The following is a 57,671-nucleotide window of genomic DNA, read 5'->3' on the forward strand; positions in this document are numbered from 1 at the left end:
TCTGGCCAGTGCCGAGCAATTGCATGATTACGCGGTGGACATTCCAGCCATTGCCGAACAGCTGGCACAAGACTTCTGGCCCGGCCCGCTCACCCTGATTCTGAAACGTCATCCGCAGATCAACCCACTGGTCACCGGCGGCCAGGATACCCTGGCCGTGCGAGTACCGGCACACCCGGTCGCTCAGGCCCTGTTGCAAAGCTTTGGACGCGGTGTGGCTGCGCCTTCTGCCAACCGTTTTGGCAGAATCAGTCCGACCACCGCCCAACATGCCCGGGATGAACTGTCGGGACAAATCAATTACCTGCTGGATGGTGGCCCCTGCGATCTGGGCATTGAGTCAACCATCATCAATCTGACCGGGCCAACACCCCAGGTATTACGCCCAGGCAGCATCACCGCCGCCATGCTGGAAACAATCACCGGACCACTGGCTGCACACCCATCAGCCAGCAGTCCTCGGGCACCCGGTAATCTGGACAGTCATTATGCCCCCCGCACAGCCACTTACCTGGTGACAAAACAGCAGCTGCAACAACCTGACTTCATCAACCGGGAGCCTGGCAGCACCGGAGTGCTGGCCATCAACCAACCGGCTCAACCCTTTTATCGCCAATGGTTAAGCCTGCCGGATGATGCTGCCGGTTATGCCAGAAATCTTTATGCGGCCCTGCGCACACTGGATCAGGCCGGACTGTCCTGCATCCTGATCCAGCAACCACCACAACAAGCCGAATGGCTGGGCGTGAATGACCGCTTGAGGCGTGCAGCCAGATGCCTGTAAGGACCCGCCCTGGTTATTCACGCCCTTCAGGCTGGAAGTGTTGTTTCAGTCGCTGGATATCCTGCTCAGTCCAGCCTTCCGGTTCGGTCAGGCCGAGCCAGGCATCAATGTAATGCGCCGGGGCATATTCATGACCAAAGCCTTTGGGTGCAATGCCAAACATGGTATCTGCACCCAGTTGCAACATGGTGACCAGCGGAAACCAGCGCAGGTCCGGTGATACGTCCGGGCCTCTGGGTGCTTTCATCCAGTCGGGTTCAGTCCAGGCAATGCCGGGGCTGAAAAAAGTTACCGGATCACTGGCATATTGCAGGTACACCAGGCGGAAACTGCCCCAGGCTTCCGTGGCCTGGTCCAGGCCCCGGGTCTGGTTCATGAAACGGATCACCGATCCACCCCGAAAGGTGGGCAGCCAGGCCGGTGAATCCTCATCCCGCTGGGCGGTGACCCGCCGCCAGGTGTTGCTGCGAAAGGGTGGCCCGGCCCACAGCGCACCATGAAACGGGTCATCAATGATGTCGAACAGGTCAAACGAACGGTCCGAGTTCAATGATCCCAGACTGATCCCGGACAGATAAAGGCGTGGACGGGTTTCCTTCGGCAGTTCACGCCAGTACCCATAAATGCGTGAAAACACTGATCTGGCCGTTTCTTCACCATAAGCCTGATTGGTCATCATGGTCAGCGGACTGTTCAGGTAGGAATACTGCACTGCCACGCTGGCCACATCCCCCCGATGCAGGTATTCCAGGGTGTCGATGGATGAGGCATCGATCCAGCCGGTTCCGGTCGGGGTGATCAGCAGCAACAGCGAACGTTCAAAACCACCGGTGCGTTTCAGTTCCTGCAAGGCCAGCTCGGCGCGCTGTTGCGGAGTATCCGCTGAAGCCAGCCCCACATACACCCGAACCGGTACGGCTGTTTCCTGACCAAAAAAATCCCGCAACCCTGCATCGCCCGGCCCACCAGCCACAAAACGCCGCCCCTGCCGACCCAGCTCTTCCCAGTTGATCAATGAGGCATGGCTGCCGGTCTGCCGTGCCGCCGTCGGGCGTGGCAAATGATCGTCAATCAGTGCATCCAGTTGTTTAAAAGAGTTGTTGGCGGTACGCATCAGGCTGTTGATCAATACCCCGTCGATCACAGACCAGAACAGCAGCACCACCACCAGAAAGCTGGTGAGATATGAGATGCGAAGCGGCACATAACGCTGCCAGCGAGCCGCCAGTGCATGCATGATCCAGTTGAACAACCGCGCCAGCGCCAGCACCAGCAGAAACACCAGCGTCACGATCAGGCCCAGGTAAAACGGCTGACTGGCGGTCAACAGCTCCAACCCCATCATGCTGCGCAGGGCGTTTTGCCACTCAGCGGCCTGCCAGGCAAAACGCAGCACAAACAACAGGCACAACACACTGGCCACGGCCTGAATGACCCGCGCCCAGCGCAGATGAAGGCTCGGCAGCTGCAAGTAGGACCAGAGCCACACCAGCAAGCTCCCCAGACCATAACCGGCTGAAAAGGAAAGTCCGGACAACACCCCCTGAATCAGGATGGGCCTGGGTAACAGTGAAGGCGTCAGGGAAAAGGCAAAAAAAACCGTGCCGATTAAAAGCCCTGTCAGGTTAGGTAACAGACCAACCCGCTGAGGCAAAGCGAAACAGCGGTTAAAAAACCATCTGACTCCCTGGAAAGTCATGCGAAAAATTCACCCCGGACCCGAAAAAGAAACAGAATGTATCAAGAATGTATCACTAGATGTCAAAATAATACTTGTCCTTTGGCGGGATCAACACCTGCACGGCATGGCTTGTGTTAGGGTTGCCAAGTGACTGAAAAATCAGGTTTGACACACAAGGACAAACCCGTTTTCGCAACAGGGATTATCGCCATATGCAGGCTTCGCCCGTCAAGAGCAAAACTGAAATCAGGACCTTGACCACTTTTTTGTACCGGTGGCTCCCCAAGGTACTGTTACCTGCGCTCGCCCTGGCCCTGACACTTGGTGCAGGCGGTATGCTCTGGTTCATTTCTCAGCAAATGCAAAAAAATCAGACACAGGATCTGATCGAAGACGCCCGCTTGTTTGCGGCTTCAGTAACTCAGTTCAGAAACTTCTACACCACCGAAATTGTGCCACGTGCCAGTGAAAGTGGCATGATCATCACCCATGCCTACCGGGATATCCCCGGAGCACTCCCCCTGCCAGCCACCTTCACCCTCAACTTCAGTGAATTTGTCGGCCAGCAGGAGGAAGGCTTCAACATTCGGCTATTCAGCGCTCATCCCTTCCCCTTCCGGGAAGCACTGGTTCTGGACGACTTCCAGCAGCAAGCCCTGAAAGCACTGGAGCAGGATCCGCAAACACCCTTTGTTCGCATCGAAACAATCAAAGGCCAGGCCTACCTGCGTTATGCCCAGTCCGATCGCATGCAGGAAAACTGTGTGGCTTGCCATAACGCCTACCCCGGCTCCCCAAAAACGGACTGGAAAGAAGGTGACGTAAGAGGTGTTCTTGAGGTACAGCGCTCACTGGAAAAAACCACTGCCGGTTTGAATGCAGGCCTGAGAAATGCAGCCTATGCTTCCGGTCTGCTGATTGTTTTACTACTGGTCATTGCCTGGCTGAGCATGCTGGGTGTACGCCGTGCCTTGATGCACTCAAAGCGCTCTTTCAATCAGATGCAGGAAGCACGCAAGGATCTTGAAAACCAGATTTTTGCCCTGGATCAGCATGCCATTGTCAGTATTGCCGATGCCAGGGGCGACATCCTCGAAGCCAATGAGCGCTTCTGCAACATCAGCGGTTACACTCGCAACGAACTGATCGGACAGAATCACCGGCTGCTTAATTCGGGACTTCACCCACGTGAATTTTTTCAGGACATGTGGCAAACCATTGCATCCGGCAAGGTCTGGTCCGGTGAAATCCGCAACCGCTGCAAAAATGGTGATTTCTACTGGGTGGCTGCCACCATCGTGCCCTTTCTCGACAGCAAAGGCCGCCCCGAGCGCTATATCGGCATTCGCACGGACATCACCGAGCGCAAGGCCATTGAAGAACAAGCCCTGCAAGCCAAGGCTGCGGCTGAAGCCGCCAATCAGGCCAAATCCGATTTTCTGGCCAACATGAGCCATGAAATCAGAACGCCCATGAACGGTATCATCGGCATGACAGGCCTGGCGATGGATACCGACAGCGAAGTTGAGCGGCAGGAGTACCTGCAAATTGTCCGCAACTCAGCAGAATCACTGCTGGGTATTCTCAATGACATCCTTGATTTCTCAAAAATCGAAGCTAACAAACTGCTGCTCGAAACGGTCAGCTTCAACCTGCCGCAAACCGTTGCAGAAACCCTGAAAACCCTGAGCAGCAAGGCACATGAAAAAGGTCTGGAGGTCATTTGCGACCTATCCCCAGAGGTTCCAGAGCAGGTGCTTGGAGACCCAACCCGACTGAGACAGGTGCTGATCAATCTGGTTGGCAATGCCATCAAGTTCACTGAAAAGGGAGACATCACCATCACCCTGGATGTGGAACAGAAACACCAGCAACATGCCACCCTGATGTTCTCAGTCAAGGATTCAGGCATTGGCATTCCGGCAGATAAGCTGGACCACATCTTTGAAGCCTTCTCCCAGGCAGACACTTCCACCACTCGGCAATACGGTGGCACCGGACTGGGACTATCCATTTCCAGTCAGCTGGTGGAGCTGATGGGGGGGCGCATGTCCGTAGTCAGTGAGCCAGGCAAGGGCAGCACCTTCCAGTTCACCCTGGTACTGGCGCTGGATCCCATGCCCAAAGTACCAGTCAACACTGAGTTCCTGATTGGAAAATGCGTTTTGTTGGTCGATGATCACCCCGTGAACCGCACCATATTGTCACGCCAGTTACAGCAATGGCAGATGCAGGTACACCAGGCTGACTCCGCTGCAACCGCGCAGCAGTTGCTGGAAGCTGGCACTCTGAAGCCAGACCTGTTCCTGCTGGATCAACACATGCCGGGAATGGATGGTCTGGATCTGACCCTGTGGTTGCGCAATCAGCAGGCATGGCAATCCACACCCTTGCTGATACTCTCCTCAGGGCCGCTGAAATCTGATGCAGAGCGAGCCCGCCCCTTGGCCATTCAAGGCTTTCTGACCAAACCGGTGCTGCCCAATGACCTGCTCAAGGCGATCAAACGCGCCTTGGGTGCTGCCATGGAGCCACAGCAACACGGCACCCTCCTGGATGACCCAAAACCGGCTGCACCAGTAGAACAAATCGCCTCAGGTTCCTGCGTATTGCTTGTCGAGGACAACCCGGTCAACCAGAAGCTGGCCACCCTGCTGCTCAAAAAAATGGGTTGCCAGGTTGAAATTGCCGTCAATGGACTGGAAGCCTTCAACCGCCTGTTCCCTGACGGACAACAAGCGACAGAGCACTTTGACCTGGTGTTCATGGACATGCAGATGCCGGTCATGGGTGGGCTGGAAGCCACGCGAAAGATCCGCTTACACGAACAGTCCAATGACTTGCCAAGCATTCCGATCATCGCCATGACGGCCAATGCCATGCAGGGTGACCGGGAAGCCTGCATGGAAGCAGGCATGAATGACTACCTGAGCAAACCCATCAAACAGCAGGAACTACTCAATTTGATCCGGGCGCTTCAGGTTTCAAACAATAAAAGTTAAGGATAGGGCAGCGCCATGAAAAATCAACCTGTGATCCATCGGCATTACGACCTGGGCAAACAACAGGAACTGCTCAATCAACTGGCTGAAAACACACCGGGCGTTCTTTACCAATACCGTCTGTTTAGCGACGGTCGCAGCTGTTTTTCCTATGCAACCCAGGGCATGCTGGATGTTTACGGTTTCACACCAGAGCAGGTGGCCGAGGATGCCCGCCCAGTGCTGGAGCGCCTGCACCCGGATGACTTGGAACAAGTCAACCAGAGCATCATACTTTCTGCTGCAACACTCCAGGTCTGGGAAGCGGATTATCGATATCTGCATCCTAAAAAAGGTGAGCGCTGGATGGAGGGTCGAGCCACACCAGCCAGACTCGATGATGGCAGCATCATCTGGAACGGCTACATTTATGACATCACTGATCGCAAGTTGCAGGAACTGCACCTGCAAGACCTCAGCACCCGCTTTCAACTCACCATGGAAGCCACGGATACCGGTCTGTGGAGCTGGGATCTCACGACCAACGAAGTAAGCTGGTCTTCTCAAGCTTTTCGTCAACTGGGTTATGAACCGGATGCGTTTCCCGTGTCTCTGGATAAATTCCAGCAACTGATGCACCCGGATGACACTCGCCCAATGATGTCTGAAGTGATGCATTGTCTTGAGCAGGTCAAAGGGTTTGAAGTCCAATTCCGTCTGAAGCACGCAGCAGGCCACTGGGTCTGGATCCAAGGCCGTGGCAAGGTTACCGAATTGAGTGTTGAGGGTAAGCCCATTTTCATGATGGGCACCCACATCAATATCAGCAGCCTGAAACAAAAAGAGGCGGAGCTGCGTGAAAGTGAACAGCGCCTGAGTCAACTGGCTGCTTATAGTCGAACCGTCACCTGGGAAATGGATGCCAAGGGGCTCTATACCTACGTCAGCCCGGTGTGCAGAGATGTCTGGGGTTATGATCCGGATGAGCTGATCGGTCAGAAACACTTTTACGAACTTCACCCGATCGAAGATCGTGAACACTTTATTGAACAAGCTTTCACCATCATTGCAGCAGGCCAATCCATCAATGATTTTGAAAACCCAGTTCTGCACAAGGATGGTCATCTGCTTTGGGTCACCACCAACGGCTTTCCAATCCTGGATACAAATGGTCTCCTGATCGGCTATCAGGGCAGTGACCGCGACATTACCCAGCAAAAAAATGCTGAACTGGGCACCCGGCAACTGGAAGCAAAAATCAGCCGACAGCGCCATGCCCTGGATCAGATAGCACTGGCGATTGCCAAGCACCAGGACGTGGATGGCATTCTTGATGCAGTCTGCCAGCACATGGGACAGGCCTTGCAAGCTGATCGGGCACTGGTTTATGACGTCAACTTTGAAAAACAGCTGATTCATGGCCTGCAAGAATGGCTGAACCCTGATTTACCCAAGCTGACATCCTCTATCGGCACCTACCCGCTAGCTGTTTTTGAAGCCGGTGTGACTCTGATGCGTCATCAACAACAATGGCTGGTCAGCCATCAGAGCCAACCTCATCCCGTGCTGATGCAAGATGGCTCAGCGGAAGTCCTGCACCAGCAAATGGCTATCAAAACCCTCTGCTGGCTTCCATTCCGCTTCACCGATCAGGGTTACCAGCTACTGGTATTTAACTGGGTGGCCGAACCCATAGCACTTGCAGCTGAAGAACAGGCTTTTTTAGGGTCCATTGCCCGAATGGTTGAACTGGCGCTGGGCAAAATCCAGATGCTGGAAGCAAGCCAGACCCAGCAAAAACGCATCCAGTTTGTTTATGACGTCATGGGGGAAGGTTTTTATACCCTTAATGAACAAGGTTTAATCACTGACATCAACCCGGCAGCCTGCCGCATGCTGGGATACCAAAAGGACGAGCTGATTGGCAAGATCGGGCATGACATCTTTCACGCCCATGTCGGTAATCAACACCTCCCACTGCAGCAGTGCCCGATCTTCAGCACCATCCGCAAGGGCCAGGTGTTCAATGGTGAGGAAACCTTTCAGTGCAAGGATGGTCGCATCATTGTTGTTCAGGTCGTGAGTGCCCCACTGTTCGAAAGCAATGGCAGCAAGGTGTCCGTCACCAGCTTTACCGATATCACTGAACGCAAACGGGCTGAAACAGCCATCCTGGAAGCCAAGGCAGCAGCTGATGCAGCCAATCGTGCCAAGTCCGAGTTTCTGGCCAACATGAGCCATGAAATCCGCACGCCGATGAACGGAATCATTGGTCTCAGTCAGCTCAGTGTCAACGAACACAGTCATGATGTTTTACAAGACCGTCTGTACAAAATCAACCAGTCTGGTCGTACACTTCTCGGCATCATCAATGACATCCTGGACTTTTCGAAAATTGAAGCGGGCAAGCTGAGCATTGACCTGCAACCTTTTTTCCTGCCCAGCCTGCTGGACAACCTGAACAGCCTGTTTACACAGATGGCCAGCGAAAAAGGCCTGATTCTAAAGATCAGCGCACGATCCCTTTCACATAACGCCTGGATCGGAGATGAGCTGCGCTTGCGTCAGGTGCTTACCAACCTGTTGGGCAATGCCATCAAATTCACAGATCAAGGACAGGTCGATCTACTGGTCAGTCAGCAGTTCGACAAAGACGGTAAACAAACACTGCTGTTTCAGATTCAGGATACCGGCATCGGCATCACCCCAGACCAACAACAAAAACTCTTCAAGGCATTCAGCCAGGCCGACAGCAGCATCACGCGTCAGCACGGTGGCTCGGGGCTGGGGCTGGTGATCAGTCAGCGTCTGGTCAATGCCATGGGTGGCCAGGGCATTCAACTGGTCAGTCATCTGGGTGTCGGCTCCAGCTTCAGCTTCACCCTGCCACTGCAACCCTGCTCCAGCGCGGAAGAACAGTTACTCAGCAACCAACACCATCAACTGCATGACACCCTGCTGCAATTGAAAGGACGCTTGCTGCTGGTTGAGGATAACCCCATCAACCAGGAGGTTGCCCAGGCGCAGCTGCAACAAATGGGCATGGAGGTGGTGTTGGCTGAAAATGGTGCTGAAGCACTGACAAGATTAAGCCAGCAAACCTTTGATCTGGTATTGATGGACATCCAGATGCCGGTGATGGACGGTTATGAAGCCACTCGCCAACTGCGTCAAGCAGGCCACACCCTGCCAGTGATTGCCCTCACCGCAGCGGCCATGATCGAGGATCAGCAAAAGGCACTGGCCAGTGGCATGAACGACCATCTGGCCAAACCCATCGACACCCATGCCCTGCAACAGGTGCTGGCACGCTGGCTGACAGCGGATACAGCTTCAGACAGGCCATCACCGACACCGGTTGTGCCAGCAGAGTCCACAACACAACCAGCGTTCCTGGATACCACTGCCGGACTGGTGATGCTGGGCGGCAACAACACGCTTTACAACAAACTCCTGGGGCAATTCCTGGAGCAGCTTGAAGCGGACTACCTGCCACTGGTGCTGCAACTGCAGCAGCTTCAGCCAGACAGCCCGCCTGAAGCCTATGCAACGGCTCAGAAAAAAGCCCATACCCTGAAAGGTGTCGCCGGTTATCTGGCGCTCAAACACTTGGCACACTGCGCCACCGAGCTGGACCTTCGCCTGAAACAAGCCCAGCAACCGCCTGAGTCCATGATTCTGGCATTTGCCACCAGCCTGAAGCAGACGCGAGATGCCATCAATACGCACCGGCTGCACAACGGCTCCGCTTCGCCAGCCATGGAAACCACTGCAGTAACGGTCGAATCATCAGACCCCCAGGCCACAGAAACCCAGCAACCCACCCTTGCTGAAACCCTGCTGGCCCTGCAAAAAGCCATTCACAACAACATGTATCTGGATGACCAATTACTGGAAGCCATGGGAAAACAATTTCCCGAATCCCAGCAACACCCCTGGCAACAACTGATTCGGGCACTGGATGGCTTTCACTATGCACAAGCCGAACAACTGCTCATCAGCATCATGCAACAACTTGAACACCCACCGGCCAATACCACTGTCATGAGTAAACAGCCATGAGTGCTGTCATTGATCGTTTGACCCAGGGTTTCTGCGCCACCCTGATTGCCAGTCTGCTGCTGGCTTGGGTGCCAGCACCGGCAAACGCCTCCTCGCCGAACCTGGACAGCTTTTTTCAGAACCACTCCCTGCCCATGCTGTGGATCGACCCGGCCAACGGGCGCATCACGGAAGCTAATCCTGCTGCCGTGCAGTTTTATGGCCACCCTGCCAATGTTCTGCAGGGCATGAACATTGCGGACATCAACACCCTGAGTGCGGAGCAGCTGGCTGAGGAGCGTCGCCTGGCAGCAGATGAAGGGCGCAACTATTTTATCTTCCGTCACCGACTGGCCAACGGTGACATACGCACCGTAGAGGTTTACAGCCACCCTTATGAGCATCAGGGCCGCACCCTGCTGCTGTCAGTGATCCATGACATCACTCCCGGCCGCAATCTGGAGCATGGTTTATGGCATTACCAGCAGCGACTGGAGGCGCTGGTTGAAACACGAACCGAGCAGGCACAGCGGCTGAGTCGCCGTATCATCCTGCTTTTGTCCGCATCGCTGGCTGCAATGGGTAGCATCCTGCTGGCACTGATCTGGCTGATGAAAAAACGCCGCAAAGCGGAGCTGGAAGCCACCCGTTTCAAAGCCATCTCCGAGCATGCACTGTATGGCAACGCCATTGCTGATCTGGATGGCAAGGTTATCTACGTCAACCCTTTTTTTGCCCGTGCTCATGGTTATACCCCGACCGAGCTGACCGGGCAGCATCTATCCATCTTTCATGCGCCCGAACAGATGGATGCAGTGCATGCATTACTGAATACCCTGCAACAGCAAGGGCAGTTTTCTCCCACCGAAGTCTGGCACTGTGACCGCACAGGACAAGCCTTTCCCATGCTGATGAGTGGCATGTTGATGCACAACGAGAAAGGTGAACCGGCTTATTTAGCGACTGCAGCTCTGGATCTGACCGAGTTCTACAGGGAAAGGGAAAGCCATCAGGCTTCACTGGTGCAAGCCAAGGAAGCCGCAGAAGCGGCCAACCAGGCCAAATCCGAGTTTCTGGCCAACATGAGCCACGAAATCCGCACGCCCCTGAATGCTGTCATCGGATTGAGTGAACTGCAGCTTGAAGAATCACTACCATTGCACATCCAGCAGCGCAACGAACAGATTCACCGCTCCGGTACCCTGTTGCTTGGCATCGTCAACGACCTGCTCGACTTTTCCAAGATTGAAGCCGGCAAGATGGAAACAGAAGCCGTTCCTTTTCAGCTCGATGAAGTGGTCAAGCACCTGGCCACCCTGTTTGCCCTGCCCAGCAGCCAGAAGGGACTGGAGTTGGCCCTGCACCTGCAGCAGGACATTCCTGAATGGTATCGGGGTGACATGCTGCGCCTGACGCAGGTGTTGACCAACCTGATGGCCAATGCCATCAAGTTCACCGAGCAGGGTGCCGTGACCCTGGACATACGCTTGCTGGAACAGCAGGGGCTGGTGGCTCGCCTGTGCTTCAGCATCCGTGATACCGGCATTGGCATGACACCGGCACAGCAACAAAGGCTGTTTCAGGCCTTCAGCCAGGCTGATACCTCCATTACCCGCCGTCATGGCGGCACCGGTCTGGGGCTGATCATCAGTCAGCGACTGGTGCAGCTGATGGGCAGTGAAGGCATTCGCCTGGACAGTGAGTCCGGTGTGGGCAGTTGTTTTGAGTTTGAGCTGCTGCTGCCACTGGCTTCAGTATCTGCTGCAGAAGCCGACGCCGTCCGTCAACCACCCCTGACCTGCCAGGGGCGCTCCTGTCGCGCCCTGATTGTGGATGATCAACCGATTGCCCGGCAGATTTTGCGGGAGATCCTGGAGGGTTGGCACTATCGGGTTGAGGAAGCCGAAGACGGTCAGCAGGCCGTTGAGCTGTTCCGTCAGCAGATGCAGCAGGGTGAGGTGTACGATGTGGTCCTGATGGACTGGGAAATGCCAAGACTCAATGGCCTGAGTGCCCTGCGCAGCATTCGCAAGATGATGCAGGAGGCTGAACTGATTCATCAGCTACCGGCCATGCTGATGGTCTCCGCCCATGAGCAGTCCGAGATCCAGCTTTATACTGAAGAAGCGATCGAGTACCTGCCCAAACCCGTGCATCGCTCCAGCCTGTATAACGCACTCAGCCACCTGCATGAAGAACAGACGCGATCCGCTGATCGGCTGGAGTGCTTCTGCGGCCAGCGGGTGCTGGTGGTTGAGGACCACCCCATCAACCAGCAGGTGGTGCAATCCCAACTGGAACAGATGGGGTTACACGTCACGCTGGCCGATGACGGTGCGCAGGGCGTTGAAAAAGTGCGGGCTGAGGCTTTTGATCTGGTGTTGATGGACATCCAGATGCCGGTGATGGATGGTTATGAGGCCACCCGTGCCATGCGTCAGTTCAATTCCGACATCCCGATCATTGCATTAACCGCTGCGGCCCTGGTCGAGGATCGCCACAAGGCACTGGCCGCCGGAATGAACGATCACCTCGGCAAACCCTTCACCGGCCAGCAATTGTTTGATCACCTGAAAGTCTGGCTGAAGACGCAGCCTGCCGCTTCGGCCACTGCACACTCAGATCCGACACCGGCCGCCAGGGATGAACCACAGGTTCATGAACACCAGCCGGCCAACTCGGTGGCAGCTCCCTCCATTCAGAAACGTACCCTGCTGATCGTGGATGACCAATCGGCCAACATCAAGGTTCTGGCCAATCTGCTGAAAGCCGATTACACCATCCTGGTGGCCAACAGCGGTGCCAGGGCACTGGACATTGCCCGTGGCAAGAATCAACCCGACCTGATCCTGCTGGATATCCTGATGCCGGACATGGACGGCTACAGTGTCTGCCGAAAACTGAAAAACAACCCTGGCACCAGCCGCATTCCGGTGATTTTCATCACGGCACTGGATGATGCCAGTGATGAAACCAAAGGGCTGGATCTGGGCGCGGTGGATTACATCAGCAAACCCTTCCACCCGGACATCGTGAAATCACGCATTCGCAACCACATGAGCCTGAAGGTCAAAACCGACCTGCTCGAGGACATGTCACACCTCGATGGCCTGACCCAGATCGCCAACCGCCGCCATCTGGATCAGGCATTGCAACGTGAAATGAAGCGCCTGAAGCGCAATGGCAAACCCCTTGGGCTGGTGATGCTGGACATCGACTACTTCAAAGCCTTCAACGACCACTACGGCCATGGCAAGGGTGATGAGTGCCTGATCCGGGTGGCGGCTGCCCTGCAACAGGTGATCCAGCGCCCCGGTGACCTGCTGGCCCGTTATGGGGGTGAAGAGTTTGCCGTACTGCTGCCGGAAACCGATGCCGAAGGTGTCGCACGGGTGGCCGAAGCCCTGAGTGCGGCGGTGGAAGCCATGAACTACCCCCATGCCCACTCTGAAGTGGCCGACCACGTCACCATCAGTGTGGGGGCTGTCTCCCTGCCGATGGCCGAGGAAACAGCGGACAGCCTGTTGAACCAGGCCGACACAGCCTTGTATCAGGCCAAGCACAGTGGACGTAACCAGGTGGTGTTGCTGGAGCCTCTCTTTCTTTAATGCCCGAATAAAAAAGTCAAAAACAATGAATATACTCCTGGCCGATGATTCAAGAACCACCGCTGCCCCGATCCTTGCCTTGATGAACAGACTGGGGCATCAGGTTCGTCATGTGATGGACGGACGCGCAGCAGTGGCCGCCTATCAGGAACAGCAACCGGATCTGGTGCTGATGGATGGCATCATGCCGGAAATGGATGGTCTGGAAGCCACCCGTCAGATTCGTGCCCTGAATCCCGAACAATGGGTGCCCATCATCATCATGACAGCCATGGACTCCAAGCAGCAGATGCTGGAGGGGCTGGCCGCCGGTGCTGATGATTACCTGTTCAAACCGATTGACTTTGAAATACTCGATGCCCGCATCAAAGCCTTTGAACGCATCGCCACACTGCAACAGAGTCTGGTGGGCATTCTGGACAATGTTTATGAAGCCATCATCACTATCAGCCAGACCGGTCACATCCACAAGTTCAACAAGGCCGCCGAGCGCATTTTCGGTTACCGTGCCAAAGAAATGCTCGGCCAGAAGGTCAACCAGCTGATGCCCAGCTACCATGCTGAAAAACATGATGATTACCTGCTGAACTACCTTAAAACCGGACAACCGCGCATCATCGGGCAGGGCCGCAAGGTTCAGGGCAGACGCAAGAATGGCGAACTGTTTCCGATGCGCCTGTCTGTCACCGAAGTCAAACGGGCACAAGACAGCCTGTTCATTGGTCTGGTACAGGACATTTCTGATGAGGAAGCAACCCGCAAACAGATCGAGTACCTGGCACTGCATGACCCACTGACCGGACTACCCAACCGGGCCGCCTTCCAGCAAACCCTGGATCAGCTCCAGCAGGTGCCTGCCGAGCGCCCCCATCTGCTGATGTTCATTGACCTGGACGGTTTCAAACCGATCAATGACACCCTGGGCCACGAAGCAGGCGATGAGGCACTGAAACAGGTGGCACAGCGGATCAACAAACAGCTGGGGAAAAAGGACTTTGCTGCCCGGCTGGGTGGTGATGAGTTCACCATTCTGCTGCATGAGCCAGCAAATGCGGAACAGGCCAGACACCTGGCCGATACCCTACTGAATGCCATCAGCCAACCCATGGCGTTGATGAACCAGACCATTCAGATGGGAGCCAGCATTGGTGCCTTGCTGTTTAATCCCGGAGAACAGACCAATGATGCCCTGCTATCACGAGCTGATCATGCCATGTATGCAGCCAAAAAAGCTGGCAAGGGGCAGGTTTTACTTATTGATGCGTCGGCCAGTTGATCCAGCAAACAATGTTAGGGTCCTGGCATGACTCAATCCTGATAAGTATCACGGATCACCAATATTTTCGGCAGCTGCTGCAAGAACACCTCAACCAGTGCCGGATCAAAATGTTTGCCGCTGTTTTGCCTGATCAAATCCACGGCTGCCTCCACCGTCCAGGCCTTTTTATAGGGTCGAACTGAAGTCAGGGCATCAAACACGTCGGCCAGTGCCGCAATCCGGGCAGCCAGTGGAATGGCTTCACCTGCCAGCCCCAGCGGATAACCCGTGCCGTCCCACTTTTCATGGTGGCTGATGGCAATTTGCCTGGCCATCACCATCAACTCGGAATCATCCCCCCCCAGCATTTCAGCGCCTATATGAGCATGAGTTTTCATGATTTCCCATTCATGAGGTTCAAAGCGTCCGGGCTTTTTCAGGATGGCGTCAGGAATGGCGATTTTGCCAACATCATGCATCGGGCTAGCGTTCAGAATCAGGTCGCACTTGTCATCGCTCCAACCGATTGAACGCGCCAACAGCGCACAGATATAACTCATACGCAGAATATGACTACCAGTTTCTTCATCCCGATACTCGGCAGCACGACCAAGCCTTTGTACGACTTGTAAACGCGTGTGATGTAATTCACGCGTACGCAAGGCCACCATTTCTTCCAGTACAGCCTTTTGATCCTGCACCATGCGATGAGCCAGATGGGCATCCAGCAGGTTGCGAACACGCATCAGCAACTCATTACGATCAAAGGGTTTGCTGATGAAGTCACGTGCGCCACCGGCCAGTGCCCGCAGCAGGTAATCCTTGCTGTTCTGGGCAGTCAGAATCACAATCGGCGGCAACAGCGGCAGTTCCAGCGCCATCAGTTGCTCCATGACCTGATAACCGTCCAGATGAGGCATGTTGATGTCCAGCAGCACCAGATCGATACGCTGCTGCTCAAATTTCGACAGTACCTCGCGCGGATCTTGCACCAGAATGCGATTCACATAACCCTGACCGCCGAGCATCTTGTCGAGCAACCTCAGATTGGCAGGCTCATCATCCACTATCAGGATATTGGATTGATGCCGTTCGGCAGCTAATGTCCCCATTTTGTTTCTCCTTGCAAAACGTCCTGTAAAGTCAGTGAAATCAGATGCAATCGCTACGGCTGCAACCAGTGTTGCACCGATGCAATGAATGACTGCACCTGAATGGGTTTGGTGATGTATTCAACAAAACCGGCTTGTTTACCACGCTCAATGTCTTTAGGCATGGCATTGGCACTGACGGCAATCACCGGCAGGTGTTTCAGTTCAGGGTGTTGGCGGATGACACGCAACAGCTCGTAGCCATCCATGCCGGGCATGTTGATGTCCAGCAGGATCAGATCCGGGTGATGAGCCAGTGCCAACTCCAGGCCCAGTTCTGCCTGATGGGCTTCCAGCAGTTGCAGGTTGGGGATCCGCGCCAGAATGCTGCGAACCAGTCGCAGGTTGGTGGCATTGTCTTCAATATAAAGCACGCGCTGCCCTGAGCAGGAGCCATGGGTATCCGGCAAGGCTTTCGGGGCCAGCGAATCATCCAGGGCAGCATCCTGAGCAGGCAGCAATGGCAACTGCAGCATGAAACTGCTACCGATGCCCAGCTGACTTTCCACCCGGATGCTCCCCCCCATCAAATCCATGATGCGCCGCGTGATGGTCAACCCGATGCCGGTCCCCTCCACCTCGGAAGTTTCAGCTCCCAGGCGATGAAAAGGTTCAAACAATACTTCCAGATCCTCTGCTGCAATGCCGCGCCCAGTGTCTTTGACCTGCAGTTCAAAGCACTGCCGGGAAGCACTTTGCTGCCAAAGCAGCTGCACAGTGCCACCGGGGCGATTGTATTTCACTGCATTGGACAAGAGGTTGAGCAGCACCTGCTTGAAGCGGGTTCGATCGGCCACCACCACTGCCTCGGTGGTCTCCACCGGGAGCAGCTGAATGCCCGCTTTAACTGCCAGCGGGCCGATCAATGAACAACACTCATCCATCACGGCCTGCACTTCCACTGGCTCCAGGGACAGGGTCATGCGCCCGGATTCAATCCGGGCCAGATCCAGCACTTCATTGATCAGCTCCAGCAGATGATGACCCGCCTTGAGGATTTCATGCACGTTTTCCTGCTGATCAGCATCCAGGGCTTCGTCATACTCCAGCATCTGGGCAAAACCGAGAATGGCATTCATCGGCGTGCGCAGCTCATGGCTCATGCTGGATAAAAACTCGGACTTGGCCTGATTGGCCCGCTCGGATTCCTGCACGGCCGCCTGAAGCGCCTGCTGACGTGTCAGCTCCTCACTGTGATCGGTAAAAATGTTGAAGCTGTGCAGCAGCTTTCCTGTTGCAGGATCGAGGATGCCACCAATGTTGCTCTGGCTGTAAAACTCACTGCCATCCTTGCGCCGCAGCCGGATCAATCCTTGCCAACCCTTACCTTTTTTCAATTCGTCCAGAATGCTGGCCACCAGGGGATGCTCGTCCGGTGCGGCAGCGACCTGGGCAAAATCCTGACCGATCAGCTCATCCTCCTTGTAGCCGAGCAAGGCCCGGTAAGCCGGATTGACGTACTGGATGCGACCATCACTGCCGGATACCCGAATGGCCTGATCAGCCACTTCCACCATGCGGCGAAAGACTTGCAACTCCTCTTCTGATTCGCGCAACCTTTCCTCCGCCAGCACACGATGCGTCACATCCTGCACCACCCCGGTCATGCGCAGCGGGTTGCCACTGTCATCCCGCTCCACCGCCCCGCGCTCGGAGACCCAGCGCACAGTGCCATCTGGCCACACCACCCGATGCTCCAGGTCATAAGGCGCTTCACCTTTCAGGCAGGCATCCACTGCTGCCACCACCTTGGCACGATCTTCAGGATGAATCGCCGCCAGGAAGTTGTCGTAACTGGTTTCCAGTTCACCATCCGGGTAACCAAACAGCGGCGCAATGCGCTCACTCCAGAAGAGTGCTCCATCGGATATGTTCCACTCCCAGGTACCTATATTGGCAAACAACTGTCCACGGCGTAACCGCTCCCTGGCATGATTTATCTCGTCATGTGAAGCTTTCAGCTCCTCCTGAACCGCCTTGACATGGGTAATGTCCGTGCGGATGGAAACATATTGATAAGGTTTTCCCTCGGCATCCATAAAAGGTGTGATGGTGGATTCCACCCAGTAGAAACTGCCATCCTTGCGGCGATTGCAGATCTCACCGAACCACACCTGACCAGAGCTGATGGTGGCCCAGAGTTCCTTGTACAGGCTTTCCGGGTGCTGGCCGGATTTGAGCAACCGATGGTTCTGGCCCAACAGTTCACCACGCTTGTAACCACTGACATCACAGAACAGGTCATTCACGTAAGTGATATTGCCTGCCCGATCAGCGATGCTGACAATTGCATGCTGGTTCAATGCCAGATGCTCTCGTTCACGCTCATACAGCGTTTTCTGCAAGCGGGCCTGGGCATCAGTAAGCTGCCGGGCACGTGCAGCACGCATGCTGACCAGTTCAATCAAGTGCTGTGGCAGTGTGGGCTTAACCAGAAAATCATCGCCCCCCTGCTGCAGAGCGAACAACTGCCGATCCCGGTCTGACTCGGCAGACAGAAAAATGATCGGCAACTGGCAATAACGTGGATCATCACGCACCATTGCCGCCAATTCATAACCCTGGATGCCTGGCATGTGCATGTCCAGCAGCAACACATCCGGCTGGGTCACATGCAACTGCATCAGGGTTTCACCCGGGTTCTGGAGTGCTGTCACCCGCATGCCTGCAGAGCGCAACACGGATGCCTGAACCTCCAGCACTAAAGGATCATCGTCCACCACCATGACACGATAGGGCGACTGGGCAACGCGCCCAATTGCCTTGTCCAGCAAGGTTATCAGGTGCTCTGTGTTCACCGGTTTGGTGAGATAATGGCGAGCACCGGCACGATAAGCAGCCAGACGTGCATCCAGATCCTGACGACTGGAAAGGCCAACCATCGGCGGCACGGGTTGCTCCAGGTCCACAGCAAGCTGCTGAATGAAACCAGCCCCCGCCAGTGGATCCTCCGGAAACACCATGTCCATGATGATGGCATCCGGGTTACCCCTTCTGGCAACAACCTGCAAAATGGCCGGGTAATCCGCAGCCACCTCCACGCAGTACCCTCCAGCCTCCAGATTCAGCTTGAGCAGGGCGACCTGATCCGGATCATCATCCACCAGCAAGACAACAGGTGGCCGGGCCGTCACCGGCTTGAAATCGTCATTCTCTTCAGGCACAGGAAGAAGCGGCTTTGCAACAGGTCTGGATGCATCCTGCAACGCCAGATCCAGGTCCACCAATGCAGCCGACAACTGCTCAAGAAGGCTTCGGTCAGCGGCCTGATCAGCCTTTAGCTGCTCGACCAACTGGCTCATCAGTACATCTGCCCTTCCGGCAAAAGCTGCCAACTCGACCAAGCCAAAGGTGGCTGCCGTTCCCGCCAGACCATGCACCTGCAGATGCAGCTGTCCAATCTCACCTGCTTGCAAGCAAGGGTTTTCCAGGCAATCGGATAACAGCAAGATCTGCGCCTGCCGACCAGGCAAGCCAGATAAAAACTGTTGATGCAATTGCTTAAGGTAGTATTCGGGAGATTCCACCTGCTGGCCTTCCTGAGAAAAAGATGTGAAAGAATTGTAAGATTATAGGTACTTGCACACACCGCAAGTTTTAAAACTGGGCTAAACCAAGGACCCGAACCAAACAAATGATAGATTGTTGATACATTTGACGAGGCTCACCAGATTTTTAGCAGAATGTATCAACAATGTATCACCACACAGGTAGTTTTACCGACACTGGCCTTTTACCAGCTTTATACAGGCAATATGTAATGATAGGTTACTTTCATTACATAAAATGACCTGGAGTGACCCGGCCATGAAGAATAACCAACCTGTTACCCAAAAGGATTTTCCTGTACGCCCGGACTGCGCCATCATCTCCCACACCGACGCCAAGGGCCGAATCACCTACGTCAACGATGAGTTTGTTGAATACGCCGGGTTCACGCGTGAAGAACTGATTGGGCAGCCTCATAACATCATTCGCCACCCGGACATGCCACCGGAAGCCTTTCGCGACATGTGGACCACTCTGAAAGCTGGCCGTGCCTGGCAAGGCATGGTCAAGAATCGCCGCAAGAATGGTGATCATTACTGGGTCAAGGCCACTGCCAGCCCAAGGCCGGATGGTGGCTACATGAGTGTTCGACTGCAACCCACCCGTGAGGAGGTGACTGCAGCAGAGCAACTCTACCGTGAAATGCGCGAGGGCAAACGCATTCGTCTGTCCGGTGGTTATGTGTTATCCGGTTTCGGGTCGCGCTTGAGAGATGCATACATCAACCTCAGTCTGACCACCACAGCCATGCTGCCCATGTTCCTGATGGTCATCATTCTGGCCATACTGGCCAGCTGGCAATACCTGCAGGTGACAGATCCTGCCATTGAGGCAGTCATCACCACCCTGCTGATCAAGCTGGGCCTTGTGAGCGGTGTAGCGCTGCTATGGCTATTCATGGTGCTGAGAAGCAATTCCCATCGGCTGGACAAACTGAGAAGGGTGGCTCTGGAAATTGGTTCAGGTAACCTTGTAGGGGAGGCTCCGGTTGGCAAACATGATGAAATAGGCAATGTCTTTAATGCCGTGATGATCATGCGCAACCGTCTTTATGAAATTGCTTTTCAGATGACTCAGTCGGCACGTGAGCTGAATGTTGCCGCTGTGGAAATGCTGGGGGCCAGCGAAGAGACTTCACGGGGTGCCGTGGAGCAGTCCAACGCCTCAGCCAGCATGGCTGCAGCACTGGAGGAGCTTACTGCATCTGTTGAGCAGATTGGGCATAACGCCAGCGAAGCCTTTGCTGCATCAGAAGCAGCCGGCAAGATTGCCAGTGCCGGCTCCAAAGCCGTATATGCCAGCAGTGAAGAGATCCGTCATATCGCTGTTGCAGTGCAAAACTCCTCCAAGCGCCTTGGTGAGCTTGAAGCCTTGTCCGACAACATCGGCAAGATCGTGTCAACCATTCGTGATATTGCCGATCAGACCAACCTGCTGGCACTGAATGCCGCGATTGAAGCTGCAAGGGCCGGTGAACATGGGCGCGGTTTTGCTGTGGTTGCTGATGAGGTGCGTAATCTGGCAGAACGCACCGCTCAATCCACGGTTGAAATCTCGGAAATGGTGAGTCAGATCCAGCAACAGACCGATGCAGCCGCCAGAGAAATGCAGGCCAGTGTCAGTCAGGTTGAAGAAGGTGTTGCCAAAGCTCGCCAGGCCGGCCAGTCTGTCGCTGAAATTGAGCAGGGAACACAGCGGGTCATTCAAGCCACCCAGGATATCCAGCAGGTGTTACAGGAGCAGGCCATGGCTGCCCGTGAAGTGGCCGAAACCGTTGAGGGTATCGCCAACCTTGCCGATAGCAATGCCGCTCAGGCTGAACAGGCACTGATTGCCAGCCGTCATGTACAGGACACAACACAAGTCATCGATGAGTTACGTAAACAATTCAAGGTATTCAAGCACCAACCTTAACCCCCTCCTGCTTGACTTTAGCCTGCCCCATGGCAGGCTTTTTTTTAACAACGGAGAAGATTTACGATCAAAGGTGATCGGAGCAGAATAACCCTTGCCACCGACGACACAACTGATACCGGCCGCGATCTGGAAACCATCGGCGGTATTGACCCACTGATTGTCGGCAGGGCAAGTCTGATGACTGACTGACCCTTCTCAAACCGGGCTATGTCACCAGCGTAGCTCGGCTTCAACCCTGTTACCCGGTGGATGAATGATGAGGTTGTCCGCAAGACTTCTGACAAGCTGCATGCCACGCCCCCAGAAGCGCGAAGGGTCATCATGCTGCTCCAGCTCGGATAACCGGGTCAGGTCGTAACCCTTGCCCGGGTCCTGAACCACCAACCTGAGGCAACCACCTTGCTGCCGGGGAAGAAAAGTCATCTGAATCCGTATCTGGCCCGGGGGTGGATCATCAAACAGGGCTTGTCGCTTTTCATAATAAAGGTGAAACCCATCAGGGGTACTTTTCAGCGAGGAGTCCAGCCCAAACAAACCGTGCTCAATGGCATTATTGTATAGCTCACCAAAGAGGGTCTGAAGTCGCTCAGCCTGTTCAGCCGGCCAGTCTTGCAGGTATTTTGTATCGGTCAGCGCTGTGATCACTTCCGAATGATCCAGTAAATACCCACCCCCGCTTGCCAAAGCCCACTCCCAACCTTCAGGTTCCGGTGACAGGTCCGCAGACTGATCGCTGGACACATTCAGTACTGCAAGCGCTTTTTCTAAATCAATACTAACCAAAGTAACATCATCGTCAGGCAATCGATTCTGGCAGTGCTGATCCAGACGTTCATCCAGAGCAGAAAAAAAACCATCGTTACTTGCCCAGCTATCCATAAGGTCTTTAAACCCACATGATGAAAACGTCGCACCCTCTTGATTTCGTACATCAAGCAGGCCATCACTCATCAGCAGTATGCGTTCGATATCAGTAAGCCGCCCGCTCCCCACTTCTGATACAAAGTCATAATTTTCCAGGATCCCCAAAGGAAGACCAGAAGATGAATGATAAATCAGTTGATCTTTTGACTTGTAAACAAAAGGTGGCATCCCGCCAGACCAATAACAAAACTCGCCTTTCACAGGATCAATATCAATTAAAACAGCTGCCATGAATCGATCATCTGGCAGAATTCGACATAATTTATGATTTAATTCAGTCAATAATTCAGGGATCGATCTGCCCTGGCGAGTCATGGCATGAAACAACTCGCTGGTTGGCAAAGCACCTATGGCAGCAGCCAGACCGTGTCCGGTGAAGTCGCCCAGCATAACCCTTATGCCGCCTTGACCCAAACGACAGCTCAATACAAGATCACCACTGAAACATGATGCAGGGCGACTGTATGAATCCAGCCCACTGATTGGTTCATTATGTGCTGAAACCGCATGCAGGAAAACACGATTTGCCAGCGCCTCATTTTCTTGTTCTTCAGCAATCTTAAATAATAACTCATCGTGCTGGCGGCTCAATTTTTGATAAAGACTTCGGATGCGTTCCAGCGAGTAGATTCTTGTCCTGAGTAACCTGGGGTCGACCGGTTTGCTTAAGTAGTCGTCACCACCTGCCTCAATACAAGCATGCACTTCTTCTGGATCATCCAATGCAGTGAGAAAAACTATCGGCGTAAAACGACCGCTGGTCATGGACTTGATGCAGCGCGCAGCTTCTCGACCATCCATATGTGGCATGATGACATCCATGAAAACAAAATCCGGAGCCAGCAGTTCAAATGCCTCAATCGCTTCATAACCATCATGAGCAATTGCTGTTTCAAAACCCATCTTTTCAAGGATGGACTGCATGATCACACAATTGATGGGTTCATCATCAACAACCAGGGCAAGCCTGCGGCTGACAGGCTTGAATACCAGATTCAAACTCCCATCCGTATTGCACTGATCACTCATAAAGGCGATACGGCTTTGCAATCAAACAAACGAGAAAAGTTTGATGCTGAAACCACCTTTTCGATGGCAGAGGGTTTGACATACCTCAGCTCAACACGGTTGTTTCCTGCCTTCTTTCTCAGCAATAAAAGTAGCCCAAGGGCAGAGCTGTCCATGTATTCAGCAGCAGTCAGGTCAACCACAAACTCACAACCATCCTTTGCATCATTCAGCAGTTTGCGAAACACTGCATGCTGGTTGAAATCAAAGCGCTCGGTAACATTGATGAATATTGTTCGCCCCTGATTTTCGGTGCGACTGGTAATGCCCATTCAAAATCTCCTGTTGGAACCCTGTGCAACAAATGGAACAACTGCGGATGATTTTCAGCGTCCCAACGCTTCCAGCTGACTTTCAATATCAGCAAAATACTGATCATAAATATCCAGCAGTGCGGCCCGATCATCACTGTTACCCGACCAGCGCCCAACTTCCGCAAAGTTCGCAGCCTGCTGCGAAATATTATGCAAATCATCAATTTTTATCGGCATGCCGTTCAAAATGGCATTCACATCCGCACGGGCCTGCTGGGCTGAGCTCAACAAGCGCATCGAAGCCCCCATATCATGAGTATGCTCGGTTATCAGGCGTGTTTTTTGCTGGACTTCCTCAGCAGCCCTGGCCGATTCACTGAGCGTGGTTGCAAAAGACTCCGAAAGTACTCTGGCGTTACCAACAGCCTGGTTAAGATCAGTGAAGCGCTGGGTCATTGATCCAAGGGTTGTCATCATGTTTTCAATGGAACCGGTAATCTCGACGGCAGTTCGTCTTGATTGCTCAGCCAGGGATCTGACTTCATCGGCCACCACAGCAAAGCCTCGACCATGTTCTCCAGCTCGCGCCGCCTCAATGGCCGCATTCAGCGCCAGCAAATTGGTTTGTCCGGCAAGACCATCAATCTGGCTACTGCGCTCACTGATAAGTGTTGCAGCGTCAGTCAAAGCCTCAAGCGCCAACGAACTCGACTCAACCGCTCCTTTTGCATCATCCATTGCCGAGTACATCTCTTTTGCCGTTCCGGTCATGGCATTAGCTGTTTCGATGAATTCATCAGAGAAACCGGCGATGGCTTCAGCCTCTGCATTGACCTGAACCAGCGAAGCATCAGACGCACTTAGTGCCGAAGACATGCCTTTCTCGGATCGCAGAAAAATCCGCGATAACAGTGATTCACGATTCACCAACTCCTGCGCTTGCTGTACCTGATCGAGAATGCTTTGTGTCGCTTCAGTGACTCTTTTGAAAGTGCCGTGTAGTCCGCCTACCTGGATGGAACGATAGTGATCACCACGACTGGAGGCTTCCAGCGCACCCAGAATCTCTCGGAAAGTGGTTTCTGTCTGGTCCAGAGCAGAGTTCAGTCCGACCCGAATAAACTCCAGATCAGGGTCCTGCAGCCGCCTTGGCAAACGTTGATCAAGGTGTCCCTCATGAATGCGCTGGCAGATTCCTGTCACCAGAAGGGTTTCATGATGCCGCGCACTCAACCTGAACGAAAACCAAAGTAACCAGATAGCAACCAGCCCCCCTGTCAACAGGGTTAACCAGGGAAACCAGAATGCACAGATCGCACCGGCAACAGAAACAAGGGCCGGCCATATCAACGAACTAAACTGTAAGAACCCATTCTTCATAGGGCTTTCCTTTATGAGCCAGATAATCAACCAATACCCGGGTACCGGCAGCAACCGCATCTGTTGTAGCAACAGACTGCTCTGCATTCAGCATTTTCTGGTAAAGGGGAGTGATGACATCAAGTACACGCTGATCAGGACAGCGGCGAACAGAGGTATACCCGATCAGCTGTCCGACTGGGTCAAGGTCTGGGGTGATATGGGCAAAAACCCAGTAATAGCTACCATCCTTGCTCATGTTTTTAACATAAGCAAAAAACTCTCTGCCTGACTTTATGGTATCCCAGGCCAGTTTGAAGGCAGCCCGGGGCATGTGTGGATGCCTGACTATATTATGCTGCTTACCTAGAAGCTCCTGCTCCGTATAGCCAGCAAATTCGATGAAAATCGGATTGCAATAGGTGATGATGCCTCTGGCATCTGTTTTCGAGACAATAAAGTCATCCTGCCGCATCTTTCGTTCAACCTGGGTTGGCTGAATCAGTTTAGATTTCAAACTGGCTGCTCCTGAATAAAGAAAACCCCACCATCAATACGGGCACAGCAATTCAGCCAGAAACAAGCTTGCCACTCAATTGGAAAAGTCAACGGGGAGCGATACAGCCATGCAGGATGATACATTGATGATACATTTCATGTTGCACCAGTGATTAGCCGCAAAAAACCAACGCCCGGACAACAAAAAACACACAACCAAAATCAAACATTGACACAGATCATACAACCAAACAGTTATCGTTTTTTAGTTGTTTTTCCTGATGAATGTATCAAGAATGTATCAAGCGCAATAAAACAGCCATAAAAACAGCGTCAATCCAGTTGCGAGCCCCCCAGCAAACACTCAACAATGTTACAAAAATCGGCAGAGGGCATCGTGCAATGCAATTCAGAAACTACTTTTCAGTCATCATCCTCTGCCTGCTCACTCCCTCCATTCAGGCCACAATCGTGGATCCGCACTGGTTAAAAAACAGGCTGGAACACGAAAACCTGTTGATTGTTGATGTTCGGGAGTCAGAGGAATTCCTGAATGGCCATGTTTCAGGATCAGTCAATCTGCCTCCCATGACCCTGTTTGCTGACAGTTTTTTATTGCCACCCATCAGCCAGCTGCAGTCATTGTTCAGTGATCTGGGCATCAATCACCAGCAACAGGTTGTGGTGGTGGGAAACCATGAGTTCATCTGGGCAGCCCGTCTTTACTGGATACTGGAGTTCATGGGGCACCAGGAAGTCTTTTTCCTCGACACTGCCTGGGGCCACTGGCAAGAGGGGCTTTTGCCAATCAGCCAGCAAGCGGTTACTCCCGTAACCCGTCAGTTTATACCCCGAATAGACCCGCAACGCCTGAAAACCCAGCTCGGCACCCTGGCTGCCATTGGCCACCAGCCCATTCTGGATGGCCGCAGCAAGGCACATTACATGGGCGAGACTTCAGGTGGAGCACTGCGTGCTGGACACATCCCCACCGCACTGCACTACCCCTGGACACAAAATCGTGAACAGGTGGAGGGGACTTATCGCTTGAGAAGCCTCGATGATTTACGTGAAGTCTACAAAGAGCTACCCAAGGATCAGGAAATCATCTTGTACTGCACCGGTTCGGCGCAGTCAGCCATGAACTATGTGGTCATGCAAGCCCTGGGTTATCGGGTTGCTGTTTACGAAGGCTCCTGGACAGAATGGGGCAACAACCTGTCGCTTCCCAAGGTGAATCTTTCAAAACAGGCCGGTGAACAGAATCCATGACTGCTGTGTGGCGCAGATCGATTAAAAAGCGACTCAGCCTGATCATTCTTGCCGTTGCCATGATCACTGGACTCATGGGTTACACTGCATTTGTAAGCTGGAATCTGCTGAAGCAACAGCAGCAAACTCAGGAGTATGCCTCCATACTGGCTCAGATACTCAGCAAGGATTTTGCGGAGCTGATCCTTCTGGATGATATTCGGGTGGCTGCAGATATCAATGCCAAGCTAGGCTCCTTTGAATTACTTCAAGCGGCTGTCATTCATGACAAAAATGCTGTGCCCGTTTTTCTGTATCAGGCCAGCACCAGCAACCTTGAGGTCGCACCCCTGCCACCACCGGATCAGCGTCACATACAGCGCGGCAGCAACCATCTGAATCTGTATCAGGACCTGTACTTTGGTGAAGCGCCGCTGGGGACTGCATGGCTGAGCTTTAAGACACAAAGCCTTGCTCAACGACTTGAACAGGATGCACCTGCCCTATTCGTCATTGCTGTGAGCATGCTGGTGTTTTCTTATGCACTGGCAAGCGCACTGGCCAGCTACTTCACCACTCCGATTTTGCAACTGGTTCGCTTCTTTGAACAGGCCCAGCAACTGGCAGATATTCAAACACGTCCTCAGTGGCGGGAGAACAATGAGTTCGGCCGTGTCTATGATGAAGTCAACAAGATGCTGGATCGCATTCAGAGCGCGCACGAAGCACAAAAAATAGCTGCTGCAGCTTTCGAAATACCCACCGGCATGGTCATTACTGATGCAAATCAGAAAATCCTGCAAGTGAATCAGGCATTTACCAGCATAACTGGATATTCACCCCAGGAAGTCATCGGAAAAACCCCCACGCTGCTGCAATCCGGTCGCCATCATCCCAGCTTTTATCAGGATATGTGGCAAAGCCTGTCAAGGCATCAACGCTGGGAAGGCGAAATCTGGAATCGCCATAAATCCGGCGAGGTATACCCTGAACGCCTGACTATTCAGGCCGTGAAGCATTCAGATCAACAGGTGGCCTATTATGTCGGGGCCTTTCTGGATTTGTCAGAACTGAAAAAGGCTGAAGCCAAAGCTGAATACCTTGGCCTGTATGACCCTTTGACTGGCCTTGCAAATCGTCAGCTGCTGCTGCACCGCCTTGAAGAAACCTTGCAGACACTCAAGATCAAAGCCAGCACAGAAAACCATGCGGCCCTTTTTTGCTTCGACCTGGACAACTTCAAGCTCATTAATGACAGCTACGGACATGATGCAGGTGATCGGATATTGGTCAATATTGCAAAACGCTTGCGATCCTACTGGGGGGAGAGTGCACAGTTTGCACGACTGAGCGGCGATGTTTTTCTGGTTCTTGATGAAAAACTGGATTCTCGCCTGCAGCAGGCCACCCTGCAGGCAGAAGAAAAAGCCAAACACCTGCTGGATTTTCTTGATCAACCCCATGAGGTTGCCGGAAAAACGCTACGCTGTCCGGCAAGCGTTGGCATCACCCTGTTTACAGCCTCACACCCCTCCCCTGGTGAGCTTGTCAAACAGGCAGAAGTGGCACTGCACCAGGCTAAGCAGCAAAACCAGAAGATCTGTTTTTTTGACCCGGAAGCAGAACGGTTGGTGCAGCAATATTTTGAAACTCAGCTAGCCTTGGAAAAAGCATTGAGCAGCCAGGCATTTGAGTTGCACTATCAGATTCAATGCAATGAAAAAGGTCAGACCACAGGAGCTGAAGCCCTGTTGCGTTGGCGAGACCCGGTCAAGGGTTTGATACCGCCGGATCAATTTATTCCGATTGCAGAACGCTCCCGCCTGATTCTTCCAATCGGGCACTGGGTACTACAGGAAGCTTGCCGTCAGTTGTCTCTATGGCAAAAGCACCCGACAAGCGAAGCCTGGCAGCTTGCAATCAATGTAAGTGCCGTACAATTTCAGCAAGATGATTTTGTGAATCAGGTTGCACACTGCCTGGCTGAAACCGGAGCCAGATCTCAAAGGCTGAAACTGGAATTGACTGAAGCAGTGATGATTGCTGATCAGGAAAAAATCATTGCAAAAATGACACAATTACAGGCGATGGGCCTTAGCATATCACTTGACGATTTTGGAACCGGTTTTTCTTCCCTCAGCTACCTGCGGCACCTTCCGCTTAATCAGGTTAAGATCGATCGATCCTTCGTTCAGAATCTACAAGCTGACTCTTCTGATGCAGCAATAGTGAAAAGTGTCGTCACACTGGGGCAGGCATTTAATCTGGATGTGATTGCGGAAGGTGTCGAAACCTCCGAGCAGGTCGCCTTGCTCCGAACAATGGGTTGCAACCATTTTCAAGGTTACTACTTTGGGCGCCCTGTCACTGCAGATAAACTCGTGACACAGACTACCTAAGAGATTCGTTTAGCCACTTCACTGCAACACAAAGTCCGTGATCAACACGCCATCAATGGCCAGCGGATCAGGCCCCATGACATCACGAATAACCCGGGCTGCGGCAACCTGAAGTTGTTGCTTACCTTCTGGTGTTTGCAGCTCTGCACGCGTCATCTCCCTCAACATCAGATTGATGCGACTGCGGATAAGCGGGCTGTGCCTTTCGATGGCCTGTGCAGTGCGCTGATCCTCAACCTTCACAGCCAGACTGACCCGCAAAAAACTCTGCCGCCGTGATGAGCCTCCCATAGGCACCACAAAAGGCTCTTCAAAACTGTAGTAAAAGGATGTGTTCAACCTGATGCGCGGATCACCCAGTGGCCCACCGGCACCGATAAAATCACTCCCTGTTCCCGGTAAGCGATCCTTGACCTTCAATGTCCCGAAAATCGCCAGCACCACCACCAGAATCAAAGCCAGGGCAGTTATCCCCATAAAAAGAATTTTTCTGGATTTACCAGTGGTTTTTTCACTCATGCTTGCCGGGCTCTGCTGTTGGGAAAGATGCCGCTTTGACACATTGTAAACCGGGTGGTTTCGTTACACTATTACAAAGTCAAAACAAAAAAGACCCACCAGTTACCTGGCGGGTCAAGCAAGGGCACAGAGACGTGACCCACAGAGCAAAGATGATGACGAGGTCTTACAGTTACAGCTAAACCTTGGCGAAAAATCTTAGCGGAAGTTCTTTTTCATGAACTTCTGGATTTCGCCCACAATACCGGCCCGGAAGGTCAGTACGCAGACCACAAAGATCACACCCAGTACCACGTTGACCCAGTCACCCAGCGCACTTTGTGCCAGCTGATGTTCAATGCCGATCACAAAGGCAGCACCAATCAGCGGACCAAACAAGGTGCCTACACCACCCACCAGAGTCATCAGCACCACTTCACCAGACATATGCCAGTGGGCATCAGTCAGGGAGGCCAGCTGGAACACTACCGTTTTGGTGGAACCGGCCAGACCGGCCAGAGCAGCAGACAATACAAAGGCCACCAGCTTGTAGGCATCCGTGTTGTAACCCAGTGAAATGGCACGCGGCTCGTTTTCACGAATGGCTTTCAGCACCTGACCAAAGGGTGAATGTATGGTACGCTGGATCAGCAGGAAACCAAACAGGAACACCGCCAGCACGAAGTAGTACATGTTCAGGTTGTTGGTCATATCAATCAGCCCGAACAGGTGTCCGCGTGGAATGCCGTGCATGCCATCTTCACCACCAGTGAAATCCGCCTGCAGATAAAAGAAGAACACCATCTGCGCCAGTGCCAGTGTGATCATGGCAAAATAGATGCCCTGACGACGAATGGACAGTACACCAAACAGCACACCCAGCACGGTGGCAGCGGCAGTGCCGACCAGGATACCCAGCTCAGGTGTCAGTGAATGCTGACTGAGCATGTAACCGGTGTAATAGCCTCCGGTAGCCAGGAAGGCAGCATGACCGAAAGACAACAGACCGGCATAACCCAGCAGCAGGTTAAAGGCACAGGCAAACAGGGCAAAACAAAGAATTTTCATCAAGAACACGGGGTAGGCTACAAAGGGAGCCACCAGTGCTACAGCCAGCATTACGCCATACAACATCCAGCGACGACGGTCTGCAGCCTGGCGAGCTTCCAGCGCAACACTCGGTTTGACAGTTTGAGTTGTTGACATGATCAAGCCTCCTTACCGAAGAGTCCGGACGGACGCAGCAGCAGTACAAGGATCATCACCAGAAAGATGACGGTATTGGATGCTTCGGGGTAATAAACCTTGGTCAGACCTTCAATAATACCCATGGCCAGACCGGTGATGATGGCGCCCATAATGGAGCCCATGCCACCAATGACCACCACCGCAAACACCACAATCAAGAGATTGGCACCCATACCCGGAGCAACTGAATAAATGGGAGCTGCCAGTACACCGGCAAAGGCAGCCAGTGCCACACCGAAGCCGTAGGTCAGAGTCACCAGCAGGGGCACGTTGATACCAAAGGCCTGCATCAGTGCCGGGTTTTCGGTACCTGCACGCAGATAACCACCCAGTTTGGTTTTTTCGATCATGAACCACACACCAAAACACACCAGCAGTGCAATCACCACCACCCAGGCACGGTAATAGGGCAGGAACATGAAGCCGAGATTAACGCCGCCCCGCAAGGCTTCAGGAACTGGATAACGGCTACCGGATACACCAAACCAGTTGGTGAACACACCCTGGATGATCAGCGCCAGACCAAAGGTCAGCAGCAGGCCGTAGATATGGTCCACATGCGCAATGCGACGCAGCAGAAAACGTTCGATCAGTACCCCGATGATACCGACGATAAGGGGAGCCAGAAACAGCGCAGCCCAGTAGTTGATACCCAGCATGTTGAGCATCAGCCAAGCAGCAAAGGCTCCCAGCATGTACTGCGCACCATGGGCAAAGTTGATGATCTTGAGCAGGCCGAAAATGACCGCCAGCCCCAGGCTCAGAAGTGCATAAAACGCACCGTTAATCAGTCCTAGCAGCAGCTGACCGAAAAAAGCGGCTGCAGGCACTCCGAATATCATGGTCATCTGCGTACCATCCTCTCACGAAACCTTGTATGAAACCTTCTTTCAGGCTAAATGCGGGGCCTGAATCGGCCCCGCGGATCTGTTGCGATTACTTCTTCACCATCGGGCACACACTCTGGCTCAGAGGACGGAAAGCCTCGTCACCGGGGATGGTGCGGATGATTTTGTACAGATCCCATTCGTTTTTGGATTCGGCAGGGGTTTTCACCTGAGCCAGGTACATATCGTGAACCATGCGGCCGTCTTCACGAACATAACCACCCTTGGCGAACATGTCGTTGATCTGGTTATCCATCATCCACTTGCGTACATCAGCAGCCTTGTCGCTGCCTGTCGCCTGCACACCTTTCAGGTAGTGCATGGTGCTGGAGTAGATACCGGCCTGAACCATGGAAGGACGGGCATTGGTGCGCTGGTAGAAGCGATCAGACCAGGCACGGGCATCTTCATCCATATCCCAGTACCAGCCAGTGGTCAGCTGGATGCCCTGGGCAGTTTGTACACCCAGTGCATGCACGTCGTTGAGGAACAGCAGCAGTGCAGCAATGTTCTGACCAGACTGGGTCAGACCAAACTCACCGGCAGTGATGATGGAGTTAACGGTATCGGCACCAGCGTTGGCCAGACCTACTACCTGAGCACCAGAAGCCTGAGCCTGCAGCATGTAGGAGGAGAAGTCGTTGGTGGCCAGCGGGTGACGCACGGTATTCACAATACGGCCACCGTTGGCCTCTACCACTGAACGTACATCACCCTCCAGCGCATGACCGAAAGCATAGTCAGCTGTCAGGATGAACCAGTTCTTGCCACCCTCAGCCACTACCGCAGCAGCAGTACCGTGAGCCAGCGGATAGGTGTCATAAGCCCAGTGGATGTGGTTCGGGGTGCAGTGTTCGTTGGTGATGCTGGAAGCAGCAGAACCGTTCACCAGACCCCAGGGTGTTGGTGCCGTTCATGACGCGGGTGGCAGCAATGGTTACTGAAGAAGCAATCAGACCCTGCACCATGTCCACACGATCACGCTCAACCCACTGACGCACAGTACTGGAAGCAACGTCTGGGCTGTTACGGTCATCAGCACTGAGAATGCGGATTGGCTTGCCATTCACACTACCACCAAAATCTTCTACCGCCATACGCAGTGCAGCCAGACCATTGGGACCCGCCAAGTCACGGTAGATACCGGACATATCGGCCAGGTAACCAATACGCACTTCGTTGTCGGAAATGTTGGCCTGGGCAGCGCTGATGCCCATGGCAGTTGCAATTGCGGCTGTTAATGCAGTTTTCATCATTTTCATTGTTATTCTCCGTTGCCTTGCCGGCTTTTGTTGTTGTTTTGTTTTCTCATCCATGATTAGCCAAACGCTAAACGTTTAAATCCATGTTCGGTTGCACACCCGCCTCATTACACGCCGAGATAGGTGTTGAGGATGTCTTTTTTGCTTTCCAGCTCATCCTTGCGGATTTCTTCCACGATCTGACCATGTTCCATCAGGTAATGACGGTCTGCGATGGGGGCAGCAAAACGGAAGTTCTGCTCCACCAGCAGAATGGTCAGGCCTTTGTCCTTGAGTTTCAGCAGCACCTCGGCGAGTTTCTGCACAATAACGGGTGCCAGACCTTCAGTGATTTCATCCAGCAGCAGCATGTTGGCACCAGTGCGCAGGATGCGGGCCATCGCCAACATCTGCTGCTCACCACCCGACAGCCGTGTACCCTGGCTCTTGCGGCGCTCATAAAGGTTGGGGAACATCTCGTAGATTTCGTCCAGACTCATGCCACCGCTGCGAACAGTCGGTGGCAACAGCAGGTTTTCTTCCACGTTAAGGCTGGCAAAGATGCCTCGCTCTTCCGGGCAATAACCCACACCCAGACGCGCAATCTGGTGCGCCGGTGTATGGATGGTTTCATTACCATTGATCATGATGGAACCGGTACGGCGCCCCACCATGTTCATGATCGATTTCAGGGTGGTGCTGCGACCAGAACCATTACGGCCCAGCAGGGTCACCAGCTCACCCCGGTTTACGTGCAGGTCAATCCCGTGCAGGATGTGGGATTCACCGTAAAAAGAGTGCAGATCAATGATCCGCAACTGTTCATAGTTCGGCTTGTCTGCGCTCATCAGTGAGCCCCCTGTACTTCAGCATGTTCACTGCCCATATAGGCTTCACGCACCTTCGGATTGGCAGAAACCGTGGCATAGTCGCCTTCGGCCAGCACTGCACCACGCGCCAGCACGGTGATCTTGTCACACAGCTTGCTGACCACACTCAGGTTGTGTTCAACCATCAGTACGGTACGGCCTTTGGCGGCCTTGCGAATCAGCTCTACCACCCGATCCACATCTTCATGACCCATACCCTGTGTGGGTTCATCCAGCAGCATCACCGTCGGCTCCATCGCCAGGGTGGTGGCCAGCTCCAGTGCACGCTTGCGGCCATAAGGCAGCTCTACGGTCACGTTGTCGGCATACTCACCCAGGCCCACAGACTCCAGCAGCTCCATGGCACGATCATTCAGCTGGTTGAGCACCTTTTCGTGCTTCCAGAAATGAAAGGAGTTGCCCATCGGACGCTGCAGCGCCACACGTACATTTTCCAGCACGGTCATGTGTGGGAACACCGCCGAAATCTGAAAGGAACGCACCAGACCCAGACGAGCAATCTCGTTGGATTTCATGGAGACAATGGATTTACCGCGATAAAGGATGTCACCGCGGGTTACGGGAAGGTATTTGGTCAGCAGGTTGAACACGGTGGTCTTGCCGGCACCGTTGGGGCCGATCAGGGCATGAATGTGCCCTTCGGTGACCTGCAGATCCACTGAGTCAACAGCAGTGAAACCGCGAAATTCTTTGGTCAGACCTCGCGTTTCCAGCACGAACTCCTGGCTCATGGTTAATCCTCTTGCTGTGGGCATTGCCCTGTTGTTTTTATTCCAGCCTGGTTTTACTGAGCTTGTCGAACCAGTCATCTATGACCTTGACGTAAACGTAAACCATACCAACCGCTTCGACAAGTACTCATTTGGATTTTTTTGCGATTTTTTAATCCGCGTCAGTTTTTGAGGATGCCCGCTGCTTTCAGAGATTCACCAATCTCCGGAAGAATGGACAAATCATCAATGGTGGACGGCGGCGCATAGTCCTCGCCTTCAGCTATCTTGCGCAAAATGGCTCGCAGGATCTTGCCGGAACGGGTCTTGGGCAAACGCTTCACCACCAGCGCCTTCTGGAAGCAGGCCAGTGCACCGATCTTTTCGCGCACCAGGGCCACCAGCTCCTTCTCCAACTGCGCCGGGCTGATATCCGCACCATCCTTCAGCAGGATCAACCCTACCGGTAGCTGGCCCTTCAACTCATCCGACACACCAATCACCGCACACTCAGCCACCGCCGGATGGGTGGCCACCACTTCCTCCATCTCGCCGGTGGAGAGGCGATGCCCGGAGACGTTGATCACATCATCGGTACGCCCCATGATGTAAACAAAGCCGTCCTGGTCGATGTAACCCCCATCACCGGTGTGGTAATAACCGGGGAAGGTGCCCAGATAGGATTTCAGGTAACGCTCATGGTCACCCCAGAGGGTCTGCGCCACACCAGGCGGCAAGGGCAGCTTGATGGCAATCGAGCCCATCTCACCCGGGTCAGCCTGTGAGCCATCCGGACGCAACACCTGCACGTCATAACCCGGCACACCCCGATTGGTGGAACCGACTCGCAGTTCATCCTCGCCCATACCCGTCAGCGGTGCCGTCACCGGCCAGCCGGTTTCCGTCTGCCACCAGTGGTCAAACACCGGCTTCTGTGACATTTCACGCAACCAGTGGTAGGTCGGTGAATCCAGTTTTTCACCGGCCACAAAAATATGTTTCAGGGAAGACACGTCATACTGGCGGAACAACGCCCCTTCAGGGTCTTCCTTGCGAATGGCGCGGAAAGCAGTGGGGGCACAGAAGATGCCGTTGACACCGTAATCCTGAATCACGCGCCAGAAGGCACCGGCATCCGGGGTGCGCACCGGCTTGCCTTCATAAAACACCGTGGTGCAACCACCCATCAGCGGGCCGTACATGATGAAGGAATGCCCCACCACCCAACCGATATCGGAAATGCCCCACCAGACATCCCCATCCTGCATGTTATAAACATTGCGCAGGGCAAAGTTCAGCGCCACGGCATGACTACCATTTTCACGCAGCACCCCTTTGGGTTTGCCGGTGGTACCGGAGGTGTACATGATGTACAAGGGATCAGTCGCTGCCACCGGCACACAGTCAGCCGGCTGCACATCCTGCTGAATGTCATACCAGTCCAGATCACGCCCGGCCTGCATCTGAGCCCTAGCCTGAGGGCGTTGCAGCAGGATGACCTTTTCCGGTTTGTGGCTGGCCTCTTCAATCGCTGCGTCCACCAGGGGCTTGTACTCAATCACCTTGGTGAACTCGATGCCGCAGGAGGCCGTCAGCACCAGCTTGGGTTTGGAGTCATCAATCCGCACTGCCAGCTCGTGGGGTGCAAAACCACCAAAGACCACCGAATGCACGGCACCCAGACGGGCGCAGGCGAGCATGGCAATACCGGCTTCCGGCACCATGGGCATGTAGATGATGACACCATCACCCTTGCCAACACCCTGGGCTTTTAATGCCCCGGCAAACAGTGCCACGGCATCCAGCAGTTCCTGATAGGTGTAGGTTTTACGGGTATCGGTGACGGGGGAATCGTAGATCAGTGCAATGCGGTTGCCTTTACCGGCCGCCACATGGCGATCCAGCGCCAGAAAACAGGAGTTCAGCTCGCCATCTGCAAACCAGCGGTGTGTGCCATCACTGTTTTCCTGCAGGATCTGTGTCGGTTTTTTGTACCAGTCAATCTGGGCAGCCTGCTCGGCCCAGAAAACTTCTGGATTCTGAAGTGCATTCTGTCTTGCGTTCTGTGCTTGCATGGTGAAATACCTTTTTCTTATTTTTGTTCAGTACTGCTTGCTGGCACCTATCAGTGCCGTGCTTTCGGCCCGCTTCGGGCACCAGCACCTATCAGCGCCGTGCTTTCGGCCCGCTTCGGGCTTCAAATGGCATAGAGCTTTCGGCCCGCTTCGGGTACAGGGCATTCCCGGTCAGGACGCGTGAATACGTCCCTGTAAGCTCCGGCCGCAACATCCATGTTGCGGACGGCCTGACCCGGAAACACCCTGCCCCTTCAGCTAGACTTTTGGCCTCCCCTGCCTGGCTAAGACTACCAATCAGGGCTGCGGTCAGGTTGTCTGCAACAAGCGGAGCAGGGACTGCGCAGCGCGGCGCTTGAGGCAGGGAAAGCCGATGCGCCGAGGAGCAGACTGCCTGACAGAAGCTGCCCGGGCTAATGGCACAATCCAACCCAAACCTCTAGCCAAAACAGTTACTCAGCAAACATCTTCTGGATGCTGGAGAAGTCCAGGCCGCCATTGCCTTTCTGGGCATGGAGGGCAAACAGGTTGCGCGCCAGCGAGCCCATCGGGATGGAGGTTTTGCTGCTTAATGCCGTTTCCCAGGCCAGCCCCAGGTCTTTGGCCATCAGGTCCACCTGGAAACCACCTTGGTAGTTATTGGAAGCCGGCACACCTTCCATCACACCCGGCCAGGGGTTGTAGACATTCAGCGCCCAGTTGCCGCCGGAGCTTTGTTTCATGATCTCGGACAACACTGCCGGATCGAGGCCATTTTTCACACCCATCGCCAGCGCTTCGGTGGTGCCAGCCATCAGGATTGCCAGCAGCATGTTGTTGCAGATTTTGGCAATCTGACCGGCACCGGTATCTCCGGCGTGAAAAATGTTCTTGCCCATGTTCTGCAGGATGGGTGTGGCGGCTTCAAAATCAGCCTGGGCGCCACCCACGATGAAGCTCAGTGTGCCCGCCTTGGCACCACCCACACCGCCGGATACCGGCGCATCAATGAAGCGAATGCCTTTTTCAGCAGCAACCTTGCCGACCTTTCGGGAGGTTTCCGCGGCAATGGTGGAGGAGTCAATCACCAGCGTACCGGCAGCCAGTTGGCTAAACAGCCCGGCATCACCCAGGTACAGGCTTTCAACATGCTGACCGGCGGGGAGCATGGAAACCACCACCTCGGCACCCTGAGCGGCCGCAGAAGCAGATGCAGCGGCCTTGCCACCCGCCGCTTCCAGCGCCTTGAGGGCATCCGCACTCAGGTCAAAACCGCTGACATCATGCCCGGCCTTGACCAGGTTCTGTGCCATCGGACCACCCATGTTGCCCAGACCGATAAATGCAATCTTGCTCATCTTGTGACTCCTGTTGTTTTTATGTTCGGAAGCTTGATGGTTTCAAAAAAAATCAGAGATCCTGCAAGGGGCTGCTGGCCCACAGCGGCTCAAAAAAGCTGTCAATCCACTGCTGCTCCACCGCACCCACGGTGGGGTAATGCCAGCGGGGCTTCTTGTCCTTGTCGATCAGCAGCGCACGAATACCTTCAGCAAATTCGCCTTTTAAAGCCGCATGCACCGACAGCTTCAGTTCCTGCTGAAACACTTCTTTCAGCGAAGCATGACGGGTGCGTTGCAGCTGCGCCTGAATCAGCAGCATCGAGGTGGGTGAACCCGCCGCCAGGGTATGAGCGGCACGCTGCAGCCATTTGTCCTCACCGGCATAAGCAGTGATCTTCTTGACCCGCTCCAGTGCCGAATCGGCATCGGTCAGGTACTGAATTTCTTCGTAATGCTGCTGCACCTGAGATTCCGGTAACTGATCCAGTGAACGCGCCTCAAACTCCCGCAGCACCTGGCTAACAGTACGGAAGGCATCTTCACCCCAGGGCGCTTCTTCCAACGCACCCAACACGGCATTGCGTTGTTCGTGGGCAATGAAACGATCCGCCAGCCCCACAAACAGGGCATCAGCAGCGTTGATGTTGGCACCCGTCAACCCCAGAAACAGGCCGGTCCGACCGGGCATGCGGTTCAGAAACCAGCTGCCGCCCACATCGGGGTACAGACCAATGGTGATTTCCGGCATTGCCAGACGGGAGGATTCGGTCACCACCCGGAAAGCCGCACCGGCAAACAGTCCCATACCACCACCCATGACAATGCCATTGCCCCAGACAATCAGGGGTTTGGGGTAGGTATGGATCAGGTAATCCAGCTTGTATTCAGTGGTAAAAAAGGTTTCAGCGTAGGGGTTTTCTTTTGCCGGATCACTGCCACCGGTGTATTCGGTCATCGAACGGTAGAGCGCCACGATGTCTCCACCGGCACAGAAAGCCTTGTCACCCATGCCTTCCAGCCATACCGCTGCGATGTGGGCATCATTTGCCCAACTGCGGAACTTCGGCAGCAGTTGTTCGATCATCTCCAGCGACAGAGCATTCAGGGCACGCGGCGCGTTGAGGGTAGCCACCCCCAGTTTCTGGCCGTTGTTCAGCGGCAGTTCGCTGAAAATCACCGGTAAATCACTCATGGCGGACCTCTTGTTCTCGTTTTTATATCCAGTATCAGGTGTCACCGAAATCTGAGTACCGGGTACCGACTGGTCAGGACGCGTGAATACTTCCCTGTAAGCTCTGCCGCAACATCCCTGTTGCGGACAGCCTGACCAGTGGTACACCAGTCCTCATTGCCAGCTCGTGGGTAATCCCCCGCCTCAGCGATATCCCTTCACTGCCAGCATCGTGGGTAATCCCCGCTTTAGCTATTGCTATTGCATCGACGATACATACCAGGCTTCAGCAGCTGCCTTCAGCGATTTTTCCAATCCGGTGTGCGTTTCTGCAAAAACGCCTGCACACCTTCTTTCTGGTCTTCGGTGTCAAACAGATCCACAAACAGCTCCCGCTCCAGACGCCAGCCCTGTTCATGGCTGCTGGCTTCACGGGCGTGCATCACCAACTGCTTGCAAGAGGCAATCGAAGACGGTGACTGCTGGCAGGCCATTTCGGCCAGTTCCAGTGCCCGCTCCAGCGCCTTGCCGGTGGGGACCACTTCTTCCACCAGGCCAATTTCCAGGGCTTTGTCAGCCTTGATGCGCTCACCACACAGGATCAGCCGCTTGGCCCAGCCTTCACCAACCAGCCAGGGCAGGTTCTGGGTGCCACCGGCACAGGGCAGCAGGCCAACTCGGGCTTCCGGCAAGGCCATCTGCGCCTGCTCTTCCGCCACGCGCAGGTCGCAGGACAGCGCACACTCCAGACCACCACCCATGGCATAGCCGTTGATGGCCGCAATGGACACACCCCGGAAGTTGGTCAGTGCCTCAAACGCCAGACCAAAATACCGCGCCATGTCACGCGCTACCGCCTTGTCACCCTCGGCAAACTTGTTCAGGTCAGCCCCGGCCGAGAAGAACTTCTCGCCCTGACCGGTGATCACCAGCGCATAAATCTCACGGTCTGCATTCAGGCTTTCCACCAGTGTTTTCAGGCCGGAAAGTGACTCTTCATTCCAGGTGTTGGCCGGCGGGTTGTTGATGGTGATCAGCGCAATGTGGCCACGTTTTTCATATTTCAGCAGGTCAGTCATCAGTAAATCGCCTCCAGTACGCCTTCTTCCAATACACGTCGCGCCACAATCAAGCGCATGATTTCATTGGTGCCTTCCAGGATGCGGTGCACCCGGGCATCCCGCAGGTAACGCTCCAGCGGATACTCCCTGATGTAACCATAACCGCCGTGCAATTGCAGGGCTTCGTCAATCACCTGAAAACACACATCGGTGGCAAAACGCTTGGCCATGGCACAGAACATCGGGGTTTCCGGATCTTGCTGGTCCATTTTGAATGCCGCCAGACGCACCATCTGGCGCGCCGCTGTCAGATCAGTGGCCATGTCAGCCAGCTTGAACTGCACGGACTGAAAATCAGCCAGTTCACGGCCAAACTGTTTACGTTCATGCACGTAATTACGCGCCAGCGTCAGCGCAGCCTGAGCCGCACCCACTGAACAGGTGGCAATATTGACACGGCCACCATCCAGCCCTTTCATGGCAAATTTGAAGCCTTCACCCTCTTTACCCAGCAGGTTGCAGGCTGGAATGCGCACCTTGTCGAAGGTGACCAGGCGTGTTGGCTGGCTGTTCCAGCCCAGCTTGTCTTCACACTTGCCGTATTCAATACCGGCCGCATCAGCAGGAACAATAAATGCAGAAATACCCTTCGGGCCGTCTTCCAGGCTGCCGGTACGCGCCATCACCACCAGAATCTGGGTGCTGCCCGCCCCGGAAATGAACATCTTGGAGCCTTCCAGTACATACTCGTCACCGTCGCGGGTGGCGCGGGTTCGCAGGCTACCGGCATCCGAACCGGCACCGGGCTCCGTCAGGCAATAAGAGCCCAGCCACTCACCAGCAGCCAGTTTCGGGGCAATTTCAGCCGCCACATCGGCCTGGGCAAAACTGGCCACCATCCAGCTCACCATATTGTGAATGGTGATGTAGGCCGCAGTGGAAGGACAGGCCGCCGCCAGCTCTTCAACAATCACACTGGTATCCAGACGCGACAGCGCCATGCCACCAAATGCTTCCGGGGTGTACATGCCACAGAAGCCCATGTCACCGGCTTCACGGATCACATCCAGCGGGAAAATATGCTCAGCATCCCACTGAGCTGCGTGGGGAGCCATGGCTTTTTCAGCAAACGCCCTGGCGGCATCCCGGAAGGCCTGCTGGTCTTCGGTCAGGTTAAAATCCATAACAAATCCTCTTTTACTGCTTTTTTATTCTTGTCAGGTCGCCTGATCAAAAAAACCAAGCACCCGCTAGGTTGAAAGAAAAGTAGCAGCAGTTGACGCCTGCGTAAATTGACTAAATTGTGTGCGTGATGGACTATATTGCGAAATAAGTCACCAGCCGAACAAGCATTCAGACCTCATGTCCCAGACCTCCGACTGGCCCCTGCCGCCGGGCAGTGTGCGTTACATCATTCCGCAGCGCCTGCGTAAGCTGCTGGAAAAACACCCGCTGACACGGGAGCTTTATCCGTTGTCCTTTGGTCACTATCAGCGTGCACGCGGGCACTCGATGTATCGCAGCCGCCATGATGATGAGCTGCTGATTTATTGCACCGAAGGGGAAGCAGAAGTGGTCACCGGTCAGCAAAAGCTGCACATTCAGGCCGGTGATCTGCTGTATCTGCCAGCGGGTGAGCCTCACCACTACACCACCCCGGATCACAACCCCTGGACCATTCACTGGGTACACTACACCGGTCCACTGACCACCTACCTGCGCCAGTATCTGGGCTTCCAGGGCAACAACCGACGCATTAACCTGGGCCGACAGCCACGCCTGCTGGTGGATTTCAACGGTCTGTTATCGGTGCAGGACTCAGGTTTTCAGGAACAACCCCTGATTCACGCCTGCAACCGCCTGCGCCAGTTGCTGACTGCCCTGCCGCTGTCCCACAAGCGCCCGCAGCTGCGTCAACAGGCAGAGCTGGATCTGGAGCAACTGCACCAGTTAATGCGTGATCACCTGCATGACCGTCTGGATCTGGACAGTCTGGCTGCAAAAGCGGGTTTATCACGCTATCATTTCATCGCTCGTTACAAGCAGTTGACCGGTGAAACCCCGATCCAGCATTACCTGCAGATGAAAATCGAACGTGCCTGCCACCTGCTGGACACCAGTGACGCCAGTCTGCCGCAGATTGCCGAGCAACTGGGTTATGAAGACAGCTATTATTTTTCCCGCCTGTTCAAGAAGGTAATGGGTGTCAGCCCCAGCAATTACCGGCGAGTGAACCGCTACTGACAAAAAAATCGCCACATTTTCCTTTACGTAAACGTCAACCTTGATTAAAGTTGATTCACAACACCTCCTGGAAGGCTTCGGCATGAACAAAGCAGCAAAATTGCGCACCTACAGCATCAGTGACCTGGCGAAGGAATTTGATGTCACCACGCGCACCATCCGCTTTTATGAGCAGCAGGGCATTCTTAACCCTGCGCGCCAAGGGCAGACCCGCATTTACAGTCCAAAAGACCGGGTGCGACTGATGCTGACCCTGCGCGGCAAGCGACTGGGATTCAGCCTGGCCGAAAGCAAGGAGCTGTACGACATGTACGACTCCACCACTGAAGGTGATGAAAAACAGTTGCTCTACATGCTGGACATTCTGGCCAAGAAACAGGCCGACATGCAGCAACAACTGCGTGACATCCAGCGCCTGCAGGAAGAACTCAACACTGCAGAAGCCCGGTGCCGTGAAGCCCTGGACAAGGTGCGTGAACGGGAACACCGCAAACTGGAAAAACAACAAAAGGCAGGATAAGCCCCTTACTTCATTCTGCCGTTCTGAACCAACACACAACAAAGATAAAAGGTGGGTTTATGAGCAAACAACCGAGCTACGTCAGCGGCATCAGTGACCAGCCCCTGCTGGGCATGACCATCGGCGACCTGTTCGACAGAACCGTTGCCCAATTCCCGGACAATGATGCCCTGATCTCCCGTCACCAGAAGCTGCGCTACACCTATAAAGAGTTGCAGCAGGAAGTGAACCGCTGTGCCCGTGGTCTGATGAAAATGGGCGTCCAGCGTGGCGAACGAGTCGGCATCTGGTCTCCCAACTGTGCCGAGTGGTGCATCACCCAGTTTGCCACCGCCAAGATCGGTGCCATTCTGGTGAACATCAATCCCAGCTACCGCACCCACGAGTTGGAATACGCCCTCAAACAATCCGGCACCAGCACCCTGATCCTGCAGGGTGAATTCAAAAGCTCCCGCTACGCCGACATGATCTGTGAGCTGGCACCCGAATTAAAAAACAGTACCACCCAGACCTTCCGCAGTGAACGCCTGCCGGAACTCAAGCGGGTGATCTGCCTCAGCGACGAGCTGGCCAGTGAAGGCATGTTCACCTGGTCCGATCTGATGTCCATGTACGATCAGGTCACCGAAGCGGAACTGCATGACCTGCAGAAAACCCTGCAGTTTGATGATCCCATCAACATCCAGTACACCTCCGGCACCACCGGTGCACCCAAGGGCGCCACCCTGTCGCACCACAATATCCTCAACAACGGTTATTTTGTCGGTGAAGGCATGAACCTCACCCATAAAGATCGCATGGTGATTCCGGTGCCGCTTTACCACTGCTTTGGCATGGTGATGGGCAACCTTGGTTGTGTCACTCATGGCGCCACCATGATTTACCCATCCGACGGTTTTGACCCAGAACTGACCCTGAAAGCCGTGGAAGAAGAAAAGGCCACCACCCTTTACGGCGTGCCGACCATGTTCATTGCTGAACTGGAACACCCGGACTTTGACAAGTTTGACCTGCGCCACCTGCGCACCGGCATCATGGCGGGTTCCAACTGCCCGATTGAAGTGATGAAAAAAGTCATCGACAAGATGCACATGAAAGACGTCACCATCTGTTACGGCATGACCGAAACCAGCCCGGTGAGCTTCCAGACCCGCATGGATGCCCCGCTGGAAAAACGCGTCTCCACCGTGGGCACCATCCACCCGCACCTGGAAGTGAAACTGGTCGATCCGGAATCCGGCCGCGTGGTGGAGCGTGGTGAAAAAGGCGAACTCTGCACCCGGGGTTACAGCGTGATGCTGGGCTACTGGAACAACGAAGAAGCCACCACCAAATCCATCGTCAACGGCTGGATGCACACCGGTGACCTGGCCGAAATGGATGAAGAAGGTTATGTCGCCATCACCGGTCGCATCAAGGACATGATCATCCGTGGCGGTGAAAACATCTACCCGCGTGAACTGGAAGAATTCTTCTACACCCACCCGGACATCTCCGATGTGCAGGTGATTGGTGTACCGGATCAGAAATACGGCGAAGAAGTGATGGCCTGGGTGAAAACCCACGAAGGCAAGACCCTCAACGAACAGGAACTGCGCGACTTCTGCAAAGGCAAAATTGCCCACTACAAGGTGCCGCGTTACTTCAAGTTCACCCAGGACTTCCCGATGACCGTCACCGGCAAGATCCAGAAGTTCAAAATGCGCGACCAGAGTATTGAAGAACTCGGACTGCGCTGATTGAACTGATCCGGAAATACCTCAAACCAAAAAGCCTGCCAAGCGGCAGGCTTTTTTTATGGCGCAAGAAGCTCAAGAAGCCCCTGATTAACGTGATGAGCGCAGGCAAGGCCAGACGAAATTGATTGAAAAAGCGGAGTTTACACGGAGTAAATGAGCATTTTGAGATCAATTTCAACACAGCATGGCCAAGCGCAATAGTTAATCAGGGGCTTCTCATTCAATCCACACCCATCAGCACCTGATTGGTCCAGACCTGACTATCCATCCAGATGCCATTCAATCGCTGTACCATTTCATGGCTGGAATCCAGCATGCGGGCCTGTTCAAAGGCTTTCACCAGTTTCAGCACCCGGCCCAGTTTGCCATCACCAAAAAGGAGTGCAGCTTTTAATTCCTGCGCCAGGGGTAATTCCTTCAACAGGGCTTCCAGCTCCAGCCCCATCAGCAGGTCCATCATCGACATCAGGCCAGCCATAAAGGCTTCTCGCGGATTGACGCCACTCATGCTGGCCGCCATGCGTTCACACATGGCTGCACGCGTCAGTGCCTGGGGCAACAACAAGCGGCTGGCAGCACCGTTGTTGGCCAGCATCACCGTGGTGACCATGCTGCGCACCCGATCCAGTCCCAGCGTACTTAATGCCTGACTGATGCTGGTCACTTCGGTACGACGGCGGAACATCGGTGAGTTGGTCAGTTTCAGCAGCATCAAGGTCAGTTGCGGGTCCTGGGCAATCAGCGGCTCCAGCACCTTGTAATCCGGTTCTGCTTTCTGCAATTCAGACAGGATGCGAATCTGTGCCCCACGATTACTGCCGCGCTGGGTGGAGGTGTGTTGCTGCACTTCCGGGCGTGCATAAAAATAACCCTGAAAATACTCAAACCCCAGCGCCTGGCAACGACGATAAGCGTCCATGTCTTCCACCCGCCGTGCCAGCAGGGCAATACCCTGATCTCGGAACAGCTTGATGCGGGCTTCGTCCAGCTCACTCAAGGCATCCATTTTAATCACATCAACCAGCTTCAACAGCTCTCTGCTCTGCTCATTGATGTCAAATGCATCCAATGCAAGCCGAAAGCCTGCTGCCTTGACGCCCTTTAACCGCTCCAGCATACCTGGTTGCTGCAACACATTGCCCAGTACCTCCACCACCACCTGCTCAGGATAAGGAGGGAGAAGCTCCGGTTTTTGCAGCCATTCATGTGGTGCAATAAAAAACAGCGGCCGCTTGCCAACCAGCTTGTCCAGACCCGTTTCATAAAAGGCGGCATTACTGACACGCGCGGTTGCCATCATCTGGTCTTCAACCTGAGCGCTGTGATCCACCACACTGGCCCGATACAGAAGTTCATCGGCAACGTGGCGCATGTTGCGATCACAGATGGGTTGCAAGGCGATGCAATAGTTGGTTGGCTGCTGTGCTTCCACCATAAACTGGATGTCCTCGACTTGTGATTTTGCCGTGCTTTTCAAGCCTGACACACTTTGCTTCTGCGAAGGAATCAAGAAGCAGGTTTTTTCAGGATGCTCGTTTTTTTGGGTGTTTGTTATTGTAAATCTATGTTAATTTTACATCATCAAATGCTAACAAACCAGTAACACTAAGGATGCCCACATGGCTCAATCCGATCAGGCCACCCTGCTTCTGGTAGAGGATGCTGCTGAAATCCGTCTACTGCTATCTGTCGGTCTTGGCAAGGCCGGTTACAAGGTGGTGCAGGCAAAAAATGGCCAGGAAGGTCTGGATGCCTGGGTCGAACATCACCCTGATCTGGTCTTGATGGACGTGACCATGCCTGTCATGGACGGCTTTGAAGCCTGCCGCTTGATCCGGGAGCAGGAAGTACATCAGGTGACACCAATTCTGATGCTGACTGGCTCGGATGATATGGCCTCCATTAACCGTGCCTTTGAAGTGGGTGCTTCCGACTTTATCACCAAACCCATCAACCTGCCTTTATTGCAGCAGCGCATTCGTTATGCGCTGCGCGATGCACGGCGGGAAAAAGAGCTGCGTCACGCCCGTAACCTGCAAGACAGCGCAAGGGCTCTGGCTGGCCTGGCCTTCTGGGAGTACGATCCCAGAACCGACCGCCTGCACTGGCTGGATGATGCATCCCGACTACTCCACTGGCTGAGCCATCCACCGACCAGCCTGCATGAAGCCCTGCAAAGTGTTCACCCGGAAGACCATGCCCGTTTGCAAACCTTGCTCCGTGATACCATTCAGCACGGCAGCAAATTTGACCTGGAGCTGCGTTCACTGGGTAAAGAGCAGACCTACCTGCTGAAAATGCTGGGCCAGCAGGATCCCGATACCCGCCGCATTATTGGTGCAGTACAAGACATCACCGCCTTGCGTTCACTGGAGCATCAGGCTGAATACCTCAGCCACCACGATGCACTGACTGGCTTGCCCAACCGTAAACTCTTCCTGCGCAGCCTGGAGGAACAACTGCAAGCCACCACCCACCGCAACACGCTGGTGCTGGTGATTGAAGTCTCTCGCCTGCACCAGATCAGTGATGCCCTGGGTGCAGATACTGCTGACCAGTTGTTAACCCTGTTATCCAGCCAACTGCAACACCTGGCACGCAACCAGAACGGCAGTGTTGCCAGGCTGGAAGGCGCTGCCTTTGCCTTGTGGTTGAACACCTCAACTCCCATCGATCCGGATCAACTGCGCTCACAACTGACCGAGCTGCTGCAACCCCTGCTGCGCCAGTGGGTGATTGATGAACACGAGCTGCTGCTGAATCTCACCGTGGGCATCAGCCACGCCCCTGAACAAGCTGACAAGCCGGCGGACCTCTTGCGTTATGCGCAACGTGCACTGCGCAACCGGCGTCGCGATGGTCAGTTAACGCTGAATCTTTACCAACCCGGTGAAGTGGATCAATTGGCCCATCGCCTGTCGCTGGAAAATGAATTGCGCCGTGCCGTGGAGCGTCAGGAATTTACCCTGGTGTATCAGCCGCAACTGGATCTGGCCAGTGATCGGGTGGTTGGTGTCGAGTCCTTACTGCGCTGGAATCACCCGGAAAAGGGACAGGTGTCGCCTGCCGTCTTCATTCCACTGCTGGAAGAGTTATCACTGATCCAGCCACTGGGAGAATGGATTCTGCATCACGCCTGCTGGCAGCAACAGCAATGGCAACAACAGGGCTACTCGCTACGCATGGGCATCAATCTGTCACCAGCCCAGTTTGCCCAGTCAGATCTGCTGCAACAAATTGAAGCGGCAGCAATCAAGGCCGGTGTGCAGACATCCGGCATCAAACTGGAAATCACCGAAAGTCTGGCCATGCGTGATCCAGCTGCCAGCATCCGTCTGCTGCATGATCTGCGTGATCGTGGCTTCAAGATCGCCATTGATGACTTTGGCATCGGTTTTTCATCACTGGAATACCTGCTGAAGTTTCCGCTCGACTCACTGAAGATAGACCGCGCCTTTGTAAAAGACATCACCCGTGGCCGCAGTGATCGAGCGATCATCAAGGCCCTCACCTCCATGTGTCAAAGCTTGGGTATTTCCACCATCGCTGAAGGCGTGGAAGACCAGCGCCAGCGCGATTATGTGGATGCACTGGGGGCAACAGAAATCCAGGGTTACCTGATTTCACGCCCCCTGCCCAGTGACGAGTTATTGGCTTTTATGAGTCAGCGCCAGCAGGATTGATGGATGAAAAGAACGTCTCTGTTTCGCTCGTTATTACTGAGCGCCCTGTTGACCACCTCCGCTGTACTGATACTGCTGGTCACCGTGATGCTGATGGGCATTGTAAAACCCCTGGAACACCTGGCGCGACAGGAAGCCTCGGTACTGGCTGAAAAAGAAATCAGCCTGCGCCTGGCAGCCAAGCAGGAAGCGGTCATCTCCATTGCCACCAGCCTGGCCCGTGACCCACGGGTTATCCAGGGTTTGTTGCAACAGGATCACCCGCTGGCTTTTACAGCACTGCATCATTTGCAGCAGGATTTTGCTGCCAGCACCGAATACAAGAGTGTGTTTGCTCAGGTGATCAGCCCTGAGCGACGCATTCTGGCTCGCTCCTGGCAGCCGGACTTTACCGGTGGTGTTGCACCCCATCCGCTGGTGAACCAGGTGCTGACCAGCGGCATTGCCGCCGCCAGTTTCAGTGTTGGTAATGCCGGCCCCGGTGTACTGGGCTTTGCACCCGTGTTTCATGAAGGCCAGATCATCGGTGCCATCTCTGTCACACAAGGCTTGGGTTCAGTGGTTCGGGCACTGGCTGCCGAAAACATGGACTGGTTATTGTTGCTTGACCAGCAAACCATTCTGCGGCGCTTTGACGGCCAGATGCCGACAGCCTATAGCAGCAGCCCGTTTTTTGATGAGAACTACCTGCTGGCGCACAGCAGCTGGTTTGATCCCCAACTGGCACGCAGTATTCGTGAGCGTTTACCCAACCTCACCGCTGGGAGTGGTCAGTTGCACCTGCTGGATAACCGTCTGGTGTTTGACCTGCCAATGCAGGACTCCACTGGTGAATACATCGGCCGTAGCCTGCTGATCACCGATGATGAAATTCTCACGGCACGCATCCAGCAAGGCCATACTTCCATCTACCTGTCAGTCATTGCCGTACTGGTGGTGGTCATAGCCGTGGTGGCATTACTGATGGGGCTGGTGAATCAACGCATCATTCGCCCAGTGGAAGACCTGGTTCACACCATCAATGATGCGGTGGCTTCCAACCGTTTTTCTGCCCGCTTTCACAGCCTCAGCCATGATGAGCTGGGAGAACTCTCCTCCAGTCTGAATCGCCTGTTTGGCAGCCTGGAGCAAGCCATTCACGAAGCCAGTAACGCCATCACTGAACTGGCCCAGGGTGATCTGGATCGACGCATCACCGCACCCTTTCAGGGTGATATGGAAGAATTCAAAACCGGTTTTAATGCGGCTGCCATCAAACTCCAGGATACCCAACTGCGGCTGCAGGAAGCCAGCAATGCCAAAAGCCAGTTTCTGGCCAATATGAGCCATGAAATCCGCACCCCCATCAATGGTGTGCTGGGCATGTTGACCCTGCTGGAACACACCCGGCTGGATGCTGAACAGGCCGAGCAGGTTGCACTGGCCCGCAGTTCGGCTGAACTGCTGCTGGGACTGGTGAACGACATCCTCGACTTTTCCAAGATTGAAGCCGGTAAAATGACGCTGGAAAACCTGCCACTGGATTTGAATCGGCTGACACTGCAGTTGCAGGCAACCTTCCGTAATGAAGCAGCACGCAAGGGGCTGCTACTGGTCACTCAGGTCGATCCGGCACTCAGTCAGTGGGTCAGTGGTGATGCACTGCGGTTGCAACAGATCCTCAACAACCTGCTCTCCAATGCCTTCAAGTTCACCGAACAAGGCCAGATCACCCTGGCACTGGCGCTGGCCAATACTGGCAGATTGCGCATCAGTGTTACCGACACCGGCATCGGCATTGCACCCGAAGCCGCGCAGCAGCTATTCCAGAGTTTCACTCAGGCGGACAGCACCACCAGCCGCAAATATGGTGGCACCGGACTGGGCCTGAAAATCTCCAAAGAGCTGGTCGAACTGATGCATGGGCAGATGGATTTCAGCAGCCAGCCAGGACAGGGATCAACCTTCTGGCTTGAGATTCCTTATCACCCCTGCCAACCCCCTCAGCGCTCTCAGGATCAGGCATTGCAGACACCTCACTGGCCCGATAAAAAACTGCTGCTGGTTGAGGACAACACCGTCAACCAGCTGCTGGCCGTCAAACTGCTGAGCAAGTTTGGCATCAAACCGGATCTTGCCGTGAACGGTGAAGAAGCAGTAAAACTGGCTGGTAAACAAGCCTATGACCTGATTCTGATGGACTGTCAGATGCCGGTCATGGATGGCTACACTGCTACTCGCAGCCTGCGGGCCAGCGGTTATTACCATCCCATCATTGCCCTGACGGCCAATGCCAGCACAGAGGACCGGGACCTTTGCCATGCTGCCGGTATGGATGATTTTTTAGCCAAGCCCTATCGCATGGAAAGCCTGATTGACATTTTAAGGAAATGGCTGGAAAAAACCTGATGAACACTGCAACAAACCATCAGCTACTGCTGGTGGATGATGATCCCATCAGCCTGAAAATCATGCACAGCCTGCTGACCCAGGCTGGTTTCTCTTGTGTCACTGCGGAAGATGCCCATCAGGCCGCTGCACAGCTGGATGCCTACCCCGTGGAGCATTTCAGCGCCATATTGCTGGACAACCAGATGCCGGGAAAAACCGGTCTGGAACTGCTGCAGGACATCAAACAAGGGCCACACACCCACCTGCCTGTGATCATGCAAACAGGCAGTAACAGCCCCGATGAAGTGCATCAGTGCATTGCTGCCGGAGCCTTTTACTACCTGACCAAGCCCCTGGACCGCCAGTTATTACTGTCAGTGGTTGAAGCAGCCATCAGTGATCTGGAAAACCACCGTGCAGTGCGTGCGGAAATGAGCCAGATTGACCAGTCGCTGGAGCTGCTGCATCAGGCCTGTTTTCAATTTCGAACACCGCGTGATGCCACCCTGTTATCGGCTTTCCTGGCTCGCCTGGGCAACAACCCGGACAAGGTCAGCATTGGGCTGTATGAGCTGTTAATCAATGCCGTGGAACATGGCAACCTGGGCATCAGTTACGATGAAAAAACCCGATTGATTGAAACACAGCAATTAAAGGAAGAAATCAACCGGAGACTGGAACAACCGCAGTTCAAGGATCGGCTGGCTCGCGTCACTCTGATGCGCAACCCTGAAAGTCTGGTGTTCACCATTGAAGATCAAGGAGCAGGATTTGATTTTGAGCAGTATCTGGAATTTTCCCTGGATCGGGCACTGGACAACCATGGTCGCGGCATCATGGTGGCCAGCAAGATCAGTTTTGACCACCTTCAATACAGCCAGGGTGGGCGCTGCGTGACAGCCACACACCTTTTATAGAAGTCCTGATGTTTGTAGAAATCCTGATGCATGTCAATTTCATTTTAAAAATCAAACAACAATAGCGGGATTTAAAAGACAAGCCAGTCACACCAGGTATAGTTTGTAAGGGTGGTGGAACCACCGTTTCCAATAAACTGATGACGGGAAAAATCATGAAAAAAACAAGCTGCACCATGACTCGCCGCAACCTGTTGAAAAAGGGATTATTTAGTCTGGCAGCCCTGCCGTTGGGTATGGGCGTGATGACACCCCAGGTGTTTGCATCCAGCCTGCCGCTGATCAGTGAAGACCACCCTCAGGCCAGAGCACTGAACTATGTGCATGTTGCTGCCAGCGCCTCCGGCCATCCCAGCTTTAAAGCCGATGCCTATTGTGACAACTGCCGCTTCTGGGTCGCCGCCACCAATGGCTGCACACTGATCCCCAACTTCTCCTTTGAGCCCAAAGGCTGGTGCCAGGCCTGGGTTTCTGCTGGCTGATTCTGAGCCAAAAACACTGGCAGGGTGTGCCCCCTGCCAGGTTATTACTGGATTCAGTTATTACCGGATTAAGCGCTTACCTGCTAAACCCTGAACTTGCCAACACTCGACTGTAAGTTTCGAGCCAGCTCAGCCAGAGCACGACTGGCTTCCACGTTTTCCTGCATGCCCTGAGCCGCTTCTTCAGAAGCTTCGGTGATGCTGCTGAAATTTCGATTGATTTCATCTGCCACCGCTGACTGTTCTTCCGCTGCACTGGCAATCTGGGTATTCATGTCATTGATGTCATTCACCGAGCGCTGAATAGCCTCCAGAGAGTCACCCGCACGTCGAGCCTGCTCCACACTCTGGGCAGCCTTGTTACGCCCGCGCTCCATCACTTCAACAGCACCACGGGCGCCACTTTGCATCTTTTCAATGCGCTGCTGTATGTCACGGGTGGACTCCTGGGTACGACTGGCTAATGCACGCACCTCATCGGCCACCACTGCAAAACCTCGACCATGCTCACCGGCACGTGCAGCTTCGATGGCCGCATTCAGTGCCAGCAGGTTGGTTTGCTCTGCAATGGTTTCAATCACTTCCAGCACGGTGCCAATGGCATTGCTGTCTTCTGACAACTGGTCGATCACACGACCGGCTTCCTGCACCTGATAAGCCAGCTCATCAATGCTGGTCAGGGTGCGCTTCACTTCTGCTCCACCGGCCAGGGTTTCTTCGTGGGCGCTATTGGCCAGGTTTGAAGCCATCAGTGTGTGACCAACCACCCCTTGCACAGTTGCAGACATCTGACTGATGGCCGCAGCACCCTGCTCGGTCTGTTCACGCTGCATGCTCACCAGTTGCTGGTTACGACGGGCTCGCTCACTCATCTGCTGCGCAGCACTGGACAAGGTTTCAGAGCTTTGAGCCACTTCCTTGATAATGCCAGCCAACTGGCGTGTCATGCTGGCCACTGCACCCATGATACTGTCTGGGTGACGGGTCGGAATATCCAGCGTCAAGTCACCGGATGCCACCTGACGAATCAGACGTGCAGCCACTTCCGGTTCACCACCAATGGTACGGCTGAGGTTATTCACCAGACGCACACTGATCACCACCGCCAGCACCAGAGACACCCCGGCAATGACCAGAATCAGGGTCTGGAAGCCGCTGGTTTCAGCACGCACAAACGCCACCTGCCGCTGAATGTCACGCTCCTGGTAATCAATAAAGGCGTTGATGGCTGCCAGCCATTCGCTGTAAGCCGGTGAGACCTGGGTCATCAACAACTGACGTGCTGCCTCCGAATCGCTCTGGGCCAGCAGGTTCAGGGTGTTTTCGGTCAGGCGGACGGTTCGCTTTTCTATCGCCTGAATATTACCCAGCAACTGACGTTCCTCACTACTCGCCTGATGACTGGCAAACAGCTGATCCATTTCACGTGCCGACTGCTGATAAAAAGCATCCAACTCGGTGATTTCACGCAAAAATGGCTGACGCTCTGCACTGGAATCCACCAGCACGGCATCGCGAATGGAAATGGCCCGGTCGTGCACACTGCCACGGAAGTTGATGGCAAAACGCTGTTTTCTGGAATCCACATCATTCACCTGGGTGAGGACTGCATCCACCGCACCGATTTTTACCCATCCCACCAGGGCAATTACCAGAATCAGGGCGATTACCAATCCAAACCCCAGATACAGACGTTGCGCTATGGTCATGCTTCTACTCCAGAAATGACTAAAACAAGTTGGCGGCACTCTAATGTTTCAATTTGCTTGCAGCAATAAAAAAACGGAGCGAAAAAAATTCCACTCCGTGTCACTGTTACAATCCTGAAACATTTCAAGCATAGGCTTCATTCAGTTAATGTATAGCATTTGTATAACTAATGCCAACTTTTAAAAATCACCACCACCCAAGCCCGGGGAGGACTTGAGTTAAGGTGATAAAGCAGCAGAGGAGCAGCAGTCTGTAATTCAGATATTTCTTAATTTTCTTCAGTCATGGCCATCATATCCTGCGCCCAGGCCACACTGCTCAGGTACTTACGATTCAGGATTTCCACCTGTTTCTGTGAGCGCTTTTCAAGGCTGGCCTGTTCAAAGGATTCAATCACCTGCAGGATTTTGCCAAGTTCACCCTGATGCTGCAGCAGTGCCGCCACCACCTGGGGGTCCATGAAGGCTTCCTTGAGTAGCACTTCCAGCGCCACACCTTCCAACTGTTCCATCATTGAAAACAAGCCAGTGGTGAAGGCCATGTCTGCATCCACACCCTCCAGGTGGCTTGCCAATTGGCGTGCCATGCTGGCCCGTACCAGCATCTGAAACACCAGCAAACGCTTGACCGGCTCATTGGCGGCCAGCAGCAGGGTGGCCGTCAGCGCACGAATTTTATCCAGTCCCAGCAGGGTAATGGCCTGACTGACACTGCTGATCTGGTGTAAACGCCGCTCCGAAGCCGAGTTAACCCGCTTGAACAGCAAATGACATAAATGAGGATCCTGTACAATCAGCCGTTCCAACTGACGGATATCCACTTCTGGGTCATAGAGGGTACGCAGCAGCTTCATGTCTGCCGCCCGATTACCCCGCCGTGGACCACTGCCCAGCGACTGGATGGCCTGAGGCAAGGCATAAAAGTAACCCTGAAACAGATCAAAACCTGCATCCCGCGCTGCCTGCAGTGCTTCTGCCTGCTCAATAAAAGCAGCCAGCAGGGTTTTACCTGCTGCTTTAAGGCTGGGCACAACCGCCATAGCCTGTGGTTGGCGTACATCCACCTTCACGATGTCCACCAGCTCCAGCAGTGACTGTCCCGGCCCTTGCAACCAACCCAGGGTTGCTGCCATGCGATACCCCTGCTGGTGTGCAGCACGCAGATTGCAGACCAGATCAAAGTCTGGCACCACTTCGGGTAACTCAATCACCACTTGTTCTACGGGTAAAGGCAAGAGTTCGGGGCGGGCCAACCAGTCGGGTGAAACATTCAGGTACAACTGACGCGAGCCGACCAGCGCATCCAGACCAATTTCATAAAACGCTGCACTGCAAGCTCGGGCCGTGGCAATCAGGGGGTCAGTGATATCAGCCTGCAAGGCACCCCCATGGGCGCGGTACAAGAGTTCATCCGCCACATGATGCAGTTGGGCATCACAAATGGGCTGCAAAGCAATGCAATAACGTGCCTCATCACTGGGCAAGGCGCTCTGACTCATCACTCAAGCATCCAGACGTTGTTGCAAGACTGGCTGTAATCTTGCCAGCTGCTCTTGTACTTGTGTCAGCAGGGCTTCTGGGTTCTGCCCCTGCTTAGCCGCCAGCTCCAGTGCCAGCACTGCTTCCACTGCCTCTGTTGCACAGAAGGTTCCCAGCAAACCCTTGAGGGTATGAGCAACCTCAGCCACCTGTTGCAGACGTGACTCAGCCACAGCGGCTTCCAGCTGTGCCAGGTGTTCCGGCAAACCACCCATAAACATGGCTAACACTTCCAGCAGCAACTCTTCATCACCACCGATGTGGTCCACTGCCAGCGCCCAGTCGTAAAGGTTGGTATCAGTCATCACACTATTCTTCTGTTCAGTTTTGCCCGGCAGCGGGGCACTCATGAGGGTTTCAAGGGTTGAGTCGGAAAGGGCTTCCACCATCGCATCCAGAGACAAGAGAGACTGGGTATTGCCTGCCGGACGCAGATCTTCCTGCAATACCAGTACCCGGTTCATCTCATCAAACAAGGCCTGGGGTTGTACCGGTTTGGAAACATAACCATCCATGCCTGCATCCAGGCAACGCTCACGATCGCCCTGCATGGCATTGGCCGTCATTGCCACAATAGGGGTAGGCAGACAGCCAGGCATTTTCTGCTCCTGCTCACGAATCGAGCGGGTGGCCTCCAGACCGTCCATTTCAGGCATCATCACGTCCATCAGGATCAGATCAAAATCCTGCTGCTGCCAGAGACTGACCGCCTTGGCACCATTATCTGCAATCACCGGATGAATGCCTTTTTTCTCCAGCAATTTAATCGCCAGCCGCTGGTTGATGGGGTTGTCTTCCGCCAGCAGCACTTTAATTCCTTTCAGCACACCATCAGCAGTGGTTTCATGCAACGGAGTTTCACAATGGCTGAGCTGTTCCTGCAAAGCCCGCCGCAACTCACTCAGTGTCAGGGGTTTGGTCAGGTAGCCTGCAATGCCCAGTTCCCGGCACCGCCGTGCATCACCCGCTACCGCCGAGGAGGTCAGGATCAGTAGCCGGGTGCTATCCAGTAACTGCTCCTGCTGAAGTTTTTCGGTAGCCAGGTAACCATCCATGCCCGGCATCCAGGCATCCATCAACACCAGAGCAAATGGCTGGCTTGCACGTGCTGCCTGACGGATCAGAAATATGGCTTCCGGTGCAGAACTGCAGCATTCCGCCTGCACACCAACATTGTGCAGCATGGCGGTAATCACTCGCCGATTCATCGGCTCATCATCCACCAGCAGCACACGTTGCTGGCTTAAATCCACCGGTATCCGATCCAGGGATTCTGGTGCCTCTGCCAACAACAGGGGCAATTCAAAACAGAAACAGCTGCCCTTGCCCAGTTCGCTGGTGACAGCGATCTGACCACCTTGCATTTCCACCAGTTGACGCGTAATCGCCAACCCCAGGCCGGTGCCTTCATATTTACGGTTGGTGGCTGCGTCCACCTGCTCAAAGGGATTAAAAACCTGTTGCAAGCGATCAGCAGGAATTCCGATGCCGGTGTCCTGAATGCAAAAACGGAAGCTGGCTGGCTCGACAGCGGTCAGGTACTCCAGTGTCAAGGTGACCTGCCCCCACTCGGTAAACTTGATGGCATTACCCAGGAGGTTGATCAAAATCTGCCGTAAGCGGGTGGCATCCACACTGACATAACGGGGTAGATCTTCCGGCAGGTCATAGTGGATCTGCAGGTTTCTGGACCAGGCACGGGGTGCCATGGACTTTACCGTTGCACCCACCAACTCGATCAGGTCGGTGGTTTCCGGCTGCAGGTCAAACTTGCCGGCTTCAATTTTGGAGAGATCCAGCAGGTGATTGATGATTTCCAGCAACTGACTGGCCGACAGGCGCGCCAGGCTCAGGTGTTCACGCTGCTCCCTTTCCAGTGAGCTATCCATCACCAGATCCAGCATGCCGATCACCCCATTCATGGGGGTGCGGATTTCATGACTCATATTGGCCAGAAACTGGCTTTTTGCCAGACTGGCTGCCTCTGCCGCACGGATTTTTTCCTGCAACCGGGCTTCATAACGACAAGCCAGCAATGCATTGGCCAGTTTGTTCATCAGCTTTTGCAGTGATGCCTGCAACTCGGGACGTAAGGCACTGGCATTTTTTTTCAGCAGCAATACACCCACACCGGGCAAGGCAAATGCGTGGCAGGCCGCCCCTGCTGCAGACTCAACTGTTAACGGCAAACTGGCTTCAAAAGCAGGTAAGCAGCCTTCTGAGTCAGGCAAAAACAAACCGGGAAAATGGCTGAGTGCATCTTCTGGCTGACGCAAAAAATGACGTGGCAGGCTTTGCAGCATTTGCCATTGCAGCCTTGTCGGCAGCACTGCATCAGCACTCATCTGAAGCTGTGATTGGGGCTGTGTTTGAGGCTGGGACTGATACTCAAGCACCGCGCAACCACTGCAATTCAGCACACGCATCAGGGTGCTCAGCGACTCACGCAACATTTTGCCGGTATCCAGGCTGTTGCCAATCGCCAGCGAGATTTCAAAAAGCAGTTCGGTTTCTTGTGATGGATTCAGCATCAACCCGTCCGGTTCATCAATGCACAGCGTTTAACGCCTGGTCCTGGCTTCATAAGCTAACCGCAACAGGGCTCAGGCTTTGCCCAGCAAACCCAGCACAGCGGTTTTGTTATA

At 54.2% G+C, this 57,671-nt stretch carries 37 protein-coding genes and 1 pseudogene (2 of these 38 cut by a window edge); 15 read left to right on the forward strand and 23 right to left on the reverse strand.

Annotated elements, in window-relative coordinates; all coding sequences use genetic code 11:
- Positions 1-784, forward strand: the 3' portion of a protein-coding gene (locus tag BT114_RS08150) for an L-threonylcarbamoyladenylate synthase (protein WP_218163480.1). Its footprint begins 209 nt before the window's first position; the window shows 784 of its 993 coding nt (coding positions 210-993); its start codon lies beyond the left edge, outside the window; the stop codon is at positions 782-784.
- Positions 785-797: 13 nt separating this feature from the next.
- On the opposite strand, the gene BT114_RS08155 is transcribed toward BT114_RS08150, so the two are convergent.
- On the reverse strand, positions 798-2,438 hold the full coding sequence (locus BT114_RS08155; protein ID WP_072326022.1) for an alpha/beta hydrolase: 1,641 nt from the start codon (positions 2,436-2,438) through the stop codon (positions 798-800).
- 386 nt (positions 2,439-2,824) lie between these two features.
- Here BT114_RS08155 and BT114_RS08160 point away from each other — a divergent pair, with 386 nt between their 5' ends.
- The 4 genes from BT114_RS08160 to BT114_RS08175 are packed head-to-tail and all read left to right on the forward strand — an operon-like array spanning position 2,825 to position 14,371.
- Positions 2,825-5,467, forward strand: coding sequence for a response regulator (locus tag BT114_RS08160; protein ID WP_177247060.1), 2,643 nt, complete (start codon positions 2,825-2,827; stop codon positions 5,465-5,467).
- A 15-nt stretch (positions 5,468-5,482) separates the two neighbouring features.
- Entirely contained in the window at positions 5,483-9,508 is a 4,026-nt protein-coding gene (locus BT114_RS08165; protein WP_072325874.1) for a PAS domain-containing protein, read from the forward strand.
- Positions 9,505-13,095, forward strand: a complete 3,591-nt coding sequence (locus BT114_RS08170) for a response regulator (protein ID WP_072325875.1) — start codon at positions 9,505-9,507, stop codon at positions 13,093-13,095. Before BT114_RS08165 ends, BT114_RS08170 begins: the two co-directional genes overlap by 4 nt.
- 25 nt (positions 13,096-13,120) lie before the next feature.
- Positions 13,121-14,371 carry a diguanylate cyclase domain-containing protein gene (locus tag BT114_RS08175; protein ID WP_072325876.1) on the forward strand — a complete coding sequence of 417 codons (1,251 nt, stop codon included), beginning with the start codon at positions 13,121-13,123 and terminating at the stop codon, positions 14,369-14,371.
- A gap of 32 nt (positions 14,372-14,403) precedes the next feature.
- Here BT114_RS08175 and BT114_RS08180 read toward each other — a convergent pair whose 3' ends face one another.
- Positions 14,404-15,465 carry an HD-GYP domain-containing protein gene (locus BT114_RS08180; protein WP_072325877.1) on the reverse strand — a complete coding sequence of 354 codons (1,062 nt, stop codon included), beginning with the start codon at positions 15,463-15,465 and terminating at the stop codon, positions 14,404-14,406.
- Positions 15,466-15,518: 53 nt separating this feature from the next.
- Positions 15,519-18,920 carry a response regulator gene (locus tag BT114_RS08185; protein ID WP_218163481.1) on the reverse strand — a complete coding sequence of 1,134 codons (3,402 nt, stop codon included), beginning with the start codon at positions 18,918-18,920 and terminating at the stop codon, positions 15,519-15,521.
- Between the two features lie 391 nt (positions 18,921-19,311).
- On the opposite strand from BT114_RS08185, the gene BT114_RS08190 reads away from it, so the two are divergent.
- Complete coding sequence (locus tag BT114_RS08190) at positions 19,312-20,967, forward strand: methyl-accepting chemotaxis protein (RefSeq protein ID WP_177247061.1); 1,656 nt, start codon at positions 19,312-19,314, stop codon at positions 20,965-20,967.
- Positions 20,968-21,180: 213 nt separating this feature from the next.
- Here the strand turns inward: BT114_RS08190 and BT114_RS08195 are convergent, their stop codons facing one another.
- The 4 genes from BT114_RS08195 to BT114_RS08210 are packed head-to-tail and all read right to left on the reverse strand — an operon-like array spanning position 21,181 to position 25,092.
- On the reverse strand, positions 21,181-22,893 hold the full coding sequence (locus BT114_RS08195; RefSeq protein WP_177247062.1) for an ATP-binding SpoIIE family protein phosphatase: 1,713 nt from the start codon (positions 22,891-22,893) through the stop codon (positions 21,181-21,183).
- 26 nt (positions 22,894-22,919) lie between these two features.
- Positions 22,920-23,234, reverse strand: a complete 315-nt coding sequence (locus tag BT114_RS08200) for an STAS domain-containing protein (RefSeq protein WP_072325881.1) — start codon at positions 23,232-23,234, stop codon at positions 22,920-22,922.
- 54 nt (positions 23,235-23,288) lie between these two features.
- Positions 23,289-24,650, reverse strand: a complete 1,362-nt coding sequence (locus BT114_RS08205; protein WP_177247063.1) for a methyl-accepting chemotaxis protein — start codon at positions 24,648-24,650, stop codon at positions 23,289-23,291.
- A complete protein-coding gene (locus tag BT114_RS08210) occupies positions 24,571-25,092 on the reverse strand; it encodes a PAS domain-containing protein (RefSeq protein ID WP_072325883.1) in 522 nt (173 codons plus the stop codon). Before BT114_RS08210 ends, BT114_RS08205 begins: the two co-directional genes overlap by 80 nt.
- Positions 25,093-25,475: 383 nt before the next feature.
- Between BT114_RS08210 and BT114_RS08215 the strand changes: the two genes are divergently transcribed.
- Positions 25,476-26,345, forward strand: a complete 870-nt coding sequence (locus tag BT114_RS08215; RefSeq protein WP_072325884.1) for a sulfurtransferase — start codon at positions 25,476-25,478, stop codon at positions 26,343-26,345.
- Positions 26,342-28,723 carry a putative bifunctional diguanylate cyclase/phosphodiesterase gene (locus tag BT114_RS08220; protein WP_072325885.1) on the forward strand — a complete coding sequence of 794 codons (2,382 nt, stop codon included), beginning with the start codon at positions 26,342-26,344 and terminating at the stop codon, positions 28,721-28,723. Before BT114_RS08215 ends, BT114_RS08220 begins: the two co-directional genes overlap by 4 nt.
- 18 nt (positions 28,724-28,741) lie before the next feature.
- Here the strand turns inward: BT114_RS08220 and BT114_RS08225 are convergent, their stop codons facing one another.
- From BT114_RS08225 to BT114_RS08275, 11 genes and pseudogenes are all read right to left on the reverse strand, one after another.
- On the reverse strand, positions 28,742-29,242 hold the full coding sequence (locus BT114_RS08225; RefSeq protein WP_072325886.1) for a flagellar basal body-associated FliL family protein: 501 nt from the start codon (positions 29,240-29,242) through the stop codon (positions 28,742-28,744).
- A 198-nt stretch (positions 29,243-29,440) separates the two neighbouring features.
- Positions 29,441-30,427 carry a branched-chain amino acid ABC transporter permease gene (locus BT114_RS08230; RefSeq protein ID WP_072325887.1) on the reverse strand — a complete coding sequence of 329 codons (987 nt, stop codon included), beginning with the start codon at positions 30,425-30,427 and terminating at the stop codon, positions 29,441-29,443.
- A gap of 2 nt (positions 30,428-30,429) precedes the next feature.
- Positions 30,430-31,317: a branched-chain amino acid ABC transporter permease gene (locus tag BT114_RS08235; RefSeq protein WP_072325888.1), complete on the reverse strand. Its 888-nt coding sequence runs from the start codon at positions 31,315-31,317 to the stop codon at positions 30,430-30,432.
- Between the two features lie 88 nt (positions 31,318-31,405).
- Positions 31,406-32,618, reverse strand: a pseudogene (locus BT114_RS08240) (ABC transporter substrate-binding protein).
- Between the two features lie 107 nt (positions 32,619-32,725).
- The gene (locus BT114_RS08245; RefSeq protein WP_072325889.1) at positions 32,726-33,445 is read right to left on the reverse strand and encodes an ABC transporter ATP-binding protein; all 720 of its coding nucleotides are present in this window, start codon (positions 33,443-33,445) and stop codon (positions 32,726-32,728) included.
- Entirely contained in the window at positions 33,445-34,218 is a 774-nt protein-coding gene (locus tag BT114_RS08250; RefSeq protein ID WP_072325890.1) for an ABC transporter ATP-binding protein, read from the reverse strand. Before BT114_RS08250 ends, BT114_RS08245 begins: the two co-directional genes overlap by 1 nt.
- A 161-nt stretch (positions 34,219-34,379) precedes the next feature.
- Positions 34,380-36,272, reverse strand: coding sequence for a propionyl-CoA synthetase (locus tag BT114_RS08255; protein ID WP_072325891.1), 1,893 nt, complete (start codon positions 36,270-36,272; stop codon positions 34,380-34,382).
- A 452-nt stretch (positions 36,273-36,724) separates the two neighbouring features.
- Positions 36,725-37,609, reverse strand: coding sequence for a 3-hydroxyisobutyrate dehydrogenase (gene mmsB, locus BT114_RS08260; protein ID WP_072325892.1), 885 nt, complete (start codon positions 37,607-37,609; stop codon positions 36,725-36,727).
- A gap of 52 nt (positions 37,610-37,661) precedes the next feature.
- Positions 37,662-38,783, reverse strand: a complete 1,122-nt coding sequence (locus BT114_RS08265) for an enoyl-CoA hydratase/isomerase family protein (RefSeq protein WP_072325893.1) — start codon at positions 38,781-38,783, stop codon at positions 37,662-37,664.
- A 278-nt stretch (positions 38,784-39,061) separates the two neighbouring features.
- Positions 39,062-39,841, reverse strand: coding sequence for an enoyl-CoA hydratase (locus BT114_RS08270; protein WP_072325894.1), 780 nt, complete (start codon positions 39,839-39,841; stop codon positions 39,062-39,064).
- The gene (locus tag BT114_RS08275; protein ID WP_072325895.1) at positions 39,841-41,007 is read right to left on the reverse strand and encodes an acyl-CoA dehydrogenase family protein; all 1,167 of its coding nucleotides are present in this window, start codon (positions 41,005-41,007) and stop codon (positions 39,841-39,843) included. The genes BT114_RS08270 and BT114_RS08275 overlap by 1 nt, the downstream gene beginning before the upstream one ends.
- Before the next feature lie 178 nt (positions 41,008-41,185).
- Here BT114_RS08275 and BT114_RS08280 point away from each other — a divergent pair, with 178 nt between their 5' ends.
- The 3 genes from BT114_RS08280 (at position 41,186) to BT114_RS08290 (ending at position 44,326) form a co-directional block, all read left to right on the forward strand.
- On the forward strand, positions 41,186-42,067 hold the full coding sequence (locus BT114_RS08280) for an AraC family transcriptional regulator (RefSeq protein WP_072325896.1): 882 nt from the start codon (positions 41,186-41,188) through the stop codon (positions 42,065-42,067).
- Between the two features lie 82 nt (positions 42,068-42,149).
- Positions 42,150-42,587, forward strand: coding sequence for a MerR family transcriptional regulator (locus tag BT114_RS08285; protein WP_072325897.1), 438 nt, complete (start codon positions 42,150-42,152; stop codon positions 42,585-42,587).
- A gap of 59 nt (positions 42,588-42,646) precedes the next feature.
- On the forward strand, positions 42,647-44,326 hold the full coding sequence (locus tag BT114_RS08290) for an AMP-binding protein (RefSeq protein WP_072325898.1): 1,680 nt from the start codon (positions 42,647-42,649) through the stop codon (positions 44,324-44,326).
- A 220-nt stretch (positions 44,327-44,546) separates the two neighbouring features.
- On the opposite strand, the gene BT114_RS08295 is transcribed toward BT114_RS08290, so the two are convergent.
- Positions 44,547-45,761 (reverse strand): EAL and HDOD domain-containing protein, encoded by a 1,215-nt coding sequence (locus tag BT114_RS08295; RefSeq protein WP_072326024.1) that lies wholly within the window; start codon positions 45,759-45,761, stop codon positions 44,547-44,549.
- 184 nt (positions 45,762-45,945) lie between these two features.
- Here BT114_RS08295 and BT114_RS08300 point away from each other — a divergent pair, with 184 nt between their 5' ends.
- From BT114_RS08300 to BT114_RS08315, 4 genes are all read left to right on the forward strand, one after another.
- Complete coding sequence (locus BT114_RS08300; protein ID WP_072325899.1) at positions 45,946-48,009, forward strand: putative bifunctional diguanylate cyclase/phosphodiesterase; 2,064 nt, start codon at positions 45,946-45,948, stop codon at positions 48,007-48,009.
- A gap of 3 nt (positions 48,010-48,012) precedes the next feature.
- Positions 48,013-50,397, forward strand: coding sequence for a hybrid sensor histidine kinase/response regulator (locus BT114_RS08305; protein ID WP_072325900.1), 2,385 nt, complete (start codon positions 48,013-48,015; stop codon positions 50,395-50,397).
- Positions 50,397-51,296 carry a response regulator gene (locus BT114_RS08310; protein ID WP_072325901.1) on the forward strand — a complete coding sequence of 300 codons (900 nt, stop codon included), beginning with the start codon at positions 50,397-50,399 and terminating at the stop codon, positions 51,294-51,296. Before BT114_RS08305 ends, BT114_RS08310 begins: the two co-directional genes overlap by 1 nt.
- A 155-nt stretch (positions 51,297-51,451) precedes the next feature.
- Positions 51,452-51,778, forward strand: coding sequence for a high-potential iron-sulfur protein (locus tag BT114_RS08315; RefSeq protein WP_177247064.1), 327 nt, complete (start codon positions 51,452-51,454; stop codon positions 51,776-51,778).
- 83 nt (positions 51,779-51,861) lie between these two features.
- Here BT114_RS08315 and BT114_RS08320 read toward each other — a convergent pair whose 3' ends face one another.
- The 4 genes from BT114_RS08320 to BT114_RS08335 form a co-directional block, all read right to left on the reverse strand.
- Positions 51,862-53,487 (reverse strand): methyl-accepting chemotaxis protein, encoded by a 1,626-nt coding sequence (locus BT114_RS08320; protein WP_072325902.1) that lies wholly within the window; start codon positions 53,485-53,487, stop codon positions 51,862-51,864.
- A gap of 269 nt (positions 53,488-53,756) precedes the next feature.
- Complete coding sequence (locus BT114_RS08325) at positions 53,757-54,986, reverse strand: EAL and HDOD domain-containing protein (RefSeq protein ID WP_072325903.1); 1,230 nt, start codon at positions 54,984-54,986, stop codon at positions 53,757-53,759.
- A gap of 3 nt (positions 54,987-54,989) precedes the next feature.
- A complete protein-coding gene (locus tag BT114_RS08330; protein WP_072325904.1) occupies positions 54,990-57,557 on the reverse strand; it encodes a hybrid sensor histidine kinase/response regulator in 2,568 nt (855 codons plus the stop codon).
- Between the two features lie 72 nt (positions 57,558-57,629).
- A protein-coding gene (locus tag BT114_RS08335) for an FIST signal transduction protein (protein ID WP_072325905.1) crosses the window boundary here: on the reverse strand, positions 57,630-57,671 show its 3' portion. 1,095 nt of this gene lie beyond the right edge of the window; only the last 42 of its 1,137 coding nucleotides appear in the window; its start codon lies off the right edge, out of view; the stop codon is at positions 57,630-57,632.

The organism is Marinospirillum alkaliphilum DSM 21637 (genome assembly GCF_900119735.1).
Classification (GTDB): Bacteria; Pseudomonadota; Gammaproteobacteria; order Pseudomonadales; family Halomonadaceae; genus Marinospirillum; species Marinospirillum alkaliphilum.

What these genes read in the sequence shown, in the direction of transcription:
- BT114_RS08330 (WP_072325904.1), bottom strand. Translation starts at nt 57,557, where the DNA reads ATGCTGAATCCATCACAAGAAACCGAACTGCTTTTTGAAATCTCGCTG.
- mmsB (WP_072325892.1), bottom strand. Translation starts at nt 37,609, where the DNA reads ATGAGCAAGATTGCATTTATCGGTCTGGGCAACATGGGTGGTCCGATG.
- BT114_RS08180 (WP_072325877.1), bottom strand. Translation starts at nt 15,465, where the DNA reads ATGGGGACATTAGCTGCCGAACGGCATCAATCCAATATCCTGATAGTG.
- BT114_RS08310 (WP_072325901.1), top strand. Translation starts at nt 50,397, where the DNA reads ATGAACACTGCAACAAACCATCAGCTACTGCTGGTGGATGATGATCCC.
- BT114_RS08235 (WP_072325888.1), bottom strand. Translation starts at nt 31,317, where the DNA reads ATGACCATGATATTCGGAGTGCCTGCAGCCGCTTTTTTCGGTCAGCTG.
- BT114_RS08255 (WP_072325891.1), bottom strand. Translation starts at nt 36,272, where the DNA reads ATGCAAGCACAGAACGCAAGACAGAATGCACTTCAGAATCCAGAAGTT.
- BT114_RS08245 (WP_072325889.1), bottom strand. Translation starts at nt 33,445, where the DNA reads ATGAGCGCAGACAAGCCGAACTATGAACAGTTGCGGATCATTGATCTG.
- BT114_RS08165 (WP_072325874.1), top strand. Translation starts at nt 5,483, where the DNA reads ATGAAAAATCAACCTGTGATCCATCGGCATTACGACCTGGGCAAACAA.
- BT114_RS08250 (WP_072325890.1), bottom strand. Translation starts at nt 34,218, where the DNA reads ATGAGCCAGGAGTTCGTGCTGGAAACGCGAGGTCTGACCAAAGAATTT.
- BT114_RS08295 (WP_072326024.1), bottom strand. Translation starts at nt 45,761, where the DNA reads ATGGTGGAAGCACAGCAGCCAACCAACTATTGCATCGCCTTGCAACCC.
- BT114_RS08220 (WP_072325885.1), top strand. Translation starts at nt 26,342, where the DNA reads ATGACTGCTGTGTGGCGCAGATCGATTAAAAAGCGACTCAGCCTGATC.
- BT114_RS08270 (WP_072325894.1), bottom strand. Translation starts at nt 39,841, where the DNA reads ATGACTGACCTGCTGAAATATGAAAAACGTGGCCACATTGCGCTGATC.
- BT114_RS08290 (WP_072325898.1), top strand. Translation starts at nt 42,647, where the DNA reads ATGAGCAAACAACCGAGCTACGTCAGCGGCATCAGTGACCAGCCCCTG.
- BT114_RS08200 (WP_072325881.1), bottom strand. Translation starts at nt 23,234, where the DNA reads ATGGGCATTACCAGTCGCACCGAAAATCAGGGGCGAACAATATTCATC.
- BT114_RS08280 (WP_072325896.1), top strand. Translation starts at nt 41,186, where the DNA reads ATGTCCCAGACCTCCGACTGGCCCCTGCCGCCGGGCAGTGTGCGTTAC.
- BT114_RS08320 (WP_072325902.1), bottom strand. Translation starts at nt 53,487, where the DNA reads ATGACCATAGCGCAACGTCTGTATCTGGGGTTTGGATTGGTAATCGCC.
- BT114_RS08265 (WP_072325893.1), bottom strand. Translation starts at nt 38,783, where the DNA reads ATGAGTGATTTACCGGTGATTTTCAGCGAACTGCCGCTGAACAACGGC.
- BT114_RS08215 (WP_072325884.1), top strand. Translation starts at nt 25,476, where the DNA reads ATGCAATTCAGAAACTACTTTTCAGTCATCATCCTCTGCCTGCTCACT.
- BT114_RS08225 (WP_072325886.1), bottom strand. Translation starts at nt 29,242, where the DNA reads ATGAGTGAAAAAACCACTGGTAAATCCAGAAAAATTCTTTTTATGGGG.
- BT114_RS08275 (WP_072325895.1), bottom strand. Translation starts at nt 41,007, where the DNA reads ATGGATTTTAACCTGACCGAAGACCAGCAGGCCTTCCGGGATGCCGCC.
- BT114_RS08300 (WP_072325899.1), top strand. Translation starts at nt 45,946, where the DNA reads ATGGCTCAATCCGATCAGGCCACCCTGCTTCTGGTAGAGGATGCTGCT.
- BT114_RS08175 (WP_072325876.1), top strand. Translation starts at nt 13,121, where the DNA reads ATGAATATACTCCTGGCCGATGATTCAAGAACCACCGCTGCCCCGATC.
- BT114_RS08190 (WP_177247061.1), top strand. Translation starts at nt 19,312, where the DNA reads ATGAAGAATAACCAACCTGTTACCCAAAAGGATTTTCCTGTACGCCCG.
- BT114_RS08230 (WP_072325887.1), bottom strand. Translation starts at nt 30,427, where the DNA reads ATGTCAACAACTCAAACTGTCAAACCGAGTGTTGCGCTGGAAGCTCGC.
- BT114_RS08315 (WP_177247064.1), top strand. Translation starts at nt 51,452, where the DNA reads ATGAAAAAAACAAGCTGCACCATGACTCGCCGCAACCTGTTGAAAAAG.
- BT114_RS08285 (WP_072325897.1), top strand. Translation starts at nt 42,150, where the DNA reads ATGAACAAAGCAGCAAAATTGCGCACCTACAGCATCAGTGACCTGGCG.
- BT114_RS08305 (WP_072325900.1), top strand. Translation starts at nt 48,013, where the DNA reads ATGAAAAGAACGTCTCTGTTTCGCTCGTTATTACTGAGCGCCCTGTTG.
- BT114_RS08170 (WP_072325875.1), top strand. Translation starts at nt 9,505, where the DNA reads ATGAGTGCTGTCATTGATCGTTTGACCCAGGGTTTCTGCGCCACCCTG.
- BT114_RS08325 (WP_072325903.1), bottom strand. Translation starts at nt 54,986, where the DNA reads ATGAGTCAGAGCGCCTTGCCCAGTGATGAGGCACGTTATTGCATTGCT.
- BT114_RS08160 (WP_177247060.1), top strand. Translation starts at nt 2,825, where the DNA reads ATGCAAAAAAATCAGACACAGGATCTGATCGAAGACGCCCGCTTGTTT.